Here is a 56,491-nt window from a genome sequence, read left to right as displayed (position 1 = left end):
CCGGAAGCGCTGGGATCACAGGCGGTCAAGCTGAAGTCGTTGCTGGCGGCTTGAGCCGTCGCGCCAATTGTCGACGTCTGCGCTGCCCCTCATCTGCCTGCCGGCATCTTCTCCCCGTATAGTGACGGGGAGAAGGGCGCTTTCGCCGAGGATTTCGCCAATCGGCAACGTTACAGAGGGGGCGTGGCGGTCAACGATGGCCCCTTTCTCCCCGTCGCTATACGGGGAGAAATGCCCGGCAGGGCAATGAGGGGCGGCGCAGGCGTCGGCAAATTAACGCCAGAGAGCCGCCCTAAAACAGCGCCTTCAGCTCCGGCAGCTTATCATTCACCAGCCAGCCATAGTAATTCTCTTCCGGCAGCTTTTCCGGCTCGCCGGCGGCGCGGCGCCTGTCGTTCTCCGCCTTCAGCGCGTCGGCGCGCTGCTCCGGATTGCCGACATTGTAGAGCGTGGCGGTGACCCCCGGATTGCCCGAAATGTCGAAGCCGGCAATGCTTTTATAGGCATCGATCGATTTCCGGATCGTCGCGGCGACGTAGGGCAGCGTCAGGTCGGGATCCATGATGGTCTTGTAGACCGAATTGGGATCGCCGACGTCGAGCTTCGGCAGGCCGGAAACCTTGTGCACGAGATCGCTCATCTGCAAGGCGGTCAGCGGATTGAGCTGGCCGAGGCCGAAGGTCTGGCCGGCATAGTAAGGCTGGAAGAAGGTGGCGCCGAAACGGTCGTCGGGAAAGCTGGTCCCGCCGACGCTCTTGCCGCGAAACGAATGGTTCCACACCTGCTCGCGGCATTCCCACAGATCGTAGCTGTCGGACATTGCGGCGCATTTCTTGAATTCCGGCCGCTGCACGAAATCCGTGATGTCCTCGCCTTCATAGGCGAAGGACAGCTTGCTGGAGAGATAGGAGATCGCCTTGACGTAGTAGGTCTGCAGCCGGTCATAGGCATCGACATTGTAGGTGTGCTCGCCGACGATGGCGCCGACGATGTGCAAGGGATCGATGCCGTAGGTGGCTGCTGCCTTCTTGATCTTGCCGCGCAGACCGGCGTCGTTCTGCAGCAGGGCGTAGACCTTGCGGTACTTCGCCTGGAAGCTGGTGTTGGTCGCCTGCGTGCGCCGGCTGGAGGCACCCGGAATGTCGGGCTGCACGGCATTGCGATTTCCCGGCGGCACCAATGTCGCTGCCTCGGCGGCGAACAGCGTCGCCGCCAGCGTCAAGCCGAGAATGACCAGGATCAGTTTTTTCATGCACCCGCCGCCCAAGCAATTCCAGGAAAAGTGTGAAACGGTTTCCCGGAATTCCGTCAAACCAAGAGATCGAGAATTGCCGCGCAAACTAGGTAAAGCTCTTGGTCGAGTCGAGAGCGCCCCTTCACCCGGCACTACGAAAGGTGGCCAGATGGTACCATCTGGCCACACATGATTTTGCTTGCCGGAAAATGTTGCCTGGACCGGCGCCGGAACGTTCCGGCGCCGTCGTTTAAAGGATGAACCGCGACAGGTCGGTATTCCTGGACAGGTCGCCGACATGCTTCTCCACATAGGCGGCATCGATGGTGACTGATGTGCCGTTGCGGTCGGGCGCATCGTAGGAGATTTCGTCCAGCACCCGCTCCATCACCGTCTGCAACCGCCTTGCGCCGATGTTCTCGACGCTGGCGTTGAGGTCGACGGCGATGCCGGCCAGCGAATCGATAGCGTCGTCGGTGAAGGTCAGCTCGACGCCCTCGGTCTTCATCAGCGCGATATACTGCTTGATCAGGCTGGCTTCGGTCTCGGTCAGGATGCGGACGAAATCGTCCTTCTCCAGCGCCCGCAGCTCGACCCGGATCGGCAGGCGGCCCTGCAATTCCGGCAACAGGTCTGACGGCTTCGAGACGTGGAAGGCGCCGGAGGCGATGAACAGGATGTGGTCGGTCTTCAGCGGTCCGTATTTGGTCGCCACCGTGGTGCCCTCGATCAGCGGCAGCAGGTCGCGCTGCACGCCTTCGCGGGAAACGCCGGCGCCCATGCCGCCTTCGCGCGAGGCGATCTTGTCGATCTCGTCGAGGAAGACGATGCCGTCATTCTCCGTCGCATCGAGCGCCCGCCGCACCACTTCGTCCTGGTCGAGCAGCTTGTCGGACTCGTCATTGACCAGCAGATCGTAGGACTCCTTCACCGTCGTCTTGCGCATCTTGGTCTTCTTGCCGCCCATCGCCTTCGACAGCATGTCGTTGATGTTCAGCACGCCGATATTGGCGCCGGGCATGCCGGGGATCTCGAAACCGGGCATGCCGCCGCTGCCGGTGTCGGCAACCTCGACCTCGATCTCCTTGTCGTCGAGCTCACCGTCGCGCAGCTTCTTGCGGAAACTATCGCGGGTGGCCGGGCTCGCGGTCTTGCCGACCAGCGCTTCCAGCACGCGTTCCTCGGCGTTGACGTGGGCGCGCGCCTTGACGTCTTCGCGCATCTTCTCACGCACCAGGCCGATGGCGATCTCGACCAGATCGCGGATGATCTGCTCGACATCGCGGCCGACATAGCCGACCTCGGTGAACTTGGTTGCCTCGACCTTGACGAAAGGCGCACCGGCGAGCCGCGCCAGGCGGCGCGAGATTTCGGTTTTGCCGACGCCGGTCGGCCCGATCATCAGGATGTTCTTCGGCATCACCTCTTCGCGCATCTGGCCTTCCAGCTGCTGGCGGCGCCAGCGGTTGCGCAAGGCGATGGCCACGGCGCGTTTGGCGTCCTTCTGGCCGATGATGAAACGGTCGAGTTCCGAAACGATTTCGCGGGGAGAAAATGTGCTCATATCACTAGATTCCACTTTGCCACTGCTTGATGGCCTCGAACGGATGCAGCAGCATGATCACGTTGAGTGTCAGATTGTCCCGGATGAGATAGCCGGTACCGAGTTCGAAGATGATGGCAAGGCTGACGATCACCCATATAGGTAGCCTTCGCGCCATCACAAATCCCAGCATCATGGCCAGTGTGTCGGACACCGAATTGATGATGCTGTCGCCGTAATAGTCGAGCGAGATGGTGCCGGCGCGGTAGCGCTCGATGATGAATGGGCTGTTTTCGAGCAGCTCCCAACCGCCTTCGATGAAGACGGCGAACGCCAGCCTCAAGCCGATCGGCGAACGCGGGAACAGGAATCTTGCCAGCGCATAGAACAGGAAGCCGTGGATGATGTGCGAGAACGTATACCAGTCCGAAATGTGCTGGGAATTCTCCGAACTCTGCACGACGCCATGCCAGAGCTTGACGTAGCCGCAGGTGCAGATCGGCGCTCGCCCCATGCCGTAGAGCGCCCCGGCCTGGAAGATGATCAGGGCGAGGACGAGCAGAAGCCCCATCCGCCAGCTGTCTTCATAGGCCGAATAGCTGTTCTCCGCGGTCGGTGTCGTCATCGGTTCATTCCCCCTCGTTTCGCGTCGCCGTCTCGACCATCACAAGCCTTGTCACGCCTTCAGCGGCGGTAGCCGGCGGATCACGGCAGCCGGCAAGGTGGGTTTGACCACAATCCGCCGGATACGCTGCCAGCCAGCCCCGAACAGAATGATCAGCGCGCCAACAACGACCAGGATCAAGGCAAAAGGCGGGATGCCCGTCGAATCGGAGGCGGAATTCACCAGATAATAGATGCCCAGCGAGCCGAAGTAAGCCAATGTCGGAACCAGAAGCGAACGGCGGTCGATGGCAAGCGCGACATAGAGGAAGCCAAGGATCAGTATAGTCAGCATGATGGTTGCATTGGCATCCGGCGCGATATGTCCGAACACGACGTTCTGGCCGGTTGCCATGATGAAGAGCGGATGCACCAGCATGGGCGCCGAGACGACATGCAGCCAGAAAGCGCAATCGGACCAGATCTTGCGTCGATCCCTGTCGTAAATGTCAAAAGCTACACCCGTTGCGAACACGATCAGGCCGCAGATCAGCGGCATGTAAAGTGCCGCGCGGAGCAATTCGGGAACATCCTCCATACGCGGTGGCGCAATCGCACCCGCTGTCACGCTATCATACAGGATTATCGCCGTTTGCAGGAAGGCAAGCAGTGTAAAAGCGATGGCGATAGCCCCGGCAATGATGGGGACGCGAAAACGCCAGAAATAGATCGCCGCCGCGATTATTCCTCCGCCCAGGAACAGATATCCGGCCTGGGACGCCGTCTGGCGCAACGCCAATAGCTGCCAGATAGTCTCCGGCTTGCGTATGCCGAAGCTGGCCTCCACCTGTAGCGCCAGAGCGGCCAGAATGGCGGCCATGAAAATCAGGGCAAGCACGGACGACGATAATTTCATCCGGTGCTGACGCGTGACGATTTCGGCGAGCCCCCAGGCGAAAACCGCGAGGATGCCTGCGATCCAGAATGTTTGGCCTGGAAGCAAGGTGGTCAGGACAAAGAAGAAGCCGGCGCTGAGCAGAACGGTTCCCACGGTGACAAACAGATCGTTGCCGCCGCCCACCAGCCGCAGGTTTTCCTCGTCACCCTCGTCATCGGCGCGCCTGGCCTCGGGGGCGAGAGCGACCGCACGTTCCATGGCCTCCAACTGATCGCGCAGGGTCTGCGAGATCAAACCTTTCGCGACTGCCTTGTCGAGGGTTTCGGCGCTGATCAATTGGGCTCCTGCGTCGCGTCGCGCGCCATCATCAAGGCCGGCCCGTACTCCGATGTTCTGGTGTCAAAGGCAACAAAGCCAGCCTTTTCATAGGCACGGATCGCCCTGACATTGGCGGGATCCGGATCGATGATGACGCGCGGAACACCTTCCTCGAAAAGCTGTTCGACGAACTGGCGCACGATTGCCGAGCCATGGCCGCGCCCGAGCAACTCCGGCACGCCGATCGACACGTCGATGCCGAGCGTGCCGAACGGCTGGTCGGCATAGGGATGGTCGTCTTCCAGATGCGGGTCGTAGCTCTGCAGATAGGCGATCGGCTTGCCGTCGAGCTCGACGATCAGCGGCTCGACCGAAATCGAGTCGATGTGCTCGCGAATGCCGGCGATTTCCGTCTCCGGATCGTCCCACCACTCTGCAACATGCGGCTCGGCGAGCCAGCCGGCGATCATCGGCAGGTCTTTTTCCGTCACCGGCCGAAAGTCGTAGCTATCTTCTTGTTCGGCGATGATCTCTGGACGAACGGAACCGTTCGTCCGAGAAAACCGGTTTCCACTTTTCGGGGTCATGGCCGGCCTTTTCAGCCGACCTCGAGCGTTTCGACGACGAAATTGTTGTTGGTGTAGACGCAGATGTCGGATGCGATCTGCATCGCCTTGCGGGCGATCTCCTCGGCATCCTTGTCGCTGTCCATCAGCGCGCGGGCCGCGGCCAGCGCGTAGTTACCGCCCGAACCGATGGCCATGACGCCGAATTCGGGCTCGAGCACGTCGCCAGTGCCGGTCAGCGCCAGCGATACCGACTTGTCGGCCACCAGCATCATCGCTTCCAGCCGGCGCAGATAGCGGTCGGTGCGCCAGTCCTTGGCGAGTTCGACGCAGGCGCGCGTCAGCTGGTCTGGATATTGTTCGAGCTTGGCTTCGAGCCGCTCCAGCAGCGTGAAGGCGTCGGCGGTGGCGCCGGCGAACCCGGCGATCACATTGCCGCCCTTGCCGATGCGGCGCACCTTCTTGGCGTTGCCCTTCATGATGGTCTGGCCAAGGCTGACCTGGCCGTCGCCGGCGATCACCACCTTGTTGCCCTTGCGCACCGTCACGATGGTCGTGGCGTGCATGGTCAGATTATCGGACATTTCCTGGCTCCGAGCAGCGCCATCCCGATAAGGCGATCGGCGCGGTACGAGTGACTTGATCGGCCATATGTATGCATGGGACCGATGATTGCAAACCGCTGGATAGCGGCCGGGTTCGCAACTGGCAATCGCCGGATCATGCTGCTAGAAGGCTTTCGTTTTCAAGCCTGCGAGCGCTTGAACCTCTGAGCTGGTCACGATGTGAACCTCTGGGACAAGGATAGAGTGATGCCGCCCCGCGCCGCCGAAGTCAGCCGCAAGACCAAGGAAACCGAGATTGCCGTCTCGGTCCATGTCGACGGCACCGGAAAATCGGACATTTCGACGGGCGTCGGCTTCTTCGACCATATGCTGGACCAGCTGGCGCGCCATTCCCTGATCGACATGACGGTCAGGGCCAAGGGCGACCTGCATATCGACGATCATCACACCGTCGAGGACACCGGCATCGCGCTTGGCCAGGCGCTGGCCAAGGCACTGGGCGAGCGGCGCGGCATCATGCGCTATGCCTCGATCGACCTTGCCATGGACGAGACGCTGACGCGCGCTGCGATCGACGTGTCCGGCCGTCCGTTCCTGGTCTGGAACGTTTCCTTCTCGTCGCCGAAGATCGGCACCTTCGACACCGAACTGGTGCGCGAATTCTTCCAGGCTTTGGCGCAGAATGCCGGCATCACGCTGCATGTCACCAATCACTATGGCGCCAACAACCATCACATCGCCGAGACCTGCTTCAAGGCGGTGGCGCGCGCGCTGCGCGCGGCTCTCGAACGCGATCCGCGCCAGCCGGATGCGGTTCCCTCCACCAAGGGATCGTTGAAGGGATAAGGCCATGGCCACCTATGTCGTGATGGAACCGCCAGGCCGCAGCGAGAAGGCCGATGCCACGGCCTTTGTCCGCGATGGCTTCACCTGGCTGGGCCTCCTGGTGCCGCCGCTATGGTTCGCCTGGCATCGGCTGTGGATCGAGGCAGCGCTTGCCTTCGTCGTCATGGGCCTGCTTTCGATGCTGGGCCAGAAGCTCGGCCTTGGTCTGGCCGGCTCGCTGCTGTCACTGTTGGTTTCGCTCTATGTCGGACTGGAAGGGCAAGGCCTGCGCATCGCGGCACTTCGCCGGCGCGGTTGGCACGAATGGGGCGCGGTCGAAGCCGGTTGGCTCGACGACGCCGACACACGCTATGCGCTGGAAGCGGAAGCGCTTGCCGATGAGGTTGTGCCGGCGCCGCGTATGGTCCCCGATGCTGCCCTCGCGCGGCCAGCGCAGCCGGGCATGGCGCTGGGGCTGACCCACATTCCGGGAAGAAGCTGACATGCGGGTTGCGATCATCGACTACGGCTCGGGCAATTTGCGCTCGGCCACCAAGGCTTTCGAGCGCGCCGCGCGCGAAGCCGGCATATCGGCCGATATCGACCTGACCGCAGATGCCGAGCAGGTGCGCACGGCCGATCGCATCGTCCTGCCCGGCGTCGGCGCCTATGCCGACTGCGCCTCCGGCCTGCAGGCCGTCGAAGGCATGTGGGAAGCCGTCGAGGAGGTTGCGATCGTCAAGGGCCGGCCGTTCCTCGGCATATGCGTCGGCATGCAGCTGATGTCGCAGCGCGGCCTCGAAAAGACGATTACCAAGGGCTTCGGCTGGATATCGGGCGACGTGAAGGAGATCATGCCTTCCGATCCGGCGCTGAAGATCCCGCAGATCGGCTGGAACACGATCGAGCTCAAGCGCCAGCATCCGCTGTTTGCCGGCATACCGACTGGCGCAAGCGGGCTGCATGCCTATTTCGTGCATTCCTATCATCTCGATGCGGGCAAGGCGGACGAGGTTCTGGCGGTTGCCGACTATGGCGGCCCGGTGACGGCGGCCGTCGCCCGCGACAATCTTGTCGGCACGCAGTTCCACCCGGAAAAGAGCCAGGCGCTCGGCCTCGCGCTGATCACCAATTTCCTGCGCTGGAGGCCCTAGAGCATGATCCCGAAAAGTGGACCCCGGCTTTCTCGGACAAACGGTTCCCGTTTGTCCGGAGATCATGCTCGAGCAGAGGGATAGACCATGAGCAAGAAGGGCTACTGGATGGCGATGGTCGAGGTGACCGATCCGGAAAACTATCCGCTATACATTGCCGCCAACAAAGCGGCTTTCGACAAATATGGCGCAAAGTTCCTGACCCGCGGCGGTCAGTCGTCGAGCCCGGAAGGGCTATCGGGCAATCGCCATGTCATCATCGAGTTCGAGAGCTATGCGGTCGCACTCGCCTGCTTCCATTCGCCTGAATACCAGGTGGCGCTGAAATTCCGACGTCTCTATTCGACATCCCATTTCGCCATTGTGGAAGGCGCCTGAACGGATGATCCTTTTCCCGGCGATAGATCTCAAGGACGGCCAGTGCGTGCGCCTCAGGCATGGCGACATGACGACCGCGACCATCTACAACGATGATCCTGCCGCGCAGGCGCGGGCCTTCGAGCAACAGGGTTTCGAATGGCTGCATGTCGTCGACCTCAACGGCGCCTTCCAGGGCCAGAGCGTCAACAGTGCGGCGGTCGGCGCCATCCTCAAGGCAACGAAGAACCCGGTGCAGCTCGGCGGCGGCATCCGCACGCTGGCGCAGATCGAGGACTGGCTCGATCGCGGCCTGGCCCGGGTCATCCTCGGCACGGTGGCGGTGCGTGACCCGGACCTTGTCAAACAGGCCTGCAAGGCGTTTCCGGGCAAGGTCGCCGTCGGCATCGACGCCAAGGGCGGCAAGGTCGCCGTCGAGGGCTGGGCCGAGGCGTCGAGCCTCGGCGTCATCGAACTGGCGAGGAAGTTCGAGGGCGCCGGCGTCGCTGCCATCATCTACACCGACATCGACCGCGACGGCGTTTTGACCGGCATCAACTGGGACGCCACCATCGACCTCGCCGATGCCGTGTCGATCCCGGTCATCGCGTCGGGCGGCCTCGCCTCGATCGCCGACATCGTGCGCATGACCATGCCCGATGCGCAAAAGCTCGAAGGCGCGATCTCCGGCCGCGCGCTCTATGACGGCCGCATCGATCCGGCCGAGGCCCTGGCGATCCTGCAGGGCAGGGCGGAGACGCGGACGTGAAAATCTCCATTATCCTGGCCTCCTATGACAGCGGCCACTATCATGGCGGCATGGGCCAGGGGCCGGACGCGCTGGTCTCTGGCGGGCTCGTCGACGCCCTGACGATGGCCGGCCACGATGTGATGGTCGAGGATATCGGCAAGGTTGGAGATGCCCAGGAGCGTGAAATCGCCACCGGCTTTGCCGTCTGCAACGCGGTTGCGAGCGAGGTTCGCCTTGCCCGCGACGCCGGTCGGTTTCCCATCGTCCTTGCCGGAAACTGCCTGACCAGCGCCGGCGCGGTCGCCGGCGAAGACGCCGATGCGATCATCTGGGCCGACCAGCATGGCGATCTCAACACGCCCGAGACATCCACATACGGCTTTCTCGACGGCATGGCGCTGGCGACCGTGCTTGGCCTGTGCTGGCGGCCGATGGCGTCGGCCATTCCGGGCTTCAAGCCGGTCGATCCGTCGCGTTGCGTGCTCGTCAACGCGCGCGATCTCGATCCCGCGGAAAAACAGCTTCTCGAGACATTGCCGATCGTGCGGACGGAGTGCTCCGGGGTGGCCCAGGCGGCCGAAAGACTGATGGTCGCCGGCGCCAGACGCGTGCACATGCATCTCGATATGGACGTGCACGATCCCCGGGAGCTGCAGGCCAACCGCTATATCACTTCGGGCGGGCCGAGCCCGGAACAGTTGCGCGATGCCACGTGCGCCATCGCGCTGGCGGTGCCGATCGTCGGCATCACCGTTTCCGCCTACGACCCGGCCTTCGACGCCCAGGCCGATGTTCCGCCGCAGGTCGGCCAGTTGCTGAACGATCTCATCGCCACGATAGAGGGCCGCTGATGCTGAAAGCCCGTGTCATCCCCTGTCTCGACGTCAAGAACGGCCGTGTCGTCAAGGGCGTCAACTTCGTCGATCTCGTCGACGCCGGCGATCCGGTCGAGGCGGCCAAGGCCTATGACGCGGCCGGCGCCGACGAACTCTGCTTCCTCGACATCACCGCTTCGTCGGACAATCGCGAGACCATCTTCGACGTTATCGCACGTACCGCCGAACAATGCTTCATGCCGCTGACCGTTGGCGGCGGCGTGCGCCAGGTCGCCGATATCAGGAAGCTGCTTTTGGCCGGCGCCGACAAGGTGTCGATCAACACGGCCGCGGTGAAGAACCCGGATTTCGTTGCGGAGGCCGCCGACAAGTTCGGCAACCAGTGCATCGTCGTCGCCATCGACGCCAAGAAGGTGTCGGGCACCAGTGAGACCGACCGCTGGGAGATCTTCACTCATGGCGGCCGCGAAAAGACCGGCATCGACGCGGTCGAATTCGCCCGGAAAATGGTCGATCGCGGCGCCGGCGAGATCCTGCTGACCTCGATGGATCGGGACGGCACCAAGGCCGGCTACGACATCGCGCTGACCCGCGCGATATCAGACGCCGTGCGCGCGCCGGTGATCGCCTCCGGCGGCGTCGGCACGCTCGACCACATGGTCGAAGGCATTCGCGACGGCCATGCCGGCGCGGTGCTGGCCGCGTCCATTTTCCATTTCGGCACCTACACGATAGCGCAGGCCAAGGCGCATATGGCCGCCGCCGGCCTGCCGATGCGGCTGGACTCTGTGAATAATCGGCCCTAAAGCATGATCCCGAAAAGTGGGAACCGGTTTTCGGAAAAGATCATGCTTAAACAAGCAGATAGATGACGCCATGACCGAGTTTTCGCTTTCCGATCTGGAAAAAATCATTGGGGAACGCGCCCATTCAGGAGATCCGGATTCGTGGACGGCAAAATTGTTCGCGCGCGGCATCGACAAGGCGGCGCAGAAGCTCGGCGAGGAGGCCGTCGAGACGGTGATTGCCGCCGTCAGGGGCGACAAACCGGCCATCGTTTCAGAAAGCGCCGATCTTATGTATCATTGGCTCGTCGTTCTCGGCCTCTCGGGAGTTTCGCTGAGCGACGTGCTCAGGGAACTCGAAGGCCGCACCCGGCGTTCGGGCATCGCCGAGAAGGCGTCACGGCCCAAGGGCTGACCGCGAGGAAGGGCAGGTATCTCGATGGATCAGCTCGCGCCGACCGAGAAGTATTCCCCCTTTCGCTTCTTCTCCGCCGAGCAATGGTCGCAATTCCGCGCCGATACCCCACTGACGCTGAGCGCGGACGAATTCCGCCGCCTGCGCTCGCTCAACGATCCGGTCGATCTCGAGGAGGTCACGCGCATCTATCTGTCGCTGTCGCGGCTGTTGTCGGCGCATGTCGAAGCGAGCCAGCTGCTGTTTCGGCAACGCCAGGCCTTCTTCAACGCGGTCGACGTGGTCAAGACACCGTTCATCATCGGCATTGCCGGTTCGGTCGCCGTCGGCAAATCGACCACCGCACGCGTGCTGAAGGAACTGCTGGCGCGCTGGCCGTCGAGCCCCAAGGTCGATCTCATCACCACCGACGGCTTCCTGCTGCCCAACGAGGTCCTGCGCCGCGAGAACCTGATGGAGCGCAAGGGTTTCCCCGACAGCTACGATGTGGGCGCGCTGCTGCGCTTCCTGTCGGGCATCAAGTCGGCGCTGCCCGATGTCCGCGCGCCGGTCTATTCGCACCTGACTTATGACGTCATTCCTGGCGAGTTCGTCACCATCGACCGGCCCGACATATTGATCTTCGAAGGCATCAATGTCCTGCAGCCCGGCAAGCTGCCGCAGGACGGCAAGATCGTCCCTTTCCTGTCGGACTTCTTCGACTTCGCCATCTACATCGATGCCGACGAGAAGCTGATCCACAACTGGTACATTTCCCGCTTCATGCGGCTGCGTGAGACCGCCTTCCGCAACCCGGACTCCTTCTTTCACCGCTATTCGCAGCTGTCGGAGAGTTCGGCGCGCGCCATCGCCGAAGGCCTGTGGACCAACATCAATTTGAAGAATCTGCGCGAGAACATCCTGCCGACGCGGGCCCGCGCCGACTTGATCCTGCGCAAAGGCGCCGACCACCTGATCGAGGAAGTGGCGCTCAGGAAGCTGTGACGGCCGGCTCCGTCACCCGCCGCAGCGTCAGATTGATCCGCCCGCCGTTTTTCAGCAGCGCCGAGGTCGAGGGATAGATCCGATCGACGCCGTGAAAGCACAGCCGCCCCTCGCCGCCGAGCACCACGACGTCACCGCTTTGCAGCCTGAACGACTTGGTGGCGCCATCACGCGTGGTCTGGCCGACTCGGAACAGGCAGTCGTCGCCGAGCGAGACGGAGACGACCGACGCCGAAAGATCGGTCTCGTCGCGGTCCTGATGCAGGCCCATTTTTGCGTCCGGCGTGTAGAAATTGATGAGGCATGCTTCCGGCGGGTGCGAATAGCCCGAGACCTCGCGCCACAGGTCGAGCAGCGCATCCGGAATTGGCGGCCAAGGCGCCCCGGTTACCGGATGCGCCGGCTGGTAACGATAGCCGTGCTCCTTGTCGGTGACCCAGCCGAGCGGCCCGCAATTGGTCATACGCACGCTCATCTCCTTGCCGGTGCGCGGCATGGCCGGCACGAACAGCGGCGCCTGCTGCACGATCCGTCCCACCTCGTCGACCATCTCTTCCTGCGCGCTGCGCGACAGGTAGGCCGGCATGTGGCGGACGCCTTTGGGCAGGACGAGCACGGATTCGATTACCTCTTGGATGGTTCGGAACCGTAAAATGTCACGTTCAAATGAAAACGGCGACCCGAAAGCCGCCGCTCTTGTCGAATTGGCAGCCGCCGATCAGGCGAGGTCGGGAATGCGCAGCACCTGGCCCGGATAGATCTTGTCGGGATGGGTCAGCATCGGCTTGTTGGCCTCGAATATGACCGTGTTCTTGACGCCTTGGCCCTTGCCGTAGCTTTTCTCGGCGATCTTCCAGAGATTGTCGCCCTTCTTCACCGTGTAGAAGGTGGGCTCCTTGGCGGGGGCGGCGGCCGTGCCAGGTGCTGGCGCGACCTGCAATTCGTCCGCCTGCACTTTGGAGACGCCGAGCGTGTTGCCGACGGCGATGACCGCCTTCTCGAAGATCGACTGGTCCTTGACCACACCCTTCAGCACCGCCGTGTCGCCCGTGACGACGACCTCGACGCCATCGGTGCCGAGCTTGTGCGAATCGAGCTCCTTCTTGAGTGTGTCGGCCGTGGGTGCGGCTTCGTCGTCACCGCCGATGCCCAGTTTCTTGCCGACGCTCTTGACGAAATCGAACATGCCCATCCTTGGTCTCCCTTGCTAATGGCAATGGTTGAACTTTGCATCTGCGGTCCAAAATGGGAAGTCGTTTTGCGCGTGATTGGTGTGGTGCTTAATCGTTCTCCACCCGGCCCCGCAGCTTCTTGATCGTGCCGCGCCCGGCCTTGCTCTTCAGCCGCCGTTCCACGGCACCCTTCGACGGCCGTGTCTTCTTGCGCGGCGGCGGTGGCGGTTCGGCGGCCTTGGCGACCAATGCCGTCAGCCGTGCCCGCGCATCCGCCCGGTTCTGTTCCTGGGTGCGGAAGCGGCCTGCTTCGATGACGATGACACCGTCCTTGGTGGCACGCTGGCCGGCAAGCTTGATCGTCCGCTCGCGCACGCGCTCCGACAGACCCGTTGCGTTGGCCGCGTCGAAGCGCAGTTGCACCGCCGTCGCCACCTTGTTGACGTTCTGGCCGCCGGGACCGGACGAGCGGATGAAATCCTCGTGCAGGTCGCCCGGATGGATCACCGCATCGCCTGATATGATGATGTTGTCGTCGCTCGCCATGCCGCAGTCATGGCGCGGCGGATCGAAAAAGAAAAGGCCCGATCGAACCGGGCCTTTCAACGAAAGCTGACCCCTGTGGCGCGATTACTCCGCCGCTTCCTGCATGCGCGGCGCCGCGCCCAGCACCACGGCGTCGACATGGCTTTCGAATTTCTCGAAATTGACGGCGAACATGCCGACCAGCCGTGCCGCCTGACGGTCGTAGCCGGCCTTGTCGGCCCAGGTCGCCCGGGGGTCCAGAATCATCGGGTCGAGAATGGCGCTATCGATGCCCGGCACAGCCACCGGCACCTCGAAACCGAAATGAGGGTCGGTGCGGAACTCGGCCGTCTTCAGCGAGCCGTCAAGTGCGGCTGCAAGCAACGCGCGCGTCGCCTTGATCGGCATGCGCTTGCCGGTGCCGTAGGCGCCGCCGGTCCAGCCGGTATTGACCAGCCAGCAATCGGCGCCGTGGCGTGCAATCAGCTCGCGCAGCAGATTGCCGTATTCGGAAGGGTGGCGCGGCATGAACGGCGCACCGAAACAGGTCGAAAACGTCGCTTCGGGCTCGGTCACGCCCTTTTCGGTTCCGGCCACCTTGGCGGTGTAGCCGGACAGGAAATGATACATCGCCTGCGCCGGGGTCAGCCGCGCGATCGGCGGCATCACGCCGAACGCATCGGCGGTCAGCATGATGATGTTGTTGGGATGGTTGGCGCGGCCGGTCTTGCTGGCATTGGGGATGAAGTCCAGCGGGTAGGCGCAGCGTGTGTTCTCGGTCAGTCTTCCGTCGTTGAAATCCGGCACGCCATCAGCGTCGAGCACGACATTTTCCAGCACCGTGCCGAAGCGCTGCGTGGTGGCGAAGATTTCCGGCTCGGCTTCCGCCGACAGCTTGATCGTCTTGGCATAGCAGCCGCCTTCGAAATTGAAGATGCCGTGCGGCCCCCAGCCATGCTCGTCGTCGCCGATCAGCGTGCGCGAGGGATCGGCCGAGAGCGTCGTCTTGCCGGTGCCCGACAGGCCGAAGAAGATGGCGGCGTCGCCGGCCGCACCCTCATTGGCCGAGCAATGCATCGGCATCACGCCTTTCGCCGGCAGCAGATAGTTGAGCATGGTGAACACCGACTTCTTCATCTCGCCGGCATAGGAGGTGCCGCCGATCAGCACGATCTTGCGCGAAAGATCGACGGCGATCACCGTTTCGGTGCGGCTGCCGTGACGAAGGGGATCGGCGCGGAAGGACGGCAGGTCGATGATCGTCATCTCAGGCACGAACTGTTCGAGTTCGGCGGCATCCGGACGGATCAGCAGATTGCGGATGAACAGCGAGTGCCAGGCAAATTCGGTGATCACCCTGGTCGGCAGCCTCGACTCCGCATCGGCGCCGCCGACCAGATCCTGGACGTATAGATCCTTGTCCGCGGCATGCGCCTGGAAATCGGCGAGCAGCGTGTCGAACTGGGCCGGCGAGATCGCCTTGTTGTTGTCCCACCAGACATGTGGTTCGGTGGCGCCATCGCGGACGACGAACTTGTCCTTGGGCGAGCGGCCGGTGTGCTGTCCGGTCTCGGCGACCAGCGCGCCATGGGCGGTCAAGCGGGCCTCGCCGCGCCGGATCGATTCCTCATAAAGGGCGGCCGCACCGAAATTATAGCGCACCACGCCGGTGGTTTTCAGGCCGATATGATCGATCGCGCAGGCGGAATTGCGTTTGCCGACTTCCGACATCGAGTGTCCCTCTTGGATTTGCCGCATCTTTGCCGGCACGTTTCCAGCACGCCCACTACGCGGGCGAGATGGTCAGAACCAGAAAAGCCAAATGATATCAAATCATTAATCGATTTAAATATTTTGAAAGTTGTTTAAATCGTTTATATGTGCAAAAAGTTTCGCGGTTGCCCAAAGGATTGGCGATGTCCGTTCGTCCAATCCATGTCGAGGTAGGATTGTGGCCGCCGGCATGCCGCGCGTGACAGCGGACAAGGCCTATGCCACATTTTGTACCTAATTTGTCCTGCAAAAGCCCCTTCTCTACGACAGAAGGGACAGCTCATGAGGGAGCCGCTTGAAATGGCAACAATCGCGCTTGTCGATGACGACCGCAACATTCTGACATCGGTGTCGATCGCCCTGGAATCCGAGGGGTATCGCGTCGAGACCTACACGGATGGTGCGTCAGCGCTGGAAGGCCTGGCGGCACGCCCGCCGAACCTTGCCATCCTCGACATCAAGATGCCGCGCATGGACGGCATGGAACTGCTGCGCCGCATGCGCCAGAAGTCCGACCTTCCGGTGATCTTCCTGACCTCCAAGGACGACGAGATCGACGAATTGTTCGGCCTCAAGATGGGCGCCGACGATTTCATCCGCAAGCCCTTCTCGCAGCGCCTGCTGGTCGAGCGGGTGCGCGCCGTGCTGCGCCGCGCCAGTGCCCGCGAGGCTGCCGCCAAGACGCCAAGCCAGCAGGCCCGCTCGCTCGAGCGCGGCCAACTCGTCATGGACCAGGAGCGCCACACCTGCACCTGGAAAGGCGAGCCGGTGACGCTCACCGTCACCGAGTTCCTGATCCTGCATTCGCTGGCGCAGCGTCCAGGCGTCGTAAAAAGCCGTGATGCGCTCATGGATTCGGCTTATGATGAACAGGTCTATGTCGACGACCGCACCATCGACAGCCACATCAAGCGGCTGCGCAAGAAGTTCAAGGCCGTCGACGACGACTTCGAGATGATCGAAACCCTTTACGGAGTCGGATACCGGTTCCGCGAAGCATAAGTAGCAGGGCCTGCTATTCGATGGCAGTGGAAGCACAGCGAACAAGACCGGCGGGCGCCTCCAGGCGGCCGTCGCGGATCATGCCGTCCTTCGTGTCGAAGATCACGGTGCCGATGCGCCGTTTCCTTGGCCATCATATCTTTTCCAGCCTGACACGGCGTATCCTGTTCCTCAACCTTGCCGGCCTTGCCGTCCTGGTGACCGGCATCCTCTATCTCAACACCTTCCGAGACGGGCTGATCGACGCCCGCGTCGAAAGCCTGATGACCCAGGGCGAGATCATCGCCGGCGCGATCGCCGCGTCGGCGACGGTCGAGACGGATTCGATCAGCATCGACCCGGAAAAGCTGCTTGAACTGCAGGCCGGCGAAAGCCTGGGGCCGGGCTCCGACCAACTCGACAACCTCGACTTCCCGATCAACCCGGAGCGGGTCGCCCCGGTGCTGCGAAGGCTGATCTCGCCGACCAGGACCCGCGCCCGCATCTATGACCGCGACGCCAATCTGCTGCTCGATTCACGCCACCTCTATTCGCGTGGCCAGATCCTGCGCTACGACCTGCCGCCGGTTGAGGAGGAAGAGCCCGATCTGGTCGAGCGCATCCAGAAATTCGTCTTCGACTTCTTCCGCAACACCGAGCTGCCGGTCTATCACGAGCAGCCGGGCGGCAATGGCGCCGCTTTCCCGGAAGTGGTCAAGGCACTCACCGGCAGCCCGTCGACCATCGTGCGCGTCAGCGAGCAGGGGGAGCAGATCGTTTCGGTGGCGGTGCCGATCCAGCGCTTTCGTGCCGTCCTGGGCGTGCTGATGCTGTCGACCGAAGGCGGCGACATCGACAAGATCGTCGCCGCCGAGCGCAAGGCGATCCTGCGCGTCTTCGGTATCGCGGCCCTTGTCACCGCCATCCTGTCGATGCTGCTTGCCTCCACCATCGCCAATCCGCTGCGCCGGCTGTCGGCGGCGGCGGTGCGGGTGCGGCGCGGCGTCAAGAGCCGTGAGGAAATCCCCGATTTTTCCGACCGCCAGGACGAGATCGGCAATCTGTCGATCGCCATACGCGACATGACCAACGCGCTCTACGCCCGCATCGAGGCGATCGAAAGCTTCGCGGCCGATGTCTCGCACGAGTTGAAGAACCCGCTGACGTCGCTGCGCAGCGCGGTGGAAACCTTGCCGCTGGCCAAGAACGACGATTCGCGCGGCCGGCTGATGGATATCATCCAGCACGATGTCAGGCGGCTGGACCGGCTCATCACCGATATTTCCGACGCATCGCGCCTGGACGCGGAGCTCGCGCGTGAAGATGCCGGGACGGTCGACCTGAAGAAATTCATCACCGATCTGGTCGCCGTTTCGCGCGAAGCGACGCGCAACAAGAAGGCGGTCGAGATCGAGTTCAAGGCGGCCAAACTGCCGCAAGGCGTCAAAGGCTACGTCGTCGTCGGGCATGATCTTCGCATCGGCCAGGTCATCACCAATTTGATCGAGAACGCCCGTTCCTTCGTTCCCGAGGATCATGGCCACATCAGCCTGTCGCTGGCGCGTGCCGGCAAGTTCAACATCGTCACCGTCGACGACAATGGCCCCGGCATCCGGGCCGACAACATCGACCGCATCTTCGAACGGTTCTACACCGACCGGCCGGCCGGCGAGGCATTCGGCCAGAATTCGGGGCTTGGCCTGTCGATATCCAGGCAAATCGTCGAGGCCCATGGCGGCACGCTCACCGCCGAGAACATCCCCGGCACCAAACCCGGCGAGATCAAGGGCGCACGCTTTGTGGTGACATTGCCGGCCGAAGGCTGAGAGCATGAATCCCAACCACGCCTGGTCCAGCCGTGCAGCCTGAAAACATTCACGCGACAATGGTTTTGATCGGCGAGCGCGGCATTCTCGTCACCGGAGCCTCCGGTTCGGGCAAGACGACGCTGGCGCTGGCGCTCATCGACCATTGTCGCCATCGCGGCCTGTTCTCGCGGCTCGTCGGTGACGATCAGCTCTTTGTCGAGGTGCATGCCGGGCGGCTTCTCTGCCGCGCTCCCGCCATCATAGAAGGCCTCGTCGAGGTGCCTGGGCTCGGGCCGCGAGCGGTGCCGTTCGAGCCCGCCGCCATCGTCGATTTGCATGTCCGCCTGACGCCGGCCGGTGAAACGGCACGCTTTCAGGAGGATGCCGACACCAGCATCGCCGGCTGTCGGGTGCCGCGTATCGATGCGGTCGAACGCAACGTCGCTGCCGCCTTGCCGGTCGTGATGGCGCGGCTGTCGATCGCGCCTTTTCTATGATCCGTTCCGGGTTTTTTGCTGCAATGCGTCAAAATGGCATGTGCCTGCGCAATTTTGGGCTTGTCAACGGGCCGTGCGTCGACAAGATAGCGCTCCCGCCGCCTGGATTGGCTGGCGAGCATAAAATGCGCCTGTGAAGCGGCGATGACGGGAGCCACCAAAGAATGATCGGACTCGTGCTTGTAACGCACGGTCAACTGGCCACCGAGTTCCGACATGCCGTCGAACATGTCGTCGGGCCACAAGACAATTTCGAAACCGTGGCGATCGGTGCCGACGACGATATGGAGCAGCGTCGCCGCGACATCGTCGACGCTGTTGCCCGTGTCGATACCGGGGCGGGCGTCATCGTGCTGACCGACATGTTCGGCGGCACGCCCTCCAACCTTGCCATCTCGGTGATGGAGTCCGGCCGCACCGAGGTGATCGCCGGCATGAACCTGCCGATGCTGATCAAGCTCTCCTCGATCCGCAAGGGCGACAATATGGCCGCCGCGCTCGATGAGGCTCAGGCCGCCGGCCGCAAATACATCAATGTCGCCAGCCAGCTCCTGAGCAGCAAATGACCGCGCTGTCCCCGGAAAAAGACCAAATTGTCCGGGATTTTCCCATCATCAACCAACGTGGCCTTCATGCGCGCGCTTCGGCGAAGTTCGTCCAGCTGGCCAGCGGCTTCGATGCCTCGGTGCATGTCGAGAAGGATGGCGTCAAGGTCGGCGGCACCTCGATCATGGGCCTGATGATGCTGGCGGCAAGCCCCGGCTATTCGATCCGCGTCACCGCCAGCGGACCGGAAGCCCGGCAGGTCATCGACGCCCTGGAGCAGCTGGTGGCGTCCCGCTTTGGCGAGGAATGCTGATCAGGTAGAGCGCCGATGCGTGTCTGAGAGACATGCAGGGATAAAGATTTCTTTATATCCCATTGTCGTCCTTGCTCCGATCTGCTAGTCAGGCCGGCAATTCGCGCCCTTCGACGCGCCGACCGGCGCGGGCGTGTCCGCAACAAATTCGCAAGCACAACATTCGCATCGGAGTACTGCCATGACGGGTAGCAAGGACTATGTGGTCGCCGACATCTCGCTTGCCGGCTGGGGCCGCAAGGAACTCGAGATCGCCGAAACCGAAATGCCGGGCCTGATGGCCTGCCGTGAGGAATTCGGTCCCAAGCAGCCGCTCAAGGGTGCGCGCATCACCGGCTCGCTGCACATGACGATCCAGACGGCGGTGCTGATCGAGACGCTGAAGGAACTGGGCGCCGATATCCGCTGGGCCTCCTGCAACATCTTCTCGACCCAGGACCATGCGGCCGCGGCCATCGCCGAAGCCGGCATCCCGGTGTTCGCCGTCAAGGGCGAGTCGCTCGAGGAGTATTGGGACTACACCGACAAGATCTTCCAGTGGGCCGATGGCGGCCTCTCCAACATGATCCTCGATGATGGCGGCGATGCCACCATGTACATCCTGATCGGCGCCCGCGCCGAGGCCGGCGAGGACGTGCTGTCCAACCCGCAGAGCGAGGAAGAGGAATACTTCTATGCCCAGGTCAAGAAGCGCCTGAAGGCTTCGCCCGGCTTCTTCACCAAGCAGAAGGCGGCGATCCGCGGCGTCACCGAAGAGACGACCACCGGCGTCAACCGGCTCTATCAGCTGCAGAAGAAGGGCCTGCTGCCTTTCCCCGCCATCAACGTCAACGACTCGGTTACCAAGTCGAAGTTCGACAACAAATATGGCTGCAAGGAATCGCTGGTCGACGGCATCCGCCGCGGCACCGACACGATGATGGCCGGCAAGGTCGCTGTCGTGTGCGGTTATGGCGACGTCGGCAAGGGCTCGTCGGCCTCGCTCAAGGGCGCCGGCGCCCGCGTCAAGGTCACCGAGGTCGATCCGATTTGCGCGCTGCAGGCGGCGATGGACGGGTTTGAAGTCGTCACGCTGGAAGATGCGGCCCCCACCGCCGACATCGTCATCACCACCACCGGCAACAAGGATGTCGTCACCCTCGACCATATGCGCTCGATGAAGGACATGGTCATCGTCGGCAACATCGGCCACTTCGACAATGAGATCCAGGTCGCCGCGCTGCGCAATTTGAAATGGACCAACGTCAAGCCGCAGGTCGACATGATCACCTTCGCGGACGGCAAGCGGATGATCCTTTTGTCGGAAGGGCGGCTGCTCAATCTCGGCAACGCCACAGGCCACCCGAGCTTCGTCATGTCGGCATCCTTCACCAACCAGGTGCTGGCGCAGATCGAGCTCTACACCAAGCCCGGCCAGTACGAGAACCAGGTCTATGTCCTGCCCAAGCATCTCGACGAAAAGGTCGCGCGCCTGCATCTCGACAAGCTCGGCGCCCGTCTGACCGAACTGTCGGGTGAACAAGCCGCCTATATCGGCGTCACGCCGCAGGGTCCGTTCAAGCCGGAACACTACCGCTATTAACCAAAGCTAAAATTGCTACCAGATATTGAGGCCGGGCGATTGACTTTTCGCCCGGCCTTATTTTTGCGCGCCATCAGCCTTCACGGCGATTCGGCGAGGGGTTATTGTCAGGTGATTCGGCGATGCTTCCAGCCCGAGAGGGTCAAGAGAGGCACGCATCAGGGCGGTCTTGCATTCAGGCGGCGGAGAGGACCAAGACATGCCGGGGCAACACCCGCACAGAGCGGGACGGGCCGTTTCCGGCGGCCATGACGATTCGGGGATTGCTGGCTCCGCCCTGGAAGGCGGGAGCCTGTCCTGGCGCGCCCGTGCGTCGACATTCCTTGCCACCTCCGCGCTCGCGGGCCCCTTGGCTGGCGCCGTCGCGCATGCCGAAACCGCTGCTGCCAGCGTCGCGGGACTGTCGGTGAGCGCCATCGAGGTCATGCAGCTTGCCGTGTTCGTCGGCGTGACGGGTGCCGCACTGATATCGGCCATCGTTCTCATCCGCGAAAGAGCCCGCACCTCGGCGGAGAATGTCGAACTCAGGAGCCGCCTCGCCGACATCAACGCGGCGCTCCGCCGCTCCGAGGCGCTGCTCAATCTGCGTGACCAGCGCGTCGTCGTCTGGGCCGCTGAAAACAAGAAGCCCGAGCTTATCGGCACATTGCCCGTCGAAAGCGGCGCTCCCGAAGATAGGGCCGCTTTTCTCGCTTTCGGCCGCTGGCTGATGCCGCGTTCGGCGGCGGCACTCGAACATGCCGTCGCGGGATTGCGCGAGAAGGCCAAACCCTTCGACCTCGTCATCGAATCGCAGGCCGGTGCGCCGCTCGAAGTGCATGGCCGCAAGAGTGCCGCGCATGTGCTCGTGCGTTTCGTCTCGCTCTCGGAGACGCAGCGCAGCCAGGCCAGGCTGAAGATCGAGAACCAGCGGCTGGCCGCCGACCACGACACGATGATCGGCCTGCTCGACGCGCTGAACATGCCGGCATGGCTCCGCGGCGAGGACGGCGGGCTGAAGTGGGTCAACCGCGCCTATGCCGATGCCGTCGAAGCCGAAAATGCCGAAGCCGCGGTCCGGGAGAAAAAAGAGTTCCTCGGCGGCCAGGCGCGCGATGCGATTGCCGCCCAGCACAAGACGCATCCGGTTTTCGAGCAGTCGCTGTCCACCGTGATCGAAGGTGACCGCCGTGTGTTCGCGGTCACCGATTTCGCCGGCAGCGATGGCTCGGCCGGCCTTGCCTGTGACACCAGTGCCATTGAGGCCGTTCGCGGCGAATACGAACGGACGGTGCGAAGCCACGCCGACACGCTCGACCAGCTCAACACGGCAGTCGCCATTTTCGACACCGACGAGAAGCTGCGGTTCTTCAACCAAGCCTTCCAGAAGCTTTGGGGGTTGGACGCCGGCTTCCTGCACAGCGCACCCGACAATGCCTTGCTGCTCGACCGGCTGCGCAGCGAGGGCAAGATCGCCGAACAGCCTGAATGGCGTCGCTGGAAGGAAGGCCTGCTCGGCGCCTATCGCGCCGTCGAATCCCAGGAACATTGGTGGCATCTGCCGGACGGCAAGACCATTCGCGTCGTCGCCAATCCGCAGCCCAAGGGCGGCGTGACCTGGGTGTTCGAGAACCTGACCGAGAAGATGGACCTGGAAAGCCGCTACCAGACAGCCGTGCGGGTTCAGGGCGAGACGCTCGACAATCTTGCCGAAGGCGTGGCGGTGTTCGGACCCGACGGCAGGCTCCGGCTGTCGAATCCTGCCTTTGCCACTCTCTGGGGATTGAGCGGTGAAGCGGCCAAGCCCAGTGTCCACGTGTCGACGATACGCGACCTCTGCGACCGGCAGGCCGCGGACAGCCCCTGGCCCAGCTTCGTTGCCGCCATCACCGGCTTTGACGACGAGCGCCGCGACCGCCACGGACAGACCGAGCTCAACAACGGCAATGTGCTGAGTTACGCCATGATCCCGCTGCCCAACGGGCAGGTGATGATGACCTTCGTCGACGTGACCGACAGCGTCCATGTCGAGCGGGCGCTGAAGGACAAGAACGAGGCGCTGCAAAAATCCGACCAGCTCAAGAACGAATTCGTCCAGCACGTCTCCTATGAACTGCGTTCGCCGCTGACCAACATCATCGGCTTCACCGAACTCCTGTCGCAGCCCACGACCGGTCCGCTGACGCAGAAGCAGCGCGAATATGTCGAGCATGTCAGCTCGTCCTCCGCGGTCCTGCTCACCATCGTCAACGACATACTCGACTTGGCGACGGTGGACGCCGGCATCATGCAGCTCGACATTTCCGAGGTGCAGGTCGATCGCACCATCGCCGCTGCGGCCGAACTGGTGGCCGACCGGCTGGAAGAGCATTCGATCAGTCTCCAGGTGGACGCCATCGCGGCGCCGAAGACGTTTCACGGCGATGAGGTCCGCGTCCGCCAGATCCTCTACAATCTGCTCAGCAACGCCGCCAATTACGCCCCGGAAGCCAGCATCATCCGGCTCACTTGCCGCCATCTGGCGGATGGGGTGGAATTCTCGGTTCATGACGATGGTCCCGGCATGCCGCCGGATGTGCTCGATTCGGTGTTCCGCCGTTTCGAGCCGCGCGCCAATGGCGGCCGCCGGCGCGGCGCCGGCCTCGGCCTGTCGATCGTCAAGAGCTTCGTCGAGCTGCATGGCGGCAGCGTTCGCATCGAAACCGGCAAGGACAAGGGCACGACCGTCATCTGCACCTTTCCAGACATGCCGGGCATCCGCGCCGCGGCCGAGTAGCGCGTTCGATGACCGGACTGGTGCTGGAGCGATTACTCGCCGACGAGACCCAGACAGCGCGGCTGGGCGAAGATCTGGCGCTGTCGCTGCGCCCGGGTGACGTGCTTGCCCTCAAGGGCGATCTCGGCGCCGGCAAGTCGACGCTGGCGCGGGCCTTGATCAGGACCCTGGCCGACGATGCCGGTCTCGATGTTCCGAGTCCGACCTTCACATTGGTGCAGAGCTACGACACCCGCATTCCGGTCCATCATTTCGATCTCTACCGCCTGTCCTCGGCGGACGAGATCGATGAGTTGGGGCTCGACGAAGCCCTGGCGCAGGGTGCTGCTTTGGTCGAATGGCCGGAACGGGCGGAAGCCCATCTGCCGAAAACCACAGTCCTGATCGAGCTCGTCCAGCATGGCGAAGGCCGGCTGGCGCGATTGTCAGGCCAGGGTGATGCCTTCGATCGGGCGGCACGGTCGTTGGCCATGCGCGACTTTCTCGTGAACGCCGGCTGGGGGGAAGCGCAGCGCCGCCATTTCATCGGCGATGCTTCGGCCCGCTCCTATGAGATCGTTTCGTTGCCGGACCAAAAGCCTCGGGTCTTGATGAACTCGCCACGGCTGGTTCTCGGTCCGCCTGTGCGCGACGGCAAGCCCTATGCCGAGATCGCGCATACCGCTCAGTCGGTCTCCGCCTTCGTTGCCATCGACCGCGCCTTGAAGGAAGGCGGCGTCAGCGTTCCGCAAATCCATGCCGAGGACCAGGAGCAAGGTTTCCTGCTTCTCGAACATCTTGGTTCCGAAGGTTTCCTCAGCGGCGATGGCCAGCCGCTGGCCGAGCGTTACGCAGCGTCCGCTGAGCTGCTGGCCATGATGCACGGCAGGGCCTGGCCGCAGCGCCTGGAAACAGGGCAAGGCGGCTTCCACGATGTGCCGCCTTTCGACCGCGACGCCATGATGATCGAAGCCGATCTGCTGGTCGACTGGTACGTGCCGGCAATCACTGGCGCTCCGGCAAGCGAGAGCTTGCGCGCCGGTTACCACAAGCAATGGAATGCGCTCCTCGACCGGCTGCAAGGCCGCGAGGTCACGCTGATGCTGCGCGACTTCCATTCGCCAAACATCATCTGGCGCGGCGACCGTTCCGGGCATGATCGGCTAGGCATCGTCGATTTCCAGGATGCGCTGATCGGCCCTTGCGCCTATGACGTCGCCTCGCTCGCCATGGACGCGCGGGTCACCATCTCGCCCGAGATCGAGAAACAGACGCTGGATGCCTATGTCGCGGCGCGCCACGCAGCCGGCGCTTTCGACGAGGCAAGCTTCCTGGAATCCTACGCCATCATGGCGGCGCAGCGAAATTCCAAGATCCTCGGCATCTTCGTCCGTCTCGAAAAACGCGACGGCAAGCCCTATTATCTGAAGCACTTGCCGCGCATCCGCGACTATCTGCGCCGGGCTCTGTCTCATCCGGCGCTGGCAAGCCTGCGCGAGTTCTACGACGCCCAGGGTTTGCTGGAGGAGCGAGCGCTGTGACAGCAAGACCGGACACCGCCATCGTACTTGCCGCCGGGCTTGGCAAACGCATGCGGCCGATCACCGACACCATTCCCAAGCCACTGGTCAAGATTGCCGGCAAGACGTTGCTCGACTGGAGCCTCGACAGCCTGGCCGCCGCCGGCGTCGGCAAGGCGGTCGTCAACGTCCACTACTTTCCCGAACAGATCGTCGCCCATGTCACTGCCCGCCGCGCGCCAAACATCGTCATTTCCGACGAGAGCGAACAACTGCTCGATTCCGCCGGCGGCATCGTCAAGGCGTTGCCCGAACTGGGCGATCAGCCCTTCTACATCCTCAACGCCGACACGTTCTGGATCGATGACGGTCCTCTCAATCTCCAGCGCCTCGCCCTTGCATGGGACGCGGCGAAAATGGATATTCTGCTGATGCTGGCGGATCTCCAACAGGCGACCGGACACTGCGGCAGCACCGATTTCCTGGTGGCGCCGGATGGCGGCTTGCGGCGTTCGAAAGGCGACCCGGCGGGGCTGATCTATGCCGGGGCGGCGATCGTCCATCCGCGCCTGTTCGAGGGTGCACCGGCCGGGCCGCACTCGCTCAACGCCTATTTCGATTCCGCCATCGCGGCCGGCCGCCTGTTCGGCATGCCCATGCATGGCCACTGGATCACCGTCGGCACGCCCGATGCCGTACCGCTCGCGGAAGCGGCGGTCGCCGGTGCGCTCATCGAGTCGCAATGAGCGGCTCCAGCCGCGTTTTCTCGATCCCGCCCGGAGCGCCGTTTCTGCCGACGCTTGCCGAGGCGCTGCTTGCCGGCCGCCTTGTTCCGGGGTTTCGATTTGACGGCGACCCGCTCGCTTTGGCCGATGTCACCATCTATGTGCCGACACGCCGTGCCGCGCGTGCCTTGCGGGGTGTCTTCGTCGACAGCCTGGCGGCACGCGGCGGCGGCGGCTCGGCGATCCTGCCGGTCATCCGGCCACTGGGCGAGTTCGACGAGGATGAGGCCGCATTCGAGACCGAGGCATCGGCGGCCATAGATCTCGCGCCGCCGATCGCCGCGATCGAACGCCTGTTGCTGCTGACGCCGTTGGTGCGCGCCTGGAAACGCCGGCTGCCGGCGCATGTCGCCGCCCTTTTCGCCGAGGAGATCGTCATCCCGGCTTCCACCGCCGACGCGATCTGGCTGGCGCGCGATCTCGCCCGGCTGATGGACGAGATCGAGACGGAAGGAACGGACTGGGCCAAGCTCACCGATCTGGTGACCGGCAACCTTGCCGGGTGGTGGCAGGTGACCCTCGAATTCCTCGGCATCGTCACCGAAGCCTGGCCGAAATTCCTCGCGGAAAGCGACCGCTCAAATCCGGCCGCGCATCGCAGTGCGCTGATCCGCGCCGAGGCGGCGCGGCTGCTGCGCAATCCGCCCGCTGGCCCCGTTATCGCCGCGGGCTCGACCGGCTCGATACCCGCCACGGCCGAACTGCTTGCCGCCATCGCGCGCCTGCCCGGCGGCGCCATCGTGCTGCCCGGCCTCGACCGTACGCTGGACGAAGCGTCGTTCCAGGCAATCGCCGCGCCCGGCGCGCGTCCAGCCGTGCTCGGCCACCCGCAATATGGCTTGGCCAGGCTGATCGGCAAGATCGGCGTATTGCGCAGCGACGTCGAGGAGATTGGCGTGGCCGAACCGCGACTTGCGCTTCGCGCCGCCCTTGTCGGCGAAGCGCTGCGGCCGGCCGAAACCACCGAACTCTGGGCCGAGACACGTGCCGGTTTCCCGGCGTCCCACATTGCCGGCGCCTTCGCCGAGGTGACCTTGCTCGAAGCTGCCAGCGAACGTGATGAAGCTGTCGCCATCGCCGTCGCGCTCAAGCGCGCGGTCGAACAGCCCGGCCAAAGGGCGGCTCTCGTCACCGGCGATCGCGCATTGGCACGGCGCGTCTCGATCGAGCTCCAGCGCTTCGGCGTCGCCGCCGACGATTCCGGTGGCACGCCGCTCGCCAACACCCCGGCGGCCAGCCTGCTCAGGCTGGCGCTCGAGGCATTGTTCAGGCCAGGCGATCCGGTCGGCCTGTTGTCGCTGCTCAAGCATCCGCTGCTTGGCCTCGGCCTCGAACGGGCCGATGTGCGCCACGCGGCGGAACTGGTCGAGCTGGTGGCGCTGCGCGGCGGCACCGGCCGCCCAGACATCGTTTCGCTGCCGGAACTGTTCGAGGCCCGCCTCACCGGTCTGGGCGGCGGCAGCCGGCCGCCCTTCTGGTTTTCCCGGCTGACCGTGCGCTCCATCGAAACTACCCGGAATTTGCTTGAACGTCTCAAGCAGGCTCTGGCGCCGCTCGCAGCCTTCCGCGGCCGGGACGATGCCGACCTTGCCGCGCTTGTCAGGGCCAGCGTCGCCACACTCGAAAATCTCGGCCGCACCGCCGACGGTGGTCTTGGCGAACTCTATGCCGGTGACGCCGGCGAAAAGCTTGCCGAACTGCTGCGCGGGCTGGTCGCGGCTTCGGCTTCACTGTCCTTCGCGGCGACCGAGTGGCCCGATATCATGGCGGCGCTGATCGCGCCTGAATCGGTCAAGCCGGCACAGGGCACCGACCGGAACATCGCCATCTGGGGTGCGCTGGAAGCCCGATTGCTGACCGTCGATACGCTGGTCATCGGCGGGCTCAATGAGGGCGTATGGCCGCGCAAGCCCGAGAGCGACCGCTTCATGTCGCGGCTGATGAAGACCGGTATCGACCTCGAACCGCCCGAGCGGCGCATCGGCCTTGCCGCGCATGATTTCCAGATGGCCATGGGCGCTGGGAAAGTGGTGCTGTCCCGCTCGGCGCGCGCCGGCGACGCACCCGCCGTGCCGTCGCGCTGGCTTCAGCGGCTGCTGACCTTTATCGGCAACAATCAGGCAGCGGAGCTGCGCCGGCGTGGCGACGAACTGCTCGCCTGGGCGCGCGCGCTGGATACAGGCCCAAGGCGGGATTTCGCGCCACGGCCGCAGCCGAAGCCGCCCCTGTCGGTGCGCCCGACGCATTTCTCGGTCACCGAGATCGAGACCCTGCGCCGGGATCCCTACGCTGTCTATGCGAGACGGATCCTTGGACTGATGCCGCTCGATCAGGTCATCCGCGACCCCGGTGCGGCCGAGCGCGGCACGCTGTTTCACGCCATCCTGCATCTGTTCTCAGGCAGTGTCGCCGATCCGCGCACCCCCGAGGCGCTCGCCGGCCTTATCGCCGCCGGCCGCGCCTGTTTTGCCGAGGCCGCACTTCCGGCCGATGTCGAGGCGGTGTGGTGGCCGCGCTTCGAGAAACTCGCCGCCAACATCATCGGGTGGGAGCGCACGCGCGCCGATGCGGTGACAAAGCGCCATGCCGAGGAGCGCGCCGGCAAGACCGTTGTCGGCCAATCCGGCGTGACGCTGTCCGGCTACGCCGACCGCGTTGACCTTTTGGCCGGCGGCATGGCCGACATACTGGATTACAAGACCGGTTCCTCGCCGTCCAAGGCGCAGGCGCACACACTGCTTGCGCCGCAACTGGCGTTGGAGGGCGCGCTGCTCAGGCGCGGCGCCTTCAAGGATCTGGGCGTACGCGAGCCCTCTCAACTGGCCTTCATCAGGCTGAAGCCGAATGGCGAGGTGTTCGAGGAATCCATCCTCGAACACAATCGCCAGCCGCGGACCGCGACCGATCTTGCCGAAGAGGCCTGGGCGCGGCTGGAAAAGCTGTTGATCCACTATGCCGATCCTGCGACGGGTTATCTGTCGCGCGCGCTGCCGTTCCGCGAAGGCGAGACCGATGGCGACTACGACCATCTTGCCCGCGTGCTCGAATGGTCGGCAGGCGGCGATGCCGGCGACGAGGCAGGGGAGGCATGAAAAAGGCCTATCCGATCCCCAGCGACACCGCGACCAGCCAAGCCCGCGCCGCCGATCCCGGCAATTCCGCCTGGGTGTCGGCGAATGCCGGATCCGGCAAGACCCATGTGCTGGCCCAGCGCGTCATCCGGTTGCTGCTGCGCGGCACCGATCCCTCGAAGATCCTGTGCCTGACCTATACGCGCGCCGCTGCCGCCAACATGTCCAACCGGGTCTTCTCGACACTGTCGGAATGGACCACGCTCGGTGACGCCGACCTTGCGGCAAAGGTCGAGGCTCTGGAAGGCCGCCGGCCGGATCTCGAGACCATGCGCCGGGCGCGGCGCCTGTTCGCCGAGGCACTGGAAACGCCCGGCGGGTTGAAGATCCAGACCATCCATGCCTTCTGCGAATCGGTGCTGCACCAGTTCCCGCTGGAAGCCAACATCCCGGCCCATTTCGAGATGCTCGACGGCCAGATGGAGGCATCGCTGTTCGCCGCGGCGCGCCGCGAGATGATCTCCGGCACATCCGCCGGCGACAGGGATCTGGCCGAGGCTTTTGCCGCCATTCTCGATCGGGGCGGCGAAGCCGGGCTCGACGCCTTGCTGGGTGAGATCGTGCGCAAGCGCGACGGCTTGCGCAATTTCATCGACGCCGTCGGGCGTGATGGCACGCGCTTCCAGGCCCTGTTCGAGGAATTCCATTTCCATCCAGGCCAGACGGCCGAGGGCATAGCCGCTTCGGTATGGCCGTTGCCGGGTTTCCTGCCCGACTATTTTGCCGGCTTCGCCCACGCAGCCGAGGCCACCGACGCCAGATCGGTGCTGAACAACATCCTGCCCTATGCGCGGCAGGCTTTCGCCGAGGGCGATCCCATTCGGCGCCTGCAACTGCTGGCGCGAGCCTTCCTCAAGACCGATGGCGACGCCTACGACCCGGCAAAGGCCTTCAGGAAGGCCCTGGTCGACCGGCTGCCGGATCTGGCGGAGCGCTATCTCTCGGCCGCCAATGCCATCGTCGAAACCACCGACCGGCTGGCCCTGTTCCGGATGCTGGAGGGTACAAGAGCGGCGCTGACCATCGCCGACTGGCTGATCGCCCGCTACGAAATGCTGAAGCGCAGCCGCGGCTTTCTCGATTTCAACGACCTGATCACCCGCACCGTCAACCTGCTGGCGCGGCCAGACGCCGGCCCCTGGGTGCAATACAAGCTTGACCAGGGCATCGACCATATCCTGCTCGACGAGGCGCAGGACACCAGTCCGGACCAATGGGAAGTGGTGAAACGGCTGGCGGAAGAATTCTTTGCCGGCTTTGGCGCGCGCGACAGGGTCCATCGCACGGTCTTCGCGGTCGGCGACGAGAAGCAGTCGATCTATTCGTTCCAGGGGGCTGCCCCGGACTCCTTCGCCGACAGCCGGCTGTTGTTCGCGGGACGGGTGCGTGACGCCGAGGCGTCCTTTGCCGATCTCAAACTGACCTGGTCGTTCCGCTCGACCGACGACGTTCTTACCGCGGTCGACCGCGTCTTCGCCGACGCGAGCGTGCGGCGCGGCATCAGCCATGATCCCGATCCGCTGCGCCACCAGGCGATCCGCACCGACGCACCGGGCTATGTCGAGGTGTGGCCGTCGGTCGGCGCCGATGTCGTCGATGAGCCCGACGACTGGACGCAAGCCATCGACCATGCGCACGCGCCGGCGGTGCGCGTGGCTGAGAACGTCGCCGCCACAATCGCCGGCTGGATCGGCAGTGGCGAAATCATCGAAGGCCGGGGCAAGCGGCTGCGGCCGGGCGATGTGCTGGTGCTGGTGCGCAAGCGCGACCGCTTCGTCCATGCGCTGACCCGCGCACTCAAACGCCGCGACATTCCGGTTGCCGGCGCCGACCGGCTGAGCCTGCCTGGACACATCGCGGTCAAGGACCTGATTGCGCTCGGTCATCTCCTCATCCAGCCGCAGGACGATCTGTCGCTTGCCGCCGTGTTGCGCAGCCCGATCTTCGATCTGCCGGAAGAGACGCTTTTCACGCTCGCCGCGCAGAGGCCGTCCGGCTTGTCGCTGATCGCGTCGTTGCGACAGCACGCCGGCGAAAGCGAGAGACTGGCGAAGATCGTCGCCCAGGTCGACATCTGGACGAACGAGGCCGCCTTCAAACCGGTGTTCGAGTTTTACGCTGGCCTGCTGGCGCGTGATGGCGTGCGCCGCAAGATGATCGCGCGGCTCGGGCCCGAAGCCGGCGACATTCTCGACGAGTTCCTCAGCTTCTGCCTGGCCGAGGAACGGACCGGCCTGCCGGGGCTGGAAGCCTTCCTGTCGACGCTGGAAAACGCCGGTCCTGAGATCAAGCGCGAGATGGACCAGACCCGCGACGAGGTCCGGGTCATGACCCTGCACGCTGCCAAGGGCCTGGAAGCGCCGGTCGTGTTCCTGGTCGATGGCGGTTCCGCCCCGTTCAGTGACCAGCATCTGCCGCGCCTGATGCCCTTCGATGGCTCCGGCGCGAATTGGGACGGCAAGGGCTATCTCTGGCGCTCTGCCAGCGACGTCGCCAACGGCTTTTCCAAAGCAGCGGCGGCGCGGGCACGGGAACTCGCCGACGACGAATACCGCCGGCTGCTCTATGTCGGCATGACCCGTGCCGAGGACCGGCTGATCGTCTGCGGCTATCACGGCAAGCGAGCGCCGAACGCCGGCACCTGGCATTCGATCGTCAGCCGCGCGTTGATCGGTGCGCCGGAAAGCGAGCAGCGTGCGCATCCCGCCGGCGGCGAGCCGGTGCATCGTTTCCATGTCACCAAGCTGCCGCCGGTCGCACTGGCTTCCGGCGAGCAGGCGCGGCCGACGGATGCTTTCGGACCTCTGCCGGCGACCTTGTTCCGGCCCTTGCCCCCCTTCGAGGATCTGCCGCGTCCGCTGTCGCCATCCGGTGCTGCGGCGCTGATAGACGAAGGCAAGGAAGCTGTGGTCGACAAGGCGTCGCCGGTGCTCGACGCCGATGCCGAGCCGGGCTTTGCGGTGCTGCGCGGGCTTGCCCTTCACAAACTGCTGCAGATGCTGCCGGGCATTGCCGAGCCCGAACGCCAGCGCGCGGCGGAGCGCTATCTCTTGCGAACGGGTGCGGACTGGCCTCCGTCAGAGCGCGAAAAAGCCCTGGCGTCGGTCACATCAATCCTTGCGGATCCCGGCCTCGGTCAGCTGTTTGCGCCGTCGTCGCGTGCTGAGGTCGCGATCATGGGCAGCCTGGAAGTAAAGGGCAAAAAGCGCTCGATTTCCGGCAAGATCGACCGGTTGGCGGTGACGTCGGACACGGTCTCGATCGTCGACTACAAGACCAACCGGCCGGCGCCCTCCACTCTGGCCGAGGTGCCGCCGGCCTACCTGCTCCAGCTCGCGCTCTATCGCGCCCTGTTGCAGCCGCTCTATCCCGGCCGCACGGTCAAGGCGGCCCTGCTGTTCACCGAGGCGCCGCGGCTGATCGAGCTGCCGGCCGGTGCCATGGACGACGCCCTTGCCCGACTCACGGGAGCGTGACACAACACCTGCTTGAAGAAGGGCGCGATCACCACCACATTTGGTGGGACAAAAACTTTCAAAAGGATTTTCCATATGGCAACCGTGAAGGTCGACAAGAGCAACTTCCAGGCCGACGTGCTTGACGCCAACGTACCGGTCGTCGTCGATTTCTGGGCGGAATGGTGCGGTCCCTGCAAGATGATCGCGCCGGCGCTCGAAGACATTGCCACCGAACTCGGCGCCAAGGTGAAGATCGCCAAGCTCAACATCGACGAGAATCCGGAGCTTGCCGCCCAGTTCGGCGTGCGCTCGATCCCGACGCTGATGATCTTCAAGGGCGGCGAAATGGCCGACAAGAAGGTCGGTGCGGCGCCCAAGACCGCGCTGTCGCACTGGATCAACGGCAATCTCGCCTGATCCATCTGAAATTCATATGACCATCAAGCCCGGCCTCGCGCCGGGCTTTTTGTTGGCGTCATCGGTGCGTGGCTCTGGCTCTCGCGTCCGGCCACTCCATGTCATCTGCTTGAGCCAGACAGGAGAACCCCATGACCGGATCCGCCAAGGCCACCGTATTCATCGACAATGAGCGCGTCATCGTCACCGAGTACCGCTTCGCACCGGGCGAAAACACCGGCTGGCATCGCCACGGCCACGACTATGTCGTCGTGCCGCTGATGGACGGCAAGGTGAAGCTGTTGACCAAGGACGGCGAGACCTTCGCCGAGATGAAGAAGGGCGCGCCCTATTTCCGCAAAGAGGGCGTCGAACATGACGTCATCAACGCCAACGAAGGCGAATATGCCTTTATCGAGATCGAATTGAGGTGACGGCATGCCATCATGTGCCATCTTGATGGGCGCTGAGAGACTACATCTTCTAGAAAGGGGAGTTTGAAATGGCCGAACCCCAGCTTTCCGTCCGCAGCGCAAAAGCACGAGATATTGCTCATCGACTCGCTCGTCGCGAAAACCGTTCAATAGCTGATATCGTCGAACGCGCACTTGAATCCTATGAGATTCGGGAGGCCGGGCGAGAACCGGCCTCCCTCTTCTATTCCCGCCTGACGGCAAGCATCGGCGTCGACATCGATCTGGAAGCAATCATACCATTGTGATTTCAGAGACCCTTAGAAAGGCGCCTGATGCGGTGTCATGGCTTGGCTGGTCTCACCAATCAGCGATGCGGTCGTCGCCGGTGAATTGTGCGCTTTTCTGGGTGTACTCGAACAACTCGATTTTCACGTCGTTTGGATCGCGGATCCAGGCCTGAAATGTGTCATCGCAGGCCAGTTTCTTTGAGGTGACGTCGACACCTTTCGACCTGATGTGGGCGATCGCGGCATCAATGTTCTCCACTTCTAGGCAGAAGTGGTTGATCTGGTTCAGGTCGCCATAGCGGGCCTCGTTTTTCCCGAACACCTCGACATGGCTGCCGCCGCCGCAATCGAGGTAGAACCCGAAAATCTTGCCGTCACGCAGGAAATTGAAGCAGGTGTCCATGCCCAGCACGTCGCGATAGAAGCTTCGTGTCGCTTCAAGGTCGTTGGCGAAGATGCAGACGTGAGCGAGCTGCTTGACCTTGATCATGACAGGTTCCTCGCAGAAAAATCCGCCTTCAGGTCGGCGGGGTGCCGTTCTCGGCCAGCACCGCGCCGGTCAGATACAACGAACCGCTGATCAGGATGCGTGGCGCCGGACCGTCCCAGGTGTCGCGCAGCAGCATCAGCGCGCTGGCGACGGAACTCACCGGCTCGGCGGTCAGCCCGGCTTCCGTCGCGCGGACCGCCAGTTCGTCGTTTGGCACGCCGGCCTCGCTAAGGCTCACCGGCACCGTGTAGACATGCCGGGCGAGGCCCTTGAAGGCACGGAAATAGCCGCTCTGGTCCTTGGTGTTGATCATGCCCGAGATGAGGAACAGCGGACGCGGGTTCTTCTCTTCCTGCTCGGCCAACGCTTCGGCAACCACCACGCCGGCCCCCGGATTGTGGCCACCGTCGAGCCAGATATCGGCGCCCTTGGGTGCCAGTTCGGCCAGCCGGCCCTGCATCAGCTTCTGCATACGCCCTGGCCAGGCGACATTGATCATCGCCTTTTCGGCGGCGCGATGGCTGATCTCGAAACCGGCCGCCTTGACCGCGGCGATCGCCGCCGCCGCATTGGCGAACTGATGGCGTCCGGGCAGCCTGGGCGGTGGCAGGTCCATCAAGCCGTCTTCGTCCTGGTAGACCATGCGGCCGTTTTCCTCGAAGGCAAGGAAGTCCTGGCCGTAGACGAAGGTGGGGCATTCAAGCCGCTCGGCGGTTTCGATCAGCACCTGCAGCGCCGTTTCGCTCTCCTGCGCGCCGATGACCACCGGACAGCCGGGCTTGATAATACCGGCCTTTTCGGCCGCGATCAGTTCGACACGGTCCCCGAGATAGGCCTCGTGGTCGAGCGACACCGGCATGATCACTGACACGGCCGGCTCCTTGACGACATTGGTCGCGTCGAAGCGGCCGCCGAGCCCGACCTCGATGATGGCGGCGTCGGCCTGGTGTTCGGAAAACAAGAGGAAGGTGACGGCGGTGAGAATCTCGAAGACGGTGATCTTCTCGCCTTCATTGGCTCTGGCCGCACGGGCAATAGCATCGGCGAAAACCCTGTCCTCGACCAGCCTGCCGCCGCCATCGGCGGCCAGCCGGTAACGCTCATACCAGTTGACCAGATGCGGCGAGGTGTGAACATGGACGCGGTAGTCCGCTGCCTCGAGCAGGGCGCGCGAAAAGGCGGCGCACGAGCCTTTGCCGTTGGTGCCGGCGATGTGGATGACCGGTGGCAGCCGATCCTGCGGATCGTCAAGCCGCTCCAGCAGCCGCGAAATGCGGTCGAGCGAAAGGTCGAAGCCTTTCGGATGAAGCGCCATCAGGGCTTCGATTTCGCGGTCGGCGGCAAGCGTCGTCATGGCAGAATCCTAGCGCATGAGCCGTGAAAACCAGAATCGGTTTCGGATGGCTATGGCAATCAAAAGCTACAGCGCGCCGAAGCACCCGTGCAATCGCGGTCGCGGCGCTTCGTGTCGCTTCAGGCTTGCGGCCGAGCTTCCGCGGCGACCACCGCCGGCGGCAGGATTTCCGGCTCCAGCGTTTTTTGCTCTTCCGGCAGCTTGAGCAGCATCTTGAGCAGGCGCGCGATCGTTTCACGCATTTCCAGCCTGGATACGACCATGTCGACCATGCCGTGCTCCATCAGATATTCGGAGCGCTGGAAGCCGTCGGGCAATTTCTCGCGGATCGTCTGTTCGATGACGCGCGGTCCGGCAAAGCCGATCAGCGCGCCGGGCTCGGCAATGTGCACGTCGCCCAGCATGGCATAGGAGGCGGTCACGCCGCCCGTGGTCGGGTTGGTCAAAACGACGATGTAGGGCAGGCCGGCTTCCTTCAGCCGGTCGACACCAACCGTTGTCCGCGGCAATTGCATCAGGGACAAAATACCTTCCTGCATGCGCGCGCCGCCGGAAGCGGCGAACAGGATCAGCGGCCGCTTGCGCTGCAGGGCCACTTCGAAGCCATGCACGATGGCGTCGCCAGCGGCCATGCCGAGCGAGCCGCCCATGAAGGCGAAATCCTGCACCGTGACCACCACCGGCAGACCCTCGACGGTGCCCAGCGCATTGATGATCGCGTCCTCAAGGCCGGTCTTGGCCTTGGCGTCCTTCAACCGGTCGACATAGCGCTTCTCGTCGCGGAATTTCAGCGGATCCTGCATCACCTTGGGGTTGTCCAGGGTCTCGTATTTGCCGCCATCGAAGAAGAATTTCAGCCGCTCCTTGGCCGAGATCTTCATGTGATGGCCGGACGACGGAATGACGAACTGGTTGGATTCCAGGTCCTTGTGGAACACCATCTCGCCGGTCTCCGGATCCTTGATCCAGAGGTTCTCGGGCATGTCGGTGCGCCGGCCGAGCATCGAATTGATCTTCGGGCGAACGTAATTGGTGATCCAGTTCATCGCTTCGGCTCCTGTCCTGACGAGGATTGGGAAGAGGTAGGAGAACTATTCGGCAGCAGCAAGGCGGGCCGAACGCACGCCTTGCGCAAGGCCGCTGACCAGCGTGGCGACGGCTTCGGCCGGATCGGCGGTCTTTTCGCCCTTCGGTCCCAGCACATTGGCAACCGCATTGACGATCGCGGTGCCGACGACGACACCGTCGGCATTGGCGCCGATCACCCGGGCCTGCTCGGCGGTCTTGACGCCGAAGCCGACGCAGACCGGCAGGTCGGTGTGGCCCTTGATGCGCTTGACCGCCGCCGCCACCTTGCCGGTGTCGGCCAGCGCCGAGCCGGTGATGCCGGTCATCGACACATAGTAGACGAAGCCCGACGTGTTCTGCAGCACTTTCGGCAGGCGCTTGTCGTCGGTCGTCGGTGTCGCCAGCCGGATGAAATTGATGCCGGCCTTGAGCGCCGGAATGCACAGTTCCTCGTCCATCTCGGGCGGCAGGTCGACGACGATCAGCCCGTCAATGCCGCTGGCGATCGCGTCCTTGAGGAAGCGGTCGACGCCATAGATGTAGATCGGATTGTAGTAGCCCATCAGCACGATCGGCGTTTCATTGTCACTGGTCCGGAAGTCGGCCGCCATCTTCAGCGTCTTGACCAGCGTCTGGCCGCCCTTCAGCGCCCGCAGGCCCGCCGCCTGGATCGCCGGGCCGTCGGCCATCGGGTCGGAAAACGGCATGCCGAGCTCGATGATGTCGGCGCCGGCCTTGGGCAGTGCCTTCATAATCGACAAGGAGGTGTCGTAGTCAGGGTCGCCGCCCATGAAATAGGTGACGAGCGCCGGGCGGCCTTCGGCTTTCAGTTTTGCCATGCGGCGGTCGATGCGGGTCACCATGTCTGGCCCTTTGGACGAATTTTGCTCATAATCAACTCCCAAATCGAAACTGTCCAAAGGGGCCTAGATCTCCATACCCAGCATCGAGGCCACCGTATGCACGTCCTTGTCGCCACGGCCGGACAGGTTGACGATGACGATCTGGTCCTTGTCCATGGCGGGCACGATCTTCACCGCATGCGCAATGGCATGCGCGGATTCCAGCGCCGGGATGATGCCTTCGACGCGCGTCGTCAGCTTGAAGGCCTCGAGCGCCTCGTCGTCGAGGATCGGCACGTATTCGACGCGGCCTGAATCGCGCAGCCAGGAATGCTCGGGGCCGACGCCGGGATAATCGAGACCGGCCGAGATAGAATGGCCGTCCATGATCTGTCCGTCGGCGTTCTGCAGGAGATAGGTGCGGTTGCCATGCAGCACGCCCGGCGCGCCGGCATTCATCGAGGCGCAATGCTCGATGCCGTCAAGGCCGCGTCCGCCGGCCTCGATGCCGATGATGCGGACCTCTTTGTCGTCGAGGAAGGGATGGAACAGGCCGATGGCGTTCGAACCACCGCCGACAGCGGCGATGATGGTGTCCGGCAGTCGGCCTTCCTGCTCTAGGATCTGCGCCCGCGCTTCGGTGCCGATTACCGACTGGAAGTCGCGCACCAGCTCCGGATAGGGATGCGGGCCGGCGGCGGTGCCGATCAGGTAATAGGTGTCCTCGACATTGGTCACCCAGTCGCGCAACGCCTCGTTCATGGCGTCCTTCAGCGTGCCGTGACCAGCGGTCACCGGGCGCACTTCGGCGCCGAGCAGCTTCATGCGGAAGACATTGGGGCTTTGCCGGGCGACGTCGGTGGCGCCCATATAGACGACGCAGGGGAAGCCGAAGCGGGCCGCGACCGTGGCCGATGCCACGCCATGCTGGCCGGCGCCGGTCTCGGCGATGATGCGCTTCTTGCCCATGCGCTTGGCCAGCAGGATCTGGCCGAGGCAGTTGTTGATCTTGTGCGAACCGGTGTGGTTCAAATCCTCGCGCTTGAAATAGACCTTTGCGCCGCCGAGATGCTTCGTGAGGCCTTCGGCGAAATAGAGCTTCGAGGGTCGCCCGGCATAATGGGTCGACAGGTCAGTCAGCTCGGCCCTGAAATTCGCATCGTTCTTGACCTCGTTCCAGTGCTGCTCCAGATCGAGGATCAGCGGCATCAGCGTTTCGGCAACGAAACGACCGCCGAAAATGCCGAACATGCCCTGTTCATCGGGTCCGGTGCGGAAGGAATTGGGTGTCGCCGGCTTGTTCATCGCCGATCTCCTGGCATCTTGACTTATGAAGCATGTCCTTGTCGGAAAACCGGTTCCCACTTTTCCGGGACATGCTCTGGTTTAAGGCACTACTAGGCTGCGCGGGTGTTCCGCGCGGTCCTGACGGCCCGGAAAAACTGTTCGATCAGCGCCGGATCCTTGACGCCCGGTGCGCTTTCCACGCCTGAGGAAATGTCTATTCCGGGCGGGTCGGCAAGCCGAAGGGCATCGCCGATATTGGCGGCGTTGAGCCCACCGGAAAGCATGTAATCGACGCCGCCGTCAAGGCCGACAAGAATGCGCCAGTCGAAGGCAACACCATTGCCGCCCGGCAGTTCTGAGCCTTTCGGCGGCTTGGCGTCGAACAGGAACCGGTCTGATATGCCGATGAATGGCTTTATCCGTTCGAGATCGGCAGCCTCGCTGAGCGGCAGCGCCTTCATCACCGGCAAACCATAACGGGCTTTGACCTCGGCGACGCGCTCGGGCGTTTCCGCGCCATGCAGTTGCAGCATGTCGGGCTGCATTTGGGCAAGGATTTCATCCAGGAAAGCGTCGCTGGCATCGACGATGACAGCAACCGCCATCGCCTTGCCGCGCGCCGCCTCGCGCAGGCGGCCAGCCTCGGCGGGTTCGACATAGCGTGGGCTTTTGGCGAAGAAGATAAACCCGACATGGCTGGCGCCGCCGGCCAGCGCCGCGGCCATTGCCGCGTCGGTCTTCAAGCCGCAGATCTTGATGTCGAGTGCCATGGCGCGGGAATTGGCATGAAAAGCGAAAAGAGTCGAGAAAAAGCATGCTGTTTGCCGGCGCGGCCAAAGGCGCTACCTATGGATGAACAGGACACACTGCGGGAGCATGACCATGACCGACAGGACAATTGCCGAACTCAGGCAGAAGATCGCGCAGGCGCGCGAGGTCATCGCGCACCTGATCGACAAGGCCGCCTTCGACGGCGCCGAGGCGCACCGCGCGCTCGACTATTTTGGCAGCGATGAATTCGACGGCAATTTCCTGCCGTGGCCGCATCATGGCGATGAGGGGCTACGGCCTGAGGACTTGAACGCCGCCAACGACGACTGAGCGATCTACTCGAACATGATCGCCTGCAGCGCACCGCCATTGCGCTTCAGCCAGTCCTTGCAGCGATCGGTGTCGGGGCAGAGCTTTTCGCACAATTTCCAGAATTTCGGACCGTGGTTCATCTCCTTGAGATGCGCCACTTCATGCGCGACGAGGTAGTTGATGACCGGCGACGGCGCCATCATGATGCGCCAGGAAAAGGACAGATTGCCTTCGGAGGTGCATGACCCCCAGCGGCTTGATGTGTCCTTGAAGCGGATAGCCTTGGCGCGCTTGCCGAGCGCCTCGGTGTGTTTGGCCACCAGCTTCTCGATTTCCTTCTTGGCCTCGCGCTTGAGGAAATCGGCGAGGCGGCGCGGCAGATGTATGCGGTCGCCATGCACGATCAAGAGCGGACCACGTTCGTCGCGCGACACGGTGACGGTGCCGCGCTTTGACGGTTCATGGACGATGCGGTGCGGCACGCCGCGCAGCGGGATCCTGATGCCGGGCCGCACCTGCGGCCGCGTCGGCACCTTGGCCAGTCGCTGCTCCAGCCAGTCCTGGTGCCGCTCGAGGAACCTGTCCACTTCGCCGCGGCGCAGGCCTGGCGGCACGGTTATGCGTAGACCCTGGCCGCCTGAATCGATGCGCAGCGTCATTCGGCGCGCCCTGGCGCTCTCGACGATCTTAAGCGGCAGCGTGCGGCCGGCGACGCAATATTCGCGCTCCACGACAGGCGTGGGCTTGGGCTTTGTCAGATTGCGAAAGAAGCCGAGAGTCATGGCGGGACGATACGCGATTCGAGAAAAACGACTAGAACAAAAAAGAAACGGCGCCGCTCGCGCGACGCCGTTTTTTCACGATGTGGCCAGTCGCTTGGCCTCAGTCGTCAAGCAGGTTCGAGCCCTTGCCACGCTTGGTGGTCGTCGTTCCGGTGCTTGGATCGGTCTTCGTCGGAGCCGTCGACTTGTTGCGGTTGGCCATGAACCGGTCGAACTCGTCCTGGTCCTTGGCGCGGCGCAATTCGCGGGCATACTCGTCGAACTGGGTCAGCATCTCGTCGAGCTTGCGGCGCTCTTCGTTCAGCCGCTCAAGTTCCTTTTCGCGCCAGTCGTCGAAAGCGACGTTGCCGGTGCGGGCGGAGCCATTGCCCCAGCGCGCGGCCTTGTCGGAACCGCGGCGGCAGCCGGCGAAGATGCCGTCGGTCGCGCGGTTGACGTCACGCTTGAAGCCATCGAGGCGGTCGCCCCAGATGATGTAGGCGAGCATGGCGAAGCCGAGTGGCCAGAACACCATGAAACCTACAACCATCAACGCGATGGTTGCCGGCGTCCAGGCCGGACGGATCAATGCGGATGCGTTCATTTTCTCCCATTCCTTCGGTTGGAGACAGCCAAATCCGGGCTGCGTGGAATCGAAATGGGAAGAGAAAAACGGCGATTCAAGACAATGTCCGCCAAATCCGGACAAGCATCTGAAATGATTATCGCTTTTTGATCATATCGAGGAAAAGCACGACCAGCCCGGCAATCAGGCCCCAGAATGCGGCGCCAACGCCGAACAGCGTCAGACCCGACGCGGTGACGACAAAGGTGACGGTGGCGGCCATGCGATCCGCCTCTTCCTTCAGCGCGATAGACAGCGCGTTGGCGAGCGACGCCATCAGCGCCAGGCCTGCCACCAGCACGATCAGGCTCTGCGGCAGCACCGCGAAGATCGCCACCAGCGAAGCGCCGAAAATCGCAAAGATGAGATAGGCGAGCGCATAGAACGGCCCGGTCTTCCAGCGCTCGGCGGGATCGGGGTGGACGTCCGGTCCGGTGCAGATCGCCGCCGAGATCGCCGCCAGATTGGTCGTCGAGCCGCCGAACGGCGCCGACAGCAACGAAAACAGGCCCGTGACGCCGATCAGCGGGCCGGGCTCCGGGTGATAGCCGGCGGCGCGCAGCACGGCGAGGCCGGACAGGTTTTGCGACGCCATGGTGACGAGGTAGAGCGGCAGTGCCAGGCCGATCACCGCCTTGGTGGTGAAGTCAGGCGCAATCAGCGTCAGCGTCGACAGTTCCGGTGTCGGCAGGCCACCGACACGGCCGGTGAGGAAAGCGGCGAGGCCACCGCCGATCAGAACCGCCAGCACCGACAGCGCCGGGTTGAACAGCCTGATAACGAAGAAGGCAGCGATCAGCGGCAGGATCAGCCACGGGTCGATTGGAATGGTTTTCACCGCATTGAGCGCGAAGGTGACGACGATGCCGGCCAGCATGCCCGAGGCAACGGAGGGCGGTATCCTCGAGATCAGCTTGGTCAGGGGCCGAAACAGCCCTGTGGCGATCAGAAGGACGCCGGTGACGATGAAGGCGGCGACGGCCTCGCTCATCGAAAAGCCGCTCGATGCCGCGATCAGCGCCAGGCCCGGCGTCGACCAGGCGGTGATGACAGGCATTTTCGTGCGCCATGACAGCCACAGGCTCTCGATCGCCATGGCCAGGCAGATCGTCGTCACCCAGCTTGCCGTCTCGATCTGCGTCGCACCGACTGCGGTGGCGGCGGCGATGACGATGGCCAGCGTGCCGCCGAAGCCGACGATCGCCGCGACGAAGGCGGATATCGGGATGGAAAGGCGCATCAGTTTCCCCTCTGCGCCATCGCATCGACAGCCCTAACCAGCATGTCGAGATCCTGCGGTCGCGACAGGCGATGGTCGCCGTCGGGGATCAGTGACAGTGTCACGTCGTCGGCGGGCAGCAGGCTGACCAGCTTCAGCGCATGGCTTGCCGGCACATCTGCATCGGCCAGGCCCTGCAGGATGTGCACCGGGCAATGGGTGTCGATCGGGCCTGTCATTGTCAGGTTGTCGCGCCCGTCCTCGATCAGCGCGCGGGTGTAGATGTAGGGTTCCGTGGAATAGTCCGACGGCTCTTCGAAGAACCCTTTTTTGGCGAGATCGCGCTTCTGCGCCTTGGTCAGCACCGGTTCGACCAGTTCGGCGGTGAAATCCGGGGCCGGCGCCAGCAGCACCAGGCCGGCGACGTTGCTATCGCCTGCCTTGCGCAATTCCTGCACCATGCGCAGCGCGATCCAGGCGCCCATCGAGGAGCCGACCAGGATCTGGCTGCCCCGGGTGAAATGCCGGAACACGGCAAGGCTTTGTGCAAGCCATGTCGAAATCGTGCCGTCGGCGAAGGCGCCGCCGGATTCGCCATGGCCGGAATAATCGTGGCGCAGGAAGGCTCGGCCCTCGCTTGCCGCCCAGTCCGACAGCGTCTGAGCTTTCGTGCCCAGCATGTCCGACTTGTAGCCGCCGAGCCAGACGATGCCTGGCGCAGAGCCAGCAGTATGGCGCACCGCGATGCGCGATCCATCTACATCCAGAAAGATTGGGGGCGTGGCAGTCATGGCTTTTCCTCAACGCCGGTCTTGTGACACGGACGGTGGCGTGGCGAAAAGTGCTCACGATGTTGTTTGTTTGGTGCAGAGCAGCGATCAGGGTGATTTTCTGTCAATGCTGTGCTATTGACTCCGCCCGCGCGCTCACCACATTGGCGCGTCCATGCATCAACACTGACAGACCCTGAACGAAACGGCCAAGGAGACCACGACCATTCGCAGACCTTTCAAAGCAGCGGCGCCGACCAAGGATGGCCCGCGCTCCAACCGTGACATCCGGGTTCCCCGGGTCCAGCTTATCGACGCCGAAGGCCAGAACCGCGGCGATGTTTCCATCAACGACGCATTGCTGCTCGCCGAAGAGGCTGGGCTCGATCTCGTCGAGATATCGCCCAATGCGGTGCCCCCCGTCGTCAAGATACTCGATCTCGGCAAACTGAAATACGCCAACCAGAAGAAGGCGGCCGAGGCGCGCAAGAACCAGAAGGTCATCGAGATCAAGGAGATCAAGATGCGCCCGAACATCGACAGCCATGACTACGAGACCAAGATGAAGGCGGTTCGCCGCTTCTTCGAGGAAGGCGACAAGGTCAAGCTGACGCTGCGCTTCCGTGGCCGCGAGATGGCGCATATGGAACTCGGCATGCAGCTTCTGAACAAGGTCCGCGAGGAAGTGGCGACGATCGCCAAGGTCGAGGCGGAACCGAAGCTCGAAGGCCGCCAGATGATGATGGTGCTGTCGCCGCGCTAGAGCGATCCCCGTCAAAAGCAAAGGCCGCTTCGGCGGCCTTTTGTTTGTTTTGTCTTCGCCATGATTTCTCCGCAAGTTGCATCGACAAGGATTCTGGTTGCCGGTCCTCGCGGCAAAAGGATTCTGCCATGACCGCTGCGGCACGTTCTACGAGTGAAATGGGTCGCTATCAGCGGCGCCGGCGCGTCCTGCTGGCGCTGCTAATCGGTGCTTTTTGCGCTTTGCTGATCTTCGGCGGCTCCCCGCACGATGAACTAACCCACGAACGCATAGAGGCGCACGGGATCGCCCTGATACTGATCGGGATCGGCGGCCGGCTCTGGTCGATCCTCTATATCGGCGGCCGCAAGTCGGCCGAAGTGGTTGCAACCGGCCCATATTCGGTGATGCGCAACCCGCTGTATTTTTTCTCCACCGTAGCAGCCGTCGGCATCGGCACCCAGACCGGCAGCGCGATCGTCGCGGTAGCGTCGGCGGTTTTGTGCGCGGCCGCGTTCCACATCGTCACGCTGCGCGAGGAACGGCATTTGACGACCGTGCTCGGGGCGCCGTACAAGGACTACGTCGCACGGGTGCCGCGCTTTTTTCCCAATCCCCGACTTTATCGCGATCAGGCCGAGGTCACCTTCACACCGCGCATCTTCAATCACACGCTGCGCGACAGCTTGATGTTTCTGGTTTCCATACCGTTTTTCGAACTCATCGAGTCCGGACAGGAAAGCGGTGTAATTCCCGTCCTCTTCTGGCTGTATTGAGCGGCGGTAGGCAGTCAAAAAAGGCGACGTGCATTAAATCCGCCTGAATTATCCTGCAAGTCATCCCAACGATCGGCGAGGCCCTGTTTTCTTGGCCAGAAGCTGCGATCGCCGGCAAATTTTTCGACGATCGGATTCCGCCATGGTCAATGAAATCAAGTCTGCGCCCGTCGAGGCACACGGGCTGGGCGGCTATCAGCATATGCGCCGCATGGTGCTTGCGGTGCTGGTGGTGGTGCTGTTTCTGGCACTGCTGTTCGGCCAATCAAGTTTTCCGCCTGAAACCTGGGTGCATGAGTCGATCGAAATGTTCGGCGTGCTGCTGATTTTCCTCGGCATCGTCGGGCGCCTTTGGGCGACGCTCTACATAGGCGGGCGCAAATCTTCCGAGGTGGTGACCGGTGGGCCCTACTCGATAACCCGCAACCCGCTCTATGTGTTCTCGACCGTAGCCGCGGCCGGCGTCGGTGCGCAGATCGGCTCGTTCTCCGGCATCATTCTCTTTGCGCTGCTGTGCGCGGGTGCCTTCCACATCGTCATCCTGCGCGAAGAGAAGTTCCTCAAGGAAGCGCTCGGCGCGCCGTACCAGGCCTATCTGGAGAAGGTGCCGCGCTTCTTCCCGAAGCTGTCGCTCTACCAGGAGGGCGATACGGGCAGCTTCAAGCCCCGCCTGCTGCTGACCACGCTGCTCGACGGCCTGGTGTTTCTCATCGCCCTGCCGGCCTTCGAATTGATAGACGGAGCCCAGCTGTCAGGCATGTTGCCGGTCTGGTTCACGCTGCCCTGACCAAGGACACAGCGCCGCATCTCCACAGGTGTTGCGCGCGGGCCGTCTTTAACGTATAGGACCGCCGTTCAAGAAAACCGCCCGGCAGGGCATGCCGTGGCGGTTTCATTTGCTTTTCGGGCTTTGGTCGGCCCGAAGCGAACAAGAAGCGCGATAGTGCGCCAACAATACGGAGTAGCAAAATGCCCAAGATGAAGACCAAATCGGCCGCCAAGAAGCGGTTCAAGATCACAGGTACGGGTAAAGTCCTGTCGGCTGCTGCCGGCAAGCGTCACGGCATGATCAAGCGTTCCAACAAGTTCATTCGAAATGCCCGCGGCACGATGGTTCTGGCTGAACCGGATGGCAAGAAGGTCATCAAGAATTTTCTGCCGAACGGCCTCTAAGGCGTGATGCCAAAAAGTTGCAGACTTTTTGGATAACATCCCGCTCAAATAAGGCATTCGGTCTGGACACGCATTTGTTTTACGCAATTCCGAACGGAAAACCGCAAGGCACTTTTCCTGGAATTGCTTTTAAGGAGATCATGACATGGCACGCGTAAAAAGAGGCGTCACCTCGCACGCCAAGCACAAGAAGGTCCTGAAAGCCGCGAAAGGCTTCTACGGCCGCCGCAAGAACACCATCCGCATCGCCAAGCAGGCGGTGGAAAAGTCGCTGCAGTACGCTTACCGCGACCGCAAGAACCGCAAGCGCTCGTTCCGCGCGCTGTGGATCCAGCGCATCAACGCCGCGACGCACGAGCATGGCCTGACCTATGGCCGTTTCATCGACGGCCTCAACAAGTCGGGCATCGAGATCGATCGCAAGATCCTGTCGGACATGGCCATCCATGAGCCGCAGGCTTTCGCAGCCCTGGTCGCCAAGGCCAAGGTGGCGCTCGAATATCTGAAGAACACCACGCCGAACGCTTTTGAAAGCGCTGTCGCCTAAGACCAGCGCTTCCCAAGCATTCGCAATTCTGATTTGGGGAACCCGCGCTGGCACGGCTGGCGCGGGTTTTTCTTTTGCCTGAACTTCAACTTAAAAGTGACTTTCACTTAGAGCTGATTTCCAACGTAGCGAGTTTTGACCGTGAACGACGCAACCACTGGCCTGGATACGCTTGAAAACTCACTTCTGGCCGAAATCGCCTCGGCCGCCGATGAGCCGGCCATCGAGGCCGTGCGCATCGCTGCTTTCGGCAAGAAGGGCGCCGTGTCCGAGATGCTGAAGACCCTTGGCGCCATGACCGCCGAGGAGCGTCAGGTCAAAGGCCCCGCAATCAACGGACTCAAGAACCGCGTCACAGATGCGCTGACGGCGCGCAAGGCCGAGTTGAAAGATGTGGCGATCACCGTGCGCCTCGCCGCCGAAAAGGTCGATGTGACGCTGCCGGTGCGGCAGTCGCCGGCTGAGCGCGGCCGTATACACCCGATCAGCCAGGTCATCGACGAGATTGCGGCGATCTTCGGCGACCTCGGATTTTCCATCGCCGAAGGTCCCGATATCGAGACCGATTACTACAATTTCACCGCGCTGAATTTCCCAGAAGGCCATCCGGCGCGCGAGATGCACGACACCTTCTTCTTCCAGCCGGACGAGAAGGGCGAGCGCAAGCTTCTGCGCACCCACACTTCGCCGGTGCAGATCCGCACCATGGAGACGAAGAAGCCGCCGATCCGCATCGTCATTCCGGGCAAGACCTACCGGCAGGATTCGGATGCCACCCACTCGCCGATGTTCCATCAGGTCGAGGGGCTGGTGATCGACAAGACGGCCAACGTCGCCAACATGAAGTGGGTGCTGGAGGAGTTCTGCAAGGCCTTCTTCGAGGTGCCGCAGGTCAAGATGCGCTTCCGGCCGTCCTTCTTCCCGTTCACCGAACCGAGCCTCGAGGTCGATATCCAGTGTGACCGCTCCAGGCCCGGCGAAGTGCGCTTCGGCGAAGGCTCCGACTGGATGGAGATCCTCGGCTGCGGCATGGTGCACCCCAACGTGCTGCGCCATGGCGGGCTCGATCCGGACGAATATCAGGGCTTTGCCTGGGGGATGGGCATAGACCGTATCGCCATGCTGAAATACGGCATGCCGGACCTGCGCGCCTTCTTCGATGCCGACGTGCGCTGGCTGTCGCATTACGGGTTCAGGCCGCTCGACATGCCGACGCTGTTCGGAGGCCTGAGCGCATGACAGCGCCCTATGCCGGCGGCTGCCGCTGCGGCGCCGTGCGGTTCGAGGCATCAGTCGAACCGCATCACGTCAGCTATTGCCATTGCGGCGATTGCCGGCGGGCCAGCGGCGCGCCGATGTCGGCCTTTGTCGGCTTCCTGGTCGATCAGGTCGCGTTCACCGGCAAGGCGCTGAAGATGTATGAGAACGGCCCGGTGACGCGCTCCTTCTGCGGCACCTGCGGCTCACCCATCGCCTATGTCGACGAGCGGCTGGAGGACGACATCTACTTCATGCTCGGCGCCATGGATGCGCCGGCCGATTTTGAGCCGACGCAGCATGCCTATGTCAGCGAACAGCTTGCCTTCCTGCATATATCCGACGACCTGCCGAGACATCTGAAAACAAGCGTCAAAAGACCAGACGGAACAGTCCCATGAAATTCACCCTCTCCTGGCTCAAGGACCACCTAGAGACCGACGCCACGCTTGACGAGATCGTCGAGCGGCTGACCTCGATCGGCCTCGAAGTCGAGCATGTCGACGACAAGTCGAGCCTGAAACCCTTCGTCATAGCCAGGGTGTTGACGGCGGTGCAGCACCCCGATGCCGACCGGCTGCGCGTGCTGACCGTCGATACGGGCAACGGCAAGCCACCCGTGCAGGTCGTCTGCGGCGCGCCCAATGCGCGGGCCGGCCTGATCGGCGCCTTTGCCGCGCCCGGCACCTATGTGCCCGGCATCGACGTGACGCTGACGGTCGGCAAGATCAGGGGGGTCGAAAGCCATGGCATGATGTGTTCCGAGCGCGAGCTGGAACTGTCCGACGAGCACAACGGCATCATCGACCTGCCTGAGGATGCGCCTGTCGGCACCAGCTTCGCTGCCTATGCGCACATCGACGATCCGGTCATCGAGATCAATTTGACGCCGAACCGGCCGGATGCGACCAGCGTCTACGGCATCGCCAGGGATCTGGCGGCGAGCGGGCTTGGCCGCCTCGTCGGCGGCGCCATCATGCCGCATGTCGGCAACGGCATGTGTCCGGTCAAGGTAACGATCGAAGCGCCGGAGCTCTGTCCCGGCTTCGCGCTCAGGCTGGTCAAGGGCGTCAAGAATGGGCCGTCGCCAAAATGGCTGCAGCAGCGGCTGATCGCCATCGGGCTGAGGCCGATCAGCGCGCTGGTCGACATCACCAATTACGTCACCTTCGACCGCGGCCGCCCGCTGCATGTGTTCGACGCCAGCAAGGTTGCCGGCAATCTCGTCGTGCGCCGCGCGCGCGATGGTGAAAAGGTGCAGGCGCTCGATGGCCGCGAATACACGCTGACGCCGGAAATGTGCGTCATCGCGGATGACAACGGCGTCGAGTCCATCGCCGGCATCATGGGCGGCGAGCATTCGGGCTGCGACGAGAACACATCAGATGTGCTGATCGAATCCGCCCTTTGGGATCCGATCACCACGGCGCGCACCGGCCGCACGCTCGGCATCATCACCGACGCGCGTTACCGTTTCGAGCGCGGGGTGGACCCCGAATTCATGGTTCCCGGCGTCGAGCTGGCAACGAAACTGGTGCTCGATTTCTGCGGCGGCACGCCGACCGAAATGGAAGTCGTCGGTTATGCCGGCCACAAGTCGAAGATCGTTTCCTTCCCGCTTTCGGAAGTGAAGAGGCTGACCGGCATCGAGGTTCCCAAGGCGGAAAGCCTCGACATCCTGTCGCGCCTCGGCTTCAAGCCGGAGGGATCGGGCGATGTGGTCAATGTCGCCGTGCCGTCCTGGCGCCCCGACGTCGACGGCAAGGCAGACCTGGTCGAGGAAGTCATGCGCATCCATGGTGTCGACAACATCGCACCGCAGCCGCTCGGTGCGCATGACGCGGTCAATGCAAGGATCCTCACCACGCTGCAGGTCCGTACCCGCACCGCCAAGCGCGCGCTTGCCGTGCGCGGCATGATGGAAGCCGTCACCTGGTCGTTCATTCCGGCCAAGCACGCCGAGCTGTTCGGCGGCGGCCAGACCGCGCTGAAGCTCGCCAACCCGATCGCCGCCGACATGTCCGACATGCGGCCGTCGCTGCTGCCGGGCCTGATTGCTGCTGCCCAGCGCAATGCCGACAAGGGCATCGGCGACGTGGCGCTGTTCGAAGTCTCGGGCACCTATGAGGGCGACGGCGCCGACCAGCAGCGGCGCGTGGCCGCCGGCGTGCGCCGCGGCACCGCCAAGCTCGACGGCTCAGGCCGCAACTGGGCCGGCAATTCGGGTGCGGTCGGCGTGTTCGACGCCAAGGCCGACGCGATCGCCGCACTGGAAGCCTGCGGTGCGCCTGTCGACCGGCTGCAGATCGAGGCCGGCGGCCCGGCCTGGTATCATCCCGGCCGTTCCGGCACGATCAAGCTCGGTCCGAAAACCGTGCTCGGCACCTTCGGCGAATTCCACCCGAAGACGCTGGAAGGCCTCGATGTTTCCGGCCCGCTGTGCGGCTTCGAAGTGTTTGTCGATGCCGTGCCCGAGCCGAAGGCCAAGCCGACGAAAACCAAGCCGAAACTGGAACTGTCCCCCTTCCAGGCGGTCAAGCGCGACTTCGCTTTCGTCGTCGACAAAACGGTCGAGGCCGGCACGCTGGTGCGCGCGGCGCTCGCCGCCGACAAGAAGCTCATCACCGCCGTCTCGGTCTTCGACATCTTCGAAGGCGCTTCGCTGGGCGAGGGCAAGAAATCGATCGCCATCGAAGTGTCGATCCAGCCGGTTGAAAAGACACTGACCGACGAGGATTTCGAGGCACTGGCCAAGCGTATCGTCGAGAATGTCGGCAAGCAGGCCGGTGGCGTTCTGAGGACGTAGCGCCCAAGGCGACTGAACTGTTAGCGATGGGGCTGCTCATCCGTCTACGGGACGGATAAGCAGCCGTTGCCGCAATGGTCAGAACCCGCCGCCGACCCTCAGGCCAAAGGCATGGCTGTAGCTGTCTTGAAAGCCGATTGTGCCGCGATAATCGAGCCCGATGGATAACCCTTGGTGCAGCAGCAGATCGGCGCCCAGGCCGATCATCACCTGGTCACTCGCCAAAGGCTGCGTCTGGAAGCCATAGACAAGGCCATCCGGACTATCCGCGTAGCGGATATCGACGTCGCTCGAGCCGGAGAATTCGTGAGTGTATTCAAACCGGAAGCGTGGTGTGAAGACGCCGAGGGCCACCGGCATGTCATAGCCGCCGGCAAGGCCAAGCGTGCCGCCGAGGCTGTCGACGCTCTGCTTGCCGAAGCTCAGCGAATAGATGCCTGCTCCGGTTTCGGTAAACGCGTCGAGGCTCGAAGAGGATGCCGTCAACCTGGCGAACGGAGTGAGTCGCAGCCCGCCGACGCTATGATCGAAACCGGCAGTCAGCGAGCCGAAAATCTGGTCGCCGTCACGCTGACCGTCGGCAAAGCCGCCAACACTTGTCACGAAGCGCTTCGAATCGAAGCTGAACGAACCGTAGCCGGCCAGGGCATCGAGAAACAGGTTTTCGGCCGGGCGATAGCTTGCATAGAGCGTCGCGCTGTAGGCCTCGCCGGAACTCTCGGTGCCATTGCCGCCAATGTCGCTGTCGTCGCTGGAGTAGCCGACGGCCAGACCGGCGACGAAACGGTCGTTGAAACGGTAGTCGATGCCGGTGGTCATGTTGATCGAAACGGAGTCCCGCTCCGCGCTATCATCAGGCGAACTATGGCCGAGATCGATGTGGCCGCCGGCCCACAAGCCGAAGCCCAGCTTTGCCGCTTCGCCCCCACAATCGGATCCGTCTGGAAAGTCGACGCTGGCGGCATTGCCATCGGCGCCTTGGCCAGACAGTTCGAGCCCATTCGCAAAGGCCTTGCGGCACGCCTCGCTTCGCAAAGCGCCCATGCGATGGTTGATATTGTCTGTCTGCCCGGCGGCGAATTGCTGCACCGCTTGCGCCTGGGCATTGAGCAGCCCGGCGACCTCCGGATCGTCGGAGGGGTCCGGCCGCGTGGTGACGGTGATGGTCACCGTGGCCGGATCGGAAACGCCGCCGGGGCCGGTCAGTGTGTACGTTACGATGACGGTGCCTGAAAACACCGGCGAGGACGCGAAGGTCAGTAGGTAGTTGGGCGCGCCGGACAGCGTCGCCGTGCCGCCCTCGGCGGGGGCGCTGGACATGATCGCCGCGGCGCTGAATGGTTCGCCGGTAGCACCCGGCGTCAACGGCAGCGAAGCTGACATGCCGGCAACGATCGTCATGGTCAGTGACGGCGCCGTCGGTCGGGGCGCCGCAGCGATGTCCAGCGTATACTCGCGCCTTGCCCTGTTCTCGGAGGTGTCGAACACATCGACGGCAAAGGCAAATGATCCGCTCTCGGTCGGCGTGCCGCCGAGTGTGCCATCGGTTGCGAGCGAAACGCCTTCGGGCAGATTTCCGATGATCCGCTGAAACGTGTAAGGCGCGCCCACACCGCCGGTTGCGGTCAGCATCTGGCTATAGGGCTGCCCAACCTGGCCATTGGGCAAAGCTGCCGGTGAAATTACGATGGGCGGGCCAGTGGTGATCGCAAGCGTGTAGTCGCGTTCGCCGTTGTTGCCGACATGGTCCGTCGCCCGAATCCTGAAACTGTAGACGCCGGGGACCGCTATGACCGGCCCGGAGAGGACGCCGGCACTGCTGAAGGCGACGGGCATGGAGCCCGAAACGATCGAGAACGTAAAGGGGCCGCCAGCACCACCCGAAGCCGTCAGCGCCTGGCTATAGGGCTGGCCAATCTGCGCGCCGGGCAAGGCAGCTGGTGAAATGACGACCGGGTTGTCCGCGATCACGATGGTGTAGTCGTGTTCGCCGCTGTTGCCGACATGGTCTGTCGCCCGGACCCTGAAACTGTAGACGCCGGGGGCGGCTATCACTGGCCCTGAGAGGACGCCGGCACTGCTGAAGGCGACGGGCATGGAGCCCGAAACGATCGAGAACGTGTAGGGACCGCCAGCGCCACCCGAAGCCGTCAGCGCCTGGTTATACGGCTGGCCAATCTGCCCGCCGGGCAACGCAGCAGGCGAAATCAAGACCGGGTTGTCCGCGATCACAATCGTGTAGTCGCGTGTGCCGGTGTTGCCGACCTGATCTGTCGCCAGGACTCTGAAATTATAGGTGCCGGGGGCGGCTATCACTGCCCCGGAGAGGACGCCGCCGCTGCTGAAGGAGACCGGCGTGACCCCCGAAGTGAGCGCGAACGTGTATGGCCCGCCAGCTCCGCCTGAAGCCATCAGCGTCCGATCATAGTGCTCACCAACTCTCCCATCCGGCAGCGTGGCCGGGGAAATCACGATCGGCTCCGCCGCAGCACTTGCATTGAGCGAGGCTGCGATCAGAACGCAGAAGGTCGCGGCAATCCAGAACCACTTCGCAGTCAATTTTGCCCTGTCGATCGGTCCTCTCGACGATGCTGCTGGCCAAACCGACGATATCTGCATGCCCAGGCTACCCCAGCCGGTGTGGAAAATTCCAATAGCAATCGTCCATGCCGGCAGATGGGCAGACGCGCATAGTCGTCAGATGACGAGGGTGGGGCTGTTTTAGGGCCAGGCCGAGCATCATGGTCCGGTCACGTTGCAATCTGGCCACATCTTTGGTGGCGCTATGGGCGAAGCATTGCGGATACTTGCCGAATCGCTCTCCAAAGGGCGATGGATCCTCTCTCCTATTCGGGCCTTCCTCTTGAAGAGCAGCGCGCGGCATTTCTCGCCATCGTGCTTGCCGACCCGCTGTTACGCGACGCGCTGGCGCGGGCTCGCACGCTCGACCTGCCGGACTGGCTGGTGGTTTCCGGCGCGCTCTACAACAGTGTTTGGAACCATCTGACCGGCAAGCCTTCGGGGTATGGCATCAGGGATGTCGACCTGTTCTACTTCGATGACAGCGACCTCTCCTACGAGGCCGAGGACGCCGTTATTCGCCGCGCGGAGAAGCATTTCGAAGGACTGCCGCTGCCGGTCGAGGTGCGCAATCAGGCGCGGGTGCATCTTTGGTATCCGCAGAAGTTCGGGTGGCCTTGCCCGCGCTATTCGAACGCCAGCGATCCCGTCTGCTATTTCGCGTCGAAGACGCACGCCGTCGGGGTTCGATACGATGCTGACGGGCAGCTGGTGTTGGTGGCGCCGTTCGGGCTGGATGATGTTTTTTCGTTCCGCATCACACCGAACCGGGTGATGGACAATCAGAAGACGCATGAGGCGAAGGGCAGACGCGCCCAGGAGTATTGGCCGGAGATCACTGTCGTGCCTTGGTAGGAAATGTCGGCAGGGCAGAGGGCGCGCTTCACGCCAGCGTCTCCCACCTTTTGCACCGCGCTGCGTACGAAAAGGGGGCGCCCGGCGCCCCTTTCGCTTACTCGCAGTTTTTACCCATTCACCAGCGCCAGCAACTCCTCAGTATAGCGCTTGCCCATAACCTTGTTGGGCGACAGCGCGTCACCAATAGCCTGCACCTCGGCCGCGCTTAGCTCGATGTCCGCCGCCGCCGTGTTCTGCTCCAGATGGCGTATCTTGCGCGCGCCGGGGATCGGTACGATGAAATCGCCCTGGTGCAGCACCCAGGCCAGCGCCAGCTGTGCCGAGGTCACGCCCTTTTCAACAGCCAGCTTTTCCAAGGTGGCGATGACAGCGGCGTTGGCTTCCATCGCCTCGGCCTGGAAGCGCGGCAAGGTCCGGCGCCAGTCGCCGTCGCTCAAGGCCTCGGGCTTGGCGATCGTGCCGGTCAGCAGCCCACGGCCGAGCGGGCTATAGGGAACGAAGCCGATGCCGAGCTCGCGGCAGACGGCGAACACCTCGTCTTCCGGGTCGCGGCTCCACAGCGAATATTCGCTCTGCACGGCCGATGCCGGATGCACGGCATGGGCCCGGCGAATGGTCGCGGCACTCGCCTCGGACAGGCCAAGCGCGCGCACCTTGCCCTCGCGCACCAGTTCGGCCATGGCGCCGACCGTATCCTCGATTGGCACGTTGGGGTCGACACGGTGCTGGTAGTAGAGGTCGATCACATCGGTGCCCAGCCGTTTCAGCGAGGCCTCGGCGACCGCTTTGACGTGCTCGGGGCGGCTGTCGACGCCCGCCATGCGGTCGAGGCCTGTACCTTCCTCCAGAATCCGGAAGCCGAATTTTGTCGCGATCGTCAGATGATCACGCACCGGCTTCAGCGCCTTGCCGAGCAGAATCTCGTTCTCGAAGGGGCCATAGACCTCCGCCGTGTCGAAGAAGTTGACGCCGATATCGACGGCGCGGTGCAGCGTGGCGATCGCATCGGCTTCCGCTTGGCCGCCATAGGCGAAGCTCATGCCCATGCAGCCGAGGCCGACGGGGTAGACGTTCAATTCAGTTCCTAGCTTGCGGGTTTGCATAACGCGTCTCCTTGTTGCGATGTGGGAGAAATAGCGCCTTGCCTTGTGTTCGATAATCGGCTTCCATCCGCACGGGCTGTACTAAAAGATAGATCAATGAATCGCGCGCATCTTTCCCAATTGGCCGTGCTGGCAACTGTCGCTCAATGCGGCAGCTTTCGGGGCGCCGCCAGGGAATTGGCCATCGCGCCTTCGGCTGTCAGCCACGCGGTATCCAGCCTGGAGGCGCGGCTTGGCGTTCGGCTGCTGGCGCGCAGCACACGCAGCGTCGCGCCGACCGAAGAAGGTGCGCAGTTGCTGGAGCGGTTGCGGCCGGCGCTGTCGGAGATCGACCTGGCGCTGGAGACGGCAATCGAGACGCGCGACCGGCCGGCCGGCAATCTGCGCCTGACCGTGCCGCGCACGGCAGCGCATTTGGCGCTGACGCCACGGCTGGGCGCCTTTGCGTCGGCCTATCCCGACATCGTGCTGGAGATCGTCATCGAGGACCGCTTCACCGACGTGGTGGAAGGCGGCTTCGATGCTGGCGTCCGGCTTGGCGAGAGCCTGCAGCGCGACATGATCGCGGTGCGCATCGGGCCGGACCTTCGCGGCGCGGTGGTCGGCGCCCCGGTCTATTTCGAGGTCAACCCCAAGCCGCGCCACCCGCGCGACCTGGCCGGCCACCGCTGCATCCGCTTCCGCTTCTCCAGCGGCATCCTCTACCGCTGGGAGTTCGAGAAAGGCCGCGAGACGATCGAGATGGCGGTGGAGGGACCGCTGATCCTCGACGAGGACCATCTGATCGCCCAGGCGGCGGTCGACGGCGCCGGGCTCGCCTTCGTCTTTGAGGACTATGTCCGCGCACCGCTCGCCGACGGCAGGCTGATCCGCGTGCTGGAGGACTGGTGCCCGCCCTTCGACGGCTTCTTTGTCTATTATCCGAGCCGCCGTCAGATGCGGCCAGCGCTCAGGGCCTTTGTCGATTTCTTCAAGGTGAGTGGATAAAGCGGGCTCGCCCCCCCTTGGTGGAAGATAACCGGCATCGCGGTCGTTCACCAACGATGCAAACATCGATCACCAACAGCACCACCCGCTATGGCTGGGGCGCGATCATTCTTCACTGGCTGATTGCGCTGATCTTCATCGGCCAGTTCGCTCTCGGCTTCGTCATGGTGCGGGTGACCAGCCAGCGCACCGCCTTCGAACTGATCCAGCTGCACAAATCCTTCGGCTTCCTGCTGCTCGGCCTGATCATCCTGCGCATCGTCTGGCGCTACGGCAATACAACGCCGGCGCTGCCGCGCTCGGTCGGGACTTTGGAACGTCGGGCGGCACCGTTGGCCCATTTTGCGCTCTACGCGTTCCAGCTTGCCTTGCCCTTGTCCGGGTGGGCGCTCGTGTCGGTCTCG

58 protein-coding genes (2 of these 58 only partly in view) are annotated in these 56,491 nt (G+C 63.4%); 36 read left to right on the top strand and 22 right to left on the bottom strand.

The genetic code is table 11. The features are described from left to right. Window positions 1–54 carry the final stretch of an NAD(P)/FAD-dependent oxidoreductase gene (locus NP503_RS10270; RefSeq protein WP_164748902.1) on the top strand. The gene continues 1,185 nt to the left of window position 1, outside the view, so 54 of the gene's 1,239 nt are visible here — the last part of the coding sequence; the start codon falls outside the window, past its left edge; its stop codon occupies window positions 52–54. A 238-nt stretch (window positions 55–292) separates the two neighbouring features. Here the strand turns inward: NP503_RS10270 and NP503_RS10265 are convergent, their stop codons facing one another. The 6 genes from NP503_RS10265 to hslV form a co-directional block, all read right to left on the bottom strand. Continuing rightward, window positions 293–1,252 (bottom strand): DUF1402 family protein, encoded by a 960-nt coding sequence (locus NP503_RS10265; protein WP_127266871.1) that lies wholly within the window; start codon window positions 1,250–1,252, stop codon window positions 293–295. Window positions 1,253–1,484: 232 nt separating this feature from the next. Next, on the bottom strand, window positions 1,485–2,798 hold the full coding sequence (gene hslU / locus NP503_RS10260) for an ATP-dependent protease ATPase subunit HslU (RefSeq protein ID WP_127266872.1): 1,314 nt from the start codon (window positions 2,796–2,798) through the stop codon (window positions 1,485–1,487). 4 nt (window positions 2,799–2,802) lie between these two features. Beyond that, entirely contained in the window at window positions 2,803–3,402 is a 600-nt protein-coding gene (locus NP503_RS10255; protein WP_127266873.1) for a DUF2585 domain-containing protein, read from the bottom strand. Window positions 3,403–3,453: 51 nt separating this feature from the next. Continuing rightward, window positions 3,454–4,614, bottom strand: coding sequence for a hypothetical protein (locus NP503_RS10250; RefSeq protein WP_164748903.1), 1,161 nt, complete (start codon window positions 4,612–4,614; stop codon window positions 3,454–3,456). Next, window positions 4,611–5,183: a GNAT family N-acetyltransferase gene (locus NP503_RS10245; RefSeq protein ID WP_256754964.1), complete on the bottom strand. Its 573-nt coding sequence runs from the start codon at window positions 5,181–5,183 to the stop codon at window positions 4,611–4,613. Before NP503_RS10245 ends, NP503_RS10250 begins: the two co-directional genes overlap by 4 nt. An 11-nt stretch (window positions 5,184–5,194) precedes the next feature. After that, complete coding sequence (gene hslV / locus NP503_RS10240; protein ID WP_127266874.1) at window positions 5,195–5,746, bottom strand: ATP-dependent protease subunit HslV; 552 nt, start codon at window positions 5,744–5,746, stop codon at window positions 5,195–5,197. 228 nt (window positions 5,747–5,974) lie between these two features. Here hslV and hisB point away from each other — a divergent pair, with 228 nt between their 5' ends. From hisB to coaA, 9 genes are all read left to right on the top strand, one after another. Continuing rightward, complete coding sequence (gene hisB / locus NP503_RS10235) at window positions 5,975–6,574, top strand: imidazoleglycerol-phosphate dehydratase HisB (protein ID WP_127266875.1); 600 nt, start codon at window positions 5,975–5,977, stop codon at window positions 6,572–6,574. Window positions 6,575–6,578: 4 nt separating this feature from the next. Next, window positions 6,579–7,055 carry a DUF2628 domain-containing protein gene (locus tag NP503_RS10230; protein ID WP_027039976.1) on the top strand — a complete coding sequence of 159 codons (477 nt, stop codon included), beginning with the start codon at window positions 6,579–6,581 and terminating at the stop codon, window positions 7,053–7,055. 1 nt (window position 7,056) lies between these two features. Next, window positions 7,057–7,707, top strand: coding sequence for an imidazole glycerol phosphate synthase subunit HisH (gene hisH / locus NP503_RS10225; protein ID WP_127266876.1), 651 nt, complete (start codon window positions 7,057–7,059; stop codon window positions 7,705–7,707). Between the two features lie 87 nt (window positions 7,708–7,794). After that, window positions 7,795–8,085, top strand: coding sequence for a DUF1330 domain-containing protein (locus NP503_RS10220; protein WP_127266877.1), 291 nt, complete (start codon window positions 7,795–7,797; stop codon window positions 8,083–8,085). A 4-nt stretch (window positions 8,086–8,089) separates the two neighbouring features. Continuing rightward, complete coding sequence (gene hisA, locus NP503_RS10215) at window positions 8,090–8,833, top strand: 1-(5-phosphoribosyl)-5-[(5-phosphoribosylamino)methylideneamino]imidazole-4-carboxamide isomerase (protein WP_127266878.1); 744 nt, start codon at window positions 8,090–8,092, stop codon at window positions 8,831–8,833. After that, the gene (locus NP503_RS10210) at window positions 8,830–9,666 is read left to right on the top strand and encodes an arginase family protein (protein ID WP_127266879.1); all 837 of its coding nucleotides are present in this window, start codon (window positions 8,830–8,832) and stop codon (window positions 9,664–9,666) included. Before hisA ends, NP503_RS10210 begins: the two co-directional genes overlap by 4 nt. Then, a complete protein-coding gene (gene hisF, locus NP503_RS10205; RefSeq protein WP_164748906.1) occupies window positions 9,663–10,457 on the top strand; it encodes an imidazole glycerol phosphate synthase subunit HisF in 795 nt (264 codons plus the stop codon). The genes NP503_RS10210 and hisF overlap by 4 nt, the downstream gene beginning before the upstream one ends. A gap of 70 nt (window positions 10,458–10,527) precedes the next feature. Next, complete coding sequence (locus tag NP503_RS10200) at window positions 10,528–10,851, top strand: phosphoribosyl-ATP diphosphatase (protein ID WP_127266881.1); 324 nt, start codon at window positions 10,528–10,530, stop codon at window positions 10,849–10,851. A gap of 24 nt (window positions 10,852–10,875) precedes the next feature. Continuing rightward, complete coding sequence (gene coaA / locus NP503_RS10195) at window positions 10,876–11,835, top strand: type I pantothenate kinase (protein WP_127266882.1); 960 nt, start codon at window positions 10,876–10,878, stop codon at window positions 11,833–11,835. On the opposite strand, the gene NP503_RS10190 is transcribed toward coaA, so the two are convergent. The 4 genes from NP503_RS10190 to NP503_RS10175 all read right to left on the bottom strand — a co-directional run bounded on the left by NP503_RS10190 (window position 11,822) and on the right by NP503_RS10175 (window position 15,263). Then, entirely contained in the window at window positions 11,822–12,451 is a 630-nt protein-coding gene (locus tag NP503_RS10190) for an alpha-ketoglutarate-dependent dioxygenase AlkB (RefSeq protein WP_127266883.1), read from the bottom strand. The genes coaA and NP503_RS10190 overlap by 14 nt on opposite strands. A gap of 102 nt (window positions 12,452–12,553) precedes the next feature. Beyond that, window positions 12,554–13,027 carry a peptidoglycan-binding protein LysM gene (gene lysM / locus NP503_RS10185; protein ID WP_027039967.1) on the bottom strand — a complete coding sequence of 158 codons (474 nt, stop codon included), beginning with the start codon at window positions 13,025–13,027 and terminating at the stop codon, window positions 12,554–12,556. 88 nt (window positions 13,028–13,115) lie between these two features. After that, window positions 13,116–13,553, bottom strand: coding sequence for an alternative ribosome rescue aminoacyl-tRNA hydrolase ArfB (arfB, locus tag NP503_RS10180; protein ID WP_023810634.1), 438 nt, complete (start codon window positions 13,551–13,553; stop codon window positions 13,116–13,118). 84 nt (window positions 13,554–13,637) lie between these two features. Further along, window positions 13,638–15,263 carry a phosphoenolpyruvate carboxykinase gene (locus tag NP503_RS10175; RefSeq protein WP_127266884.1) on the bottom strand — a complete coding sequence of 542 codons (1,626 nt, stop codon included), beginning with the start codon at window positions 15,261–15,263 and terminating at the stop codon, window positions 13,638–13,640. 342 nt (window positions 15,264–15,605) lie between these two features. Here NP503_RS10175 and NP503_RS10170 point away from each other — a divergent pair, with 342 nt between their 5' ends. From NP503_RS10170 to NP503_RS10105, 14 genes are all read left to right on the top strand, one after another. After that, complete coding sequence (locus NP503_RS10170; RefSeq protein WP_013528337.1) at window positions 15,606–16,307, top strand: response regulator transcription factor; 702 nt, start codon at window positions 15,606–15,608, stop codon at window positions 16,305–16,307. A 20-nt stretch (window positions 16,308–16,327) separates the two neighbouring features. Then, window positions 16,328–18,112 (top strand): sensor histidine kinase, encoded by a 1,785-nt coding sequence (locus tag NP503_RS10165; RefSeq protein WP_013528336.1) that lies wholly within the window; start codon window positions 16,328–16,330, stop codon window positions 18,110–18,112. Between the two features lie 32 nt (window positions 18,113–18,144). Further along, on the top strand, window positions 18,145–18,591 hold the full coding sequence (locus NP503_RS10160) for an HPr kinase/phosphorylase (RefSeq protein WP_164748904.1): 447 nt from the start codon (window positions 18,145–18,147) through the stop codon (window positions 18,589–18,591). Between the two features lie 164 nt (window positions 18,592–18,755). Beyond that, entirely contained in the window at window positions 18,756–19,157 is a 402-nt protein-coding gene (locus NP503_RS10155) for a PTS sugar transporter subunit IIA (protein ID WP_010912939.1), read from the top strand. Beyond that, window positions 19,154–19,450, top strand: coding sequence for an HPr family phosphocarrier protein (locus NP503_RS10150; RefSeq protein WP_027039963.1), 297 nt, complete (start codon window positions 19,154–19,156; stop codon window positions 19,448–19,450). The genes NP503_RS10155 and NP503_RS10150 overlap by 4 nt, the downstream gene beginning before the upstream one ends. A 181-nt stretch (window positions 19,451–19,631) precedes the next feature. After that, window positions 19,632–21,032 (top strand): adenosylhomocysteinase, encoded by a 1,401-nt coding sequence (ahcY, locus tag NP503_RS10145; protein WP_023810629.1) that lies wholly within the window; start codon window positions 19,632–19,634, stop codon window positions 21,030–21,032. A 199-nt stretch (window positions 21,033–21,231) separates the two neighbouring features. Continuing rightward, window positions 21,232–23,787 carry a PAS domain-containing sensor histidine kinase gene (locus NP503_RS10140; RefSeq protein ID WP_127267523.1) on the top strand — a complete coding sequence of 852 codons (2,556 nt, stop codon included), beginning with the start codon at window positions 21,232–21,234 and terminating at the stop codon, window positions 23,785–23,787. 8 nt (window positions 23,788–23,795) lie between these two features. Next, the gene (gene tsaE / locus NP503_RS10135) at window positions 23,796–25,307 is read left to right on the top strand and encodes a tRNA (adenosine(37)-N6)-threonylcarbamoyltransferase complex ATPase subunit type 1 TsaE (RefSeq protein ID WP_127267522.1); all 1,512 of its coding nucleotides are present in this window, start codon (window positions 23,796–23,798) and stop codon (window positions 25,305–25,307) included. Next, entirely contained in the window at window positions 25,304–26,032 is a 729-nt protein-coding gene (locus NP503_RS10130) for a nucleotidyltransferase family protein (RefSeq protein ID WP_127267521.1), read from the top strand. The genes tsaE and NP503_RS10130 overlap by 4 nt, the downstream gene beginning before the upstream one ends. Further along, window positions 26,029–29,163, top strand: a complete 3,135-nt coding sequence (gene addB / locus NP503_RS10125; RefSeq protein ID WP_127372017.1) for a double-strand break repair protein AddB — start codon at window positions 26,029–26,031, stop codon at window positions 29,161–29,163. Before NP503_RS10130 ends, addB begins: the two co-directional genes overlap by 4 nt. Further along, on the top strand, window positions 29,160–32,678 hold the full coding sequence (gene addA, locus NP503_RS10120; RefSeq protein ID WP_127268390.1) for a double-strand break repair helicase AddA: 3,519 nt from the start codon (window positions 29,160–29,162) through the stop codon (window positions 32,676–32,678). The genes addB and addA overlap by 4 nt, the downstream gene beginning before the upstream one ends. Before the next feature lie 75 nt (window positions 32,679–32,753). After that, window positions 32,754–33,077, top strand: a complete 324-nt coding sequence (gene trxA, locus NP503_RS10115) for a thioredoxin (RefSeq protein ID WP_127268389.1) — start codon at window positions 32,754–32,756, stop codon at window positions 33,075–33,077. Window positions 33,078–33,208: 131 nt separating this feature from the next. Then, window positions 33,209–33,490, top strand: a complete 282-nt coding sequence (locus tag NP503_RS10110) for a cupin domain-containing protein (RefSeq protein WP_127268388.1) — start codon at window positions 33,209–33,211, stop codon at window positions 33,488–33,490. A 68-nt stretch (window positions 33,491–33,558) separates the two neighbouring features. Next, complete coding sequence (locus tag NP503_RS10105) at window positions 33,559–33,777, top strand: plasmid stabilization protein (protein WP_127268387.1); 219 nt, start codon at window positions 33,559–33,561, stop codon at window positions 33,775–33,777. A 52-nt stretch (window positions 33,778–33,829) separates the two neighbouring features. Here NP503_RS10105 and NP503_RS10100 read toward each other — a convergent pair whose 3' ends face one another. The 6 genes from NP503_RS10100 to NP503_RS10075 form a co-directional block, all read right to left on the bottom strand. Then, the gene (locus NP503_RS10100) at window positions 33,830–34,249 is read right to left on the bottom strand and encodes a VOC family protein (protein ID WP_127268386.1); all 420 of its coding nucleotides are present in this window, start codon (window positions 34,247–34,249) and stop codon (window positions 33,830–33,832) included. 28 nt (window positions 34,250–34,277) lie between these two features. Beyond that, window positions 34,278–35,603: a folylpolyglutamate synthase/dihydrofolate synthase family protein gene (locus NP503_RS10095; protein WP_127301845.1), complete on the bottom strand. Its 1,326-nt coding sequence runs from the start codon at window positions 35,601–35,603 to the stop codon at window positions 34,278–34,280. Window positions 35,604–35,722: 119 nt separating this feature from the next. Next, window positions 35,723–36,649, bottom strand: coding sequence for an acetyl-CoA carboxylase, carboxyltransferase subunit beta (accD, locus tag NP503_RS10090; protein ID WP_013528321.1), 927 nt, complete (start codon window positions 36,647–36,649; stop codon window positions 35,723–35,725). A gap of 45 nt (window positions 36,650–36,694) precedes the next feature. Continuing rightward, on the bottom strand, window positions 36,695–37,534 hold the full coding sequence (gene trpA / locus NP503_RS10085) for a tryptophan synthase subunit alpha (RefSeq protein WP_127269346.1): 840 nt from the start codon (window positions 37,532–37,534) through the stop codon (window positions 36,695–36,697). 63 nt (window positions 37,535–37,597) lie between these two features. Next, on the bottom strand, window positions 37,598–38,818 hold the full coding sequence (trpB, locus tag NP503_RS10080; RefSeq protein WP_127269345.1) for a tryptophan synthase subunit beta: 1,221 nt from the start codon (window positions 38,816–38,818) through the stop codon (window positions 37,598–37,600). A 92-nt stretch (window positions 38,819–38,910) separates the two neighbouring features. Beyond that, window positions 38,911–39,570 (bottom strand): phosphoribosylanthranilate isomerase, encoded by a 660-nt coding sequence (locus NP503_RS10075; RefSeq protein WP_127269344.1) that lies wholly within the window; start codon window positions 39,568–39,570, stop codon window positions 38,911–38,913. Between the two features lie 112 nt (window positions 39,571–39,682). Between NP503_RS10075 and NP503_RS10070 the strand changes: the two genes are divergently transcribed. Then, window positions 39,683–39,901 carry a hypothetical protein gene (locus NP503_RS10070; RefSeq protein ID WP_127269343.1) on the top strand — a complete coding sequence of 73 codons (219 nt, stop codon included), beginning with the start codon at window positions 39,683–39,685 and terminating at the stop codon, window positions 39,899–39,901. 5 nt (window positions 39,902–39,906) lie between these two features. Here NP503_RS10070 and NP503_RS10065 read toward each other — a convergent pair whose 3' ends face one another. The 4 genes from NP503_RS10065 to NP503_RS10050 form a co-directional block, all read right to left on the bottom strand. Next, a complete protein-coding gene (locus tag NP503_RS10065; protein ID WP_127270177.1) occupies window positions 39,907–40,665 on the bottom strand; it encodes a M48 family metallopeptidase in 759 nt (252 codons plus the stop codon). 100 nt (window positions 40,666–40,765) lie between these two features. Next, window positions 40,766–41,248: a DUF2852 domain-containing protein gene (locus tag NP503_RS10060; RefSeq protein ID WP_127266800.1), complete on the bottom strand. Its 483-nt coding sequence runs from the start codon at window positions 41,246–41,248 to the stop codon at window positions 40,766–40,768. A gap of 118 nt (window positions 41,249–41,366) precedes the next feature. Beyond that, the gene (locus NP503_RS10055; protein ID WP_127266801.1) at window positions 41,367–42,509 is read right to left on the bottom strand and encodes a benzoate/H(+) symporter BenE family transporter; all 1,143 of its coding nucleotides are present in this window, start codon (window positions 42,507–42,509) and stop codon (window positions 41,367–41,369) included. Continuing rightward, entirely contained in the window at window positions 42,509–43,279 is a 771-nt protein-coding gene (locus tag NP503_RS10050; protein ID WP_127266802.1) for a carboxylesterase, read from the bottom strand. The genes NP503_RS10055 and NP503_RS10050 overlap by 1 nt, the downstream gene beginning before the upstream one ends. 205 nt (window positions 43,280–43,484) lie before the next feature. Between NP503_RS10050 and infC the strand changes: the two genes are divergently transcribed. From infC to pheT, 8 genes are all read left to right on the top strand, one after another. Then, window positions 43,485–44,021, top strand: a complete 537-nt coding sequence (gene infC / locus NP503_RS10045; RefSeq protein ID WP_013528312.1) for a translation initiation factor IF-3 — start codon at window positions 43,485–43,487, stop codon at window positions 44,019–44,021. Between the two features lie 128 nt (window positions 44,022–44,149). Beyond that, entirely contained in the window at window positions 44,150–44,776 is a 627-nt protein-coding gene (locus NP503_RS10040; protein ID WP_127266803.1) for an isoprenylcysteine carboxylmethyltransferase family protein, read from the top strand. 142 nt (window positions 44,777–44,918) lie between these two features. Further along, complete coding sequence (locus NP503_RS10035) at window positions 44,919–45,563, top strand: isoprenylcysteine carboxylmethyltransferase family protein (protein WP_127266804.1); 645 nt, start codon at window positions 44,919–44,921, stop codon at window positions 45,561–45,563. Between the two features lie 182 nt (window positions 45,564–45,745). Beyond that, entirely contained in the window at window positions 45,746–45,949 is a 204-nt protein-coding gene (gene rpmI, locus NP503_RS10030) for a 50S ribosomal protein L35 (RefSeq protein ID WP_006201248.1), read from the top strand. Between the two features lie 145 nt (window positions 45,950–46,094). Continuing rightward, window positions 46,095–46,496, top strand: coding sequence for a 50S ribosomal protein L20 (gene rplT, locus NP503_RS10025; RefSeq protein WP_013528310.1), 402 nt, complete (start codon window positions 46,095–46,097; stop codon window positions 46,494–46,496). 141 nt (window positions 46,497–46,637) lie between these two features. After that, a complete protein-coding gene (gene pheS, locus NP503_RS10020; RefSeq protein WP_127266805.1) occupies window positions 46,638–47,735 on the top strand; it encodes a phenylalanine--tRNA ligase subunit alpha in 1,098 nt (365 codons plus the stop codon). After that, complete coding sequence (locus tag NP503_RS10015) at window positions 47,732–48,154, top strand: GFA family protein (RefSeq protein ID WP_127266806.1); 423 nt, start codon at window positions 47,732–47,734, stop codon at window positions 48,152–48,154. The genes pheS and NP503_RS10015 overlap by 4 nt, the downstream gene beginning before the upstream one ends. After that, the gene (pheT, locus tag NP503_RS10010; protein WP_127266807.1) at window positions 48,151–50,559 is read left to right on the top strand and encodes a phenylalanine--tRNA ligase subunit beta; all 2,409 of its coding nucleotides are present in this window, start codon (window positions 48,151–48,153) and stop codon (window positions 50,557–50,559) included. Before NP503_RS10015 ends, pheT begins: the two co-directional genes overlap by 4 nt. A 78-nt stretch (window positions 50,560–50,637) precedes the next feature. Here pheT and NP503_RS10005 read toward each other — a convergent pair whose 3' ends face one another. Next, window positions 50,638–53,118, bottom strand: a complete 2,481-nt coding sequence (locus tag NP503_RS10005; protein ID WP_164748778.1) for an autotransporter domain-containing protein — start codon at window positions 53,116–53,118, stop codon at window positions 50,638–50,640. A 273-nt stretch (window positions 53,119–53,391) separates the two neighbouring features. Between NP503_RS10005 and NP503_RS10000 the strand changes: the two genes are divergently transcribed. Beyond that, window positions 53,392–53,994: a nucleotidyltransferase family protein gene (locus tag NP503_RS10000; protein ID WP_127266809.1), complete on the top strand. Its 603-nt coding sequence runs from the start codon at window positions 53,392–53,394 to the stop codon at window positions 53,992–53,994. A 110-nt stretch (window positions 53,995–54,104) separates the two neighbouring features. On the opposite strand, the gene NP503_RS09995 is transcribed toward NP503_RS10000, so the two are convergent. Further along, window positions 54,105–55,100: an aldo/keto reductase gene (locus tag NP503_RS09995; protein WP_127266810.1), complete on the bottom strand. Its 996-nt coding sequence runs from the start codon at window positions 55,098–55,100 to the stop codon at window positions 54,105–54,107. A 96-nt stretch (window positions 55,101–55,196) separates the two neighbouring features. Here NP503_RS09995 and NP503_RS09990 point away from each other — a divergent pair, with 96 nt between their 5' ends. Together NP503_RS09990 and NP503_RS09985 are read left to right on the top strand one after the other, a co-directional pair. After that, window positions 55,197–56,087, top strand: coding sequence for a LysR family transcriptional regulator (locus NP503_RS09990; RefSeq protein ID WP_127266811.1), 891 nt, complete (start codon window positions 55,197–55,199; stop codon window positions 56,085–56,087). A gap of 56 nt (window positions 56,088–56,143) precedes the next feature. Then, a protein-coding gene (locus NP503_RS09985; protein ID WP_127266812.1) for a cytochrome b crosses the window boundary here: on the top strand, window positions 56,144–56,491 show its 5' portion. 225 nt of this gene lie beyond the right edge of the window; the window shows 348 of its 573 coding nt (coding positions 1–348); its start codon is at window positions 56,144–56,146; its stop codon lies beyond the right edge, outside the window.

The organism is Mesorhizobium sp. SEMIA396, assembly GCF_024518615.1.
Lineage (GTDB): Bacteria > Pseudomonadota > Alphaproteobacteria > Rhizobiales > Rhizobiaceae > Mesorhizobium.
Note: the sequence above shows the minus strand (reverse complement) of the source record. Positions and strands in the feature narration are given on the sequence as shown.

Coding starts and splice junctions, on each gene's coding strand:
- NP503_RS10015 (WP_127266806.1), top strand. CDS start 47,732: ATGACAGCGCCCTATGCCGGCGGCTGCCGCTGCGGCGCCGTGCGGTTC.
- addA (WP_127268390.1), top strand. CDS start 29,160: ATGAAAAAGGCCTATCCGATCCCCAGCGACACCGCGACCAGCCAAGCC.
- hslU (WP_127266872.1), bottom strand. CDS start 2,798: ATGAGCACATTTTCTCCCCGCGAAATCGTTTCGGAACTCGACCGTTTC.
- NP503_RS10255 (WP_127266873.1), bottom strand. CDS start 3,402: ATGACGACACCGACCGCGGAGAACAGCTATTCGGCCTATGAAGACAGC.
- NP503_RS10265 (WP_127266871.1), bottom strand. CDS start 1,252: ATGAAAAAACTGATCCTGGTCATTCTCGGCTTGACGCTGGCGGCGACG.
- NP503_RS10230 (WP_027039976.1), top strand. CDS start 6,579: ATGGCCACCTATGTCGTGATGGAACCGCCAGGCCGCAGCGAGAAGGCC.
- NP503_RS10110 (WP_127268388.1), top strand. CDS start 33,209: ATGACCGGATCCGCCAAGGCCACCGTATTCATCGACAATGAGCGCGTC.
- NP503_RS10060 (WP_127266800.1), bottom strand. CDS start 41,248: ATGAACGCATCCGCATTGATCCGTCCGGCCTGGACGCCGGCAACCATC.
- NP503_RS10075 (WP_127269344.1), bottom strand. CDS start 39,570: ATGGCACTCGACATCAAGATCTGCGGCTTGAAGACCGACGCGGCAATG.
- NP503_RS10140 (WP_127267523.1), top strand. CDS start 21,232: ATGCCGGGGCAACACCCGCACAGAGCGGGACGGGCCGTTTCCGGCGGC.
- NP503_RS10170 (WP_013528337.1), top strand. CDS start 15,606: ATGGCAACAATCGCGCTTGTCGATGACGACCGCAACATTCTGACATCG.
- NP503_RS10050 (WP_127266802.1), bottom strand. CDS start 43,279: ATGACTGCCACGCCCCCAATCTTTCTGGATGTAGATGGATCGCGCATC.
- rplT (WP_013528310.1), top strand. CDS start 46,095: ATGGCACGCGTAAAAAGAGGCGTCACCTCGCACGCCAAGCACAAGAAG.
- NP503_RS10095 (WP_127301845.1), bottom strand. CDS start 35,603: ATGACGACGCTTGCCGCCGACCGCGAAATCGAAGCCCTGATGGCGCTT.
- NP503_RS10165 (WP_013528336.1), top strand. CDS start 16,328: ATGGCAGTGGAAGCACAGCGAACAAGACCGGCGGGCGCCTCCAGGCGG.
- accD (WP_013528321.1), bottom strand. CDS start 36,649: ATGAACTGGATCACCAATTACGTTCGCCCGAAGATCAATTCGATGCTC.
- lysM (WP_027039967.1), bottom strand. CDS start 13,027: ATGGGCATGTTCGATTTCGTCAAGAGCGTCGGCAAGAAACTGGGCATC.
- NP503_RS10065 (WP_127270177.1), bottom strand. CDS start 40,665: ATGACTCTCGGCTTCTTTCGCAATCTGACAAAGCCCAAGCCCACGCCT.
- NP503_RS10175 (WP_127266884.1), bottom strand. CDS start 15,263: ATGTCGGAAGTCGGCAAACGCAATTCCGCCTGCGCGATCGATCATATC.
- arfB (WP_023810634.1), bottom strand. CDS start 13,553: ATGGCGAGCGACGACAACATCATCATATCAGGCGATGCGGTGATCCAT.
- pheT (WP_127266807.1), top strand. CDS start 48,151: ATGAAATTCACCCTCTCCTGGCTCAAGGACCACCTAGAGACCGACGCC.
- NP503_RS10220 (WP_127266877.1), top strand. CDS start 7,795: ATGAGCAAGAAGGGCTACTGGATGGCGATGGTCGAGGTGACCGATCCG.
- NP503_RS10070 (WP_127269343.1), top strand. CDS start 39,683: ATGACCGACAGGACAATTGCCGAACTCAGGCAGAAGATCGCGCAGGCG.
- tsaE (WP_127267522.1), top strand. CDS start 23,796: ATGACCGGACTGGTGCTGGAGCGATTACTCGCCGACGAGACCCAGACA.
- NP503_RS10105 (WP_127268387.1), top strand. CDS start 33,559: ATGGCCGAACCCCAGCTTTCCGTCCGCAGCGCAAAAGCACGAGATATT.
- NP503_RS10100 (WP_127268386.1), bottom strand. CDS start 34,249: ATGATCAAGGTCAAGCAGCTCGCTCACGTCTGCATCTTCGCCAACGAC.
- trpA (WP_127269346.1), bottom strand. CDS start 37,534: ATGGTGACCCGCATCGACCGCCGCATGGCAAAACTGAAAGCCGAAGGC.
- NP503_RS10245 (WP_256754964.1), bottom strand. CDS start 5,183: ATGACCCCGAAAAGTGGAAACCGGTTTTCTCGGACGAACGGTTCCGTT.
- addB (WP_127372017.1), top strand. CDS start 26,029: ATGAGCGGCTCCAGCCGCGTTTTCTCGATCCCGCCCGGAGCGCCGTTT.
- rpmI (WP_006201248.1), top strand. CDS start 45,746: ATGCCCAAGATGAAGACCAAATCGGCCGCCAAGAAGCGGTTCAAGATC.
- ahcY (WP_023810629.1), top strand. CDS start 19,632: ATGACGGGTAGCAAGGACTATGTGGTCGCCGACATCTCGCTTGCCGGC.
- trpB (WP_127269345.1), bottom strand. CDS start 38,818: ATGAACAAGCCGGCGACACCCAATTCCTTCCGCACCGGACCCGATGAA.
- hisA (WP_127266878.1), top strand. CDS start 8,090: ATGATCCTTTTCCCGGCGATAGATCTCAAGGACGGCCAGTGCGTGCGC.
- coaA (WP_127266882.1), top strand. CDS start 10,876: ATGGATCAGCTCGCGCCGACCGAGAAGTATTCCCCCTTTCGCTTCTTC.
- NP503_RS10155 (WP_010912939.1), top strand. CDS start 18,756: ATGATCGGACTCGTGCTTGTAACGCACGGTCAACTGGCCACCGAGTTC.
- NP503_RS09990 (WP_127266811.1), top strand. CDS start 55,197: ATGAATCGCGCGCATCTTTCCCAATTGGCCGTGCTGGCAACTGTCGCT.
- hslV (WP_127266874.1), bottom strand. CDS start 5,746: ATGTCCGATAATCTGACCATGCACGCCACGACCATCGTGACGGTGCGC.
- NP503_RS10040 (WP_127266803.1), top strand. CDS start 44,150: ATGACCGCTGCGGCACGTTCTACGAGTGAAATGGGTCGCTATCAGCGG.
- trxA (WP_127268389.1), top strand. CDS start 32,754: ATGGCAACCGTGAAGGTCGACAAGAGCAACTTCCAGGCCGACGTGCTT.
- NP503_RS10055 (WP_127266801.1), bottom strand. CDS start 42,509: ATGCGCCTTTCCATCCCGATATCCGCCTTCGTCGCGGCGATCGTCGGC.
- NP503_RS10150 (WP_027039963.1), top strand. CDS start 19,154: ATGACCGCGCTGTCCCCGGAAAAAGACCAAATTGTCCGGGATTTTCCC.
- NP503_RS10035 (WP_127266804.1), top strand. CDS start 44,919: ATGGTCAATGAAATCAAGTCTGCGCCCGTCGAGGCACACGGGCTGGGC.
- NP503_RS09995 (WP_127266810.1), bottom strand. CDS start 55,100: ATGCAAACCCGCAAGCTAGGAACTGAATTGAACGTCTACCCCGTCGGC.
- NP503_RS10000 (WP_127266809.1), top strand. CDS start 53,392: ATGGATCCTCTCTCCTATTCGGGCCTTCCTCTTGAAGAGCAGCGCGCG.
- NP503_RS10200 (WP_127266881.1), top strand. CDS start 10,528: ATGACCGAGTTTTCGCTTTCCGATCTGGAAAAAATCATTGGGGAACGC.
- hisH (WP_127266876.1), top strand. CDS start 7,057: ATGCGGGTTGCGATCATCGACTACGGCTCGGGCAATTTGCGCTCGGCC.
- hisB (WP_127266875.1), top strand. CDS start 5,975: ATGCCGCCCCGCGCCGCCGAAGTCAGCCGCAAGACCAAGGAAACCGAG.